Source organism: Flavobacterium odoriferum (genome assembly GCF_025499515.1).
In the GTDB taxonomy this organism is placed as follows: domain Bacteria; phylum Bacteroidota; class Bacteroidia; order Flavobacteriales; family Flavobacteriaceae; genus Flavobacterium; species Flavobacterium odoriferum.
On record NZ_JAMKFA010000002.1, the window covers coordinates 1 to 57,671 of the forward strand.

Here is a 57,671-nt window from a genome sequence, read left to right on the forward strand (position 1 = left end):
AAATTTCACCTTTTTTATTTTTAAACAAAATTGGGAAAATACAAAAAGCCGAAGTGTTGCCATAACGCTTCGGCTTTCTAGTTAAAATAAGTTATTTTTTATTTTTCAGTTGCGTATCTTCTTGCAACTTCTGTCCAGTTAATTACGTTAAAAAAAGCTTCAACATAATCAGGACGACGGTTTTGATAGTTTAAATAATAAGCATGTTCCCAAACGTCAAGTGCTAAAACAGGCGTTCCACCACAACCAATTCCTGGCATTAAAGGATTATCTTGATTAGCTGAACTGCAAATTTCTAATTTTCCACCTTTGTGAACACATAACCAAGCCCAACCAGAACCAAAACGTGTTGCAGCAGCTTTAGCAAATTGTGCTTTAAATTCTTCAAACGATTTGAAATCTCTTTCAATAGCTTCAGCTAAATCACCTGTTGGTAATCCACCACCGTTTGGTGTCATAACAGTCCAAAATAAATTGTGATTGTAAAAACCACCACCATTATTTCTAACTGCTGCATTGTTTGGATCTAAGTTAATTAAAAGGTTTTCAATGGTCATTCCTTCCAAATCTGTCCCTGCAATAGCAGCATTTAAATTTGTAGTGTAAGCATTGTGATGTTTTGAATGGTGAATTTCCATTGTTCTAGCATCAATATGTGGTTCTAATGCATCGTATGCATAAGGTAATTGTGGTAATTCAAAAGCCATAATATTTTATTTTTAGATTAGTAATATTTTCACCAAATTTACAAATTAAACTTCGGAATCAAAAATAGATAGTTTCTATACCACTATTATTAAGATAAATATAACATTTGAACATACTCGTTTTCAGAAAATTAAAAAGCAAAACCTTATGAAATCAATTTACTTCAACTTATTTTTTATAGCTCTATTCATCACAAGCTGTTCAAAAACATCACAACCTGTTGATTCAATTCCAAAGCACGAAACCTTTACCATTCAATCCAAACAAGTGAATGAAGCTCGAATAATTAATGTGTGGACTCCCGAAAACTATAAAACTGCTACCGATTCGTTACCGGTTATGTACATGGCAGATGGCGGAATTAAAGAAGATTTTCCGCATATTGCAAACACTTTAGCGGAACTTATCAAACAGAACAAGATTAAACCCATCATTTTGGTTGGTATCGAAAACACACAACGCCGAAAAGATTTATCGGGTTTTACAACCGTTGAAAAAGACAAAGAAATTGCTCCTGAAGTTGGAGGTTCGGAACAATTTAGAGCATTTATCAAAGAAGAACTTTTCCCTGAAATAAACAAAAAATATAGAACATCAAGCGTTAAAGGAATAATCGGAGAATCGCTTTCAGGACTTTTTGTTACCGAAACTTTTTTGCTAACGCCTGAAATGTTTGATTTTTACATTGCCTTCGATCCTTCGTTGTGGTGGAACAATCAATATTTGGTAAAAACGGCAAAACAGTACTTGGCAAAATTTCCTAAAAATCAGAAAATATTTTGGTTTGCAGGTTCCAATGCCGAAGATATTTCACCAAACACCAAGCAACTGAACACCATTTTAAAAAACGAAAACCCATCAACTGTAAAATGGAATTATTCCGATGAACCAAACGAAGAACATTCAACCATTTTTAGAGCAACCAAAGAAAAAGCAATCATTTGGACTTTAAACCAATAAAAAATTCACTTTTGAAAACAACAGCTTTTACTATATACGACGCTTCGGCTGGCTCAGGAAAAACGTATACGCTAACGAAAGAATATTTAAAAATTCTTTTTTTGGCGACTAATGATGATGCCTATCGAAAAATTCTTGCCATTACATTTACCAACAAAGCGGTGGAAGAAATGAAAAGCCGAATTGTTTCCAGTTTGTACGAGTTTTCCATTGATACAACTTCCGATAAAGCAATGGAATTGTTAAAAGATGTTGCTTCGGAAACCAAGTTGAGTATCGCTACTTTAAAAGATAAATCGAAAGCAATTATTAAGAATATCATTCACAATTATGCCGCTTTTGATATTTCTACGATTGATAAATTCACGCACAAAGTCATCCGAACTTTTGCTCAAGATTTGAATTTACCACCCAATTTTGAAGTTTCGCTGGAAACCGATTCACTTTTGCAAGAAGCCATTGATTTGGTGATTTCTAAAGCGGGAGACGATGTAAATCTGACTAAATTATTAATCGAATTTTCAAAAGAAAAAACCGACGACGATAAAAATTGGGACATTTCTGCCGAATTATTAAAGGTTGCCCAATTGATTACCAACGAAAATAATTCGGAAGAAATCAAAGAAATGTCCGATAAGAGTTTGGATGATTTTGGAATCGTAAAAAAGAAATTACAAGAAGAAATTAAACAGTTAAAATCAGATTGTAAAGCAATTGCTCAAACCGTTTTGGATAGAATTGATACAAATGGCGTTTCTCGAAAATCGTTTTATTCAAGCTATGTAACCAATCATTTAGGTAAAGTTGTAGCAGATAAATTTGCAATTAATGACACAATAATTGACTATTTAGACGGAACAAAACCATCATATTCAAAGGCAATTCCACAATCTGATAAAGATTTTATTGATGAAAATGCTTCCGAGATTTTAGCTTCGGTTATTGCAATCAATGAAAAAGTGGGAAAAATTTCAATGTACGAAGCTTTTCTGCAAAATCTAAATCCGCTTTCGTTATTAAACACGATTTATCAGGAGTTCAAGCAAATTCAAGAAGAACAGAATTTAGTTTCGATTTCCGATTTCAATAAAATTATTCATAACGAAATACAAAATCAGCCAGCGCCTTTTATTTATGAACGTTTGGGCGAAAAATACCGTCATTATTTTATCGATGAATTTCAAGACACTTCGGTAATGCAATGGCAAAATTTGATTCCGTTAATTGATAATGCTTTGTCGGGTCAAGACGATTTTGGTCAGCAAGGAACTTTGATGTTGGTGGGCGATCCAAAGCAAGCCATTTACCGTTGGCGTGGCGGAAAAGCCGAACAATTTATCGATTTATCTAAAGAAGATAAAAAACACAATCCGTTTTCTAATAAAGACAAAGAAACGCTTCGTTTAGGAACGAATTACCGAAGTTACAGCGAAGTGATTCAGTTTAATAATGCGTTTTTCAAGCAATTAGCTGATAAGTTTGAGAACGAAGATTATAAAAATTTATACGAAAATCTTTCGCATCAGGAAATCAATTCTAAAAATGGCGGTTATGTAAATTTGTCGTTTATCGAAGTGCCAGAAGACGAAACTGAAGTCGAAGGTTTTGATTCAGAAAACGATTCGATTTCGTTAAAAGATAAATTTTACTTGAATCAAACGTTAAGAACGATTGAAAAATGTATCGCTAACGGATTTGAATACAAAGACATCGTTTTGCTTACCCGAACAAAAGCACCCGGAATTAAATTAGCGAATTTCTTAACCGAAAACAGCGTTCCGATTTTATCTTCGGAAACCTTATTGATTCAAAATGCGACCGAAGTGAAGTTGTTGATTGCGTTGCTTCGTTATTTAAAAAATCCAAAAGACGACGAATCAAAAGTCTATTTCTTGTATTTTATTGCGAAATATTTACAATCCGAATTAGAAATTCATGATTTCATTTTGGCTACGAAAGATAAAAATTCTGATGAATTAGAATCGTTTTTGAAAACCATCGGAATTGAAATTTCGTTCAAAAATTGCAAGAAAAAATCGCTGTATGAAGCAGTCGAAATTTTAATAGCGACTTTTTTAAATGACAAAGTGAATACTTCGTATTTGCAATATTTCTTGGATTTGGTATTGGAAAAAGATGTAAAAGTACAATCGAGTATTGCTGATTTCTTGGAGTATTGGGACAAAATTGGCTACCAAAAAAGTATTCCGTCACCAGAAGGAACAAACGCAGTTCGTATCATGACCATTCATAAATCGAAAGGTTTGGAATTTCCAGTAGTGATTTTTCCGTTTGCTGAAGAAGATTTTTCGAGAAAAATTAAAGATAAACTATGGATTCCGTTAGAAGATTCGAATATTGATTTGCCAAAAGCATTAATCAACAATAAAAAAGAAGTTGAAAGTTACGGAAGCGAAGCGAAAACCATTTTTCAAACGAAAAATCAAGAAGAAGTTTTAGATACTATAAATGTTTTGTATGTAGCATTAACGCGTGCCGAAGAACAATTGAATGTAATTTCAAATAAATTATTGACCAAAAAAGGCGATTTTGTTACTAATAATTTATCGTTCTATTTTATTGAGTTTTTACAGAATTTAGGCAAATATGAAGACACAAAATTAGAATACGAGTTCGGAAATCCAACCCGAATTTCAATCAACAAAGCACATGAAGGAAAAAATAATCAAATTGGCATTGTAACCCATAAATTAAATCCAAAAAATATCAAAATTGCACAACGCGAAGCTTTAATGTGGGGAACCATTCAGCAAGATGCAATTAATTTTGGAAATATTTTGCATGAAATAATGGCGTTTATTCATACTAAAGACGATGTGGATTTAGCGATTCAAAAAGCAACCGAATTGGGATTGATTACATTTTCTCAAAATGCAATTTTTAAAGAAACTATTGATAAAATTGTGAATCATGAAGAATTGATTTCGTTTTTTGATGCGGATGCAAAAGTTTATAACGAACAAAACATCATAAAGAAAGCGACTAAAAACAGCAAACCAGATAGAGTTGTAGTTAAAGATAATATGGCGTATTTGTTAGATTATAAAACTGGAGAAAAACACAATAAACACAAAGCGCAATTAGAAGAATACGAATTGGCTTTGCAAGAAATGAAGTACACGGTTGCAAAAAAAGCACTTATATACATAGGAGAAAGTATAGAAATAGTAACTTTGTAGCCATAAACTAATAACAACAAACAACAACAAAATATGTACGGAAAAATCCAACAACACCTACAAAACGAATTAAATACCATTCAAGAAAACGGATTATTTAAAAAAGAACGCATTATTACTTCACCTCAAGGAGCAGAAATTACTATTTCTACTGGAGAAACGGTTTTGAATTTTTGTGCGAACAATTATTTAGGATTGTCATCACATCCAGAAGTGGTTCAAGCAGCGAAAGACGCTTTAGATTCTCACGGTTTCGGAATGTCATCAGTACGTTTTATTTGCGGAACTCAAGATATTCATAAAGAATTAGAAAAAAAGATTGCCGATTTCTACGGAACAGAAGATACTATTTTGTATGCTGCTGCTTTTGATGCTAACGGAGGAGTTTTTGAACCTTTATTAGGAGAAGAAGATTGTATCATTTCTGATAGTTTGAATCACGCTTCTATTATTGATGGGGTTCGTTTGTGTAAAGCAGCACGTTACCGTTACGAAAATAACAACATGGAAGACTTAGAGCAACAGTTAGTCAAAGCAACTGAAGCAGGTCATCGTTTTAAATTAATCGTAACTGACGGTGTTTTCTCTATGGACGGATTAGTAGCGCCATTAGATAAAATTTGCGACTTAGCGGATAAATATGATGCTTTAGTAATGGTAGACGAATGTCACGCAGCTGGTTTCATAGGTGCTACAGGAAAAGGTACATTAGAAGCTAAAGGTGTAATGGGAAGAGTAGATATCATCACAGGAACACTTGGAAAAGCTCTTGGTGGTGCAATGGGTGGTTACACAACAGCGAAAAAAGAAGTGATTGAAATTTTACGCCAACGCTCGCGTCCATATTTGTTTTCAAATTCGTTAGCGCCTTCAATTGTAGGAGCTTCATTAAAAGTTTTTGAACTATTAGAAAAAGACACAACGCTTAGAGATAAATTAGAGTGGAACACCAATTATTTCAAATCTGGATTAAGAAAAGCAGGCATAGATTTCATCGATGGAGACTCTGCAATTGTGCCAGTAATGTTATATGATGCTAAGTTATCACAGGTTATGGCAGAAAAACTTTTAGCAAAAGGAATTTATGTAATTGGGTTTTTCTTCCCAGTTGTACCAAAGGATAAAGCACGAATAAGAGTACAATTATCAGCAGCTCATACACAAGTTCATTTGGATAAAGCTATTGCAGCTTTTACAGAAGTGGGTCAAGAATTGGGTATAATCAAGTAAAATCCGACAAAAAAACGTTTTTTTTTAACAAAACTTTTTGTAGTTAAAAAAAAATAGTACTTTTGTTCCAATTATAACGCATTGTAATTAAATAAATAAGTATGAAACATTTAAACAAATTATTTGCTGTAGCTTTATTGTTTGCTGGATTAACATCGCAAGCACAAGACAGTAACAACCCATGGGCTGTGTCTTTTGGGGTAAACGGAGTAGACACTAAAGTTAGTGCTGTTGGAAACGATAGTCCAAAATGGATTCAATTAGCTAATGCTAAAGAAAATTGGAATATTTTACCTTCAGTATCTTATTTAAACGTATCTAGATACGTTGGAGATGGTTTTTCTTTTGGATTAACTGGATCTGTTAACAAAATTGACAAATGGGTTTCAAGAGTTCCAGGAACAGAATCTACTGATTTAGTTTCTAACCCAGGTGATTTATCTTACTATGGTATTGATGCTACAGTAAAATATAGCTTCATGGAATTATTAAAATCTAAATGGTTAGACCCATCTGCTCATATTGGTGGAGGTTATACTTTCTTCGGTGACGCATCTGCGGGTACTGTTAATGGAGGTTTAGGATTAACTTTTTGGTTTACTGAAAACGTTGGTTTACAATTCCAATCTACTTACAAACATTCATTTGATGATAACAGAGTAGCAGATTTAGATGTTCCAACTCATATCCAACATTTTGCTGGTTTAACTTTCAAATTTGGAGGTAAAGACACAGATGGTGACGGAATTTATGACAAAGATGACGCTTGTCCAGAAGTTGCTGGTTTACCAGAATTCAAAGGATGTCCTGATACTGATAAAGATGGTATTCAAGATTCAGCTGATGCTTGTCCAGAAGTTGCTGGTTTAGCAGAGTTTAATGGTTGTCCTGATACTGACGGTGACGGAATCATCGATTCAGAAGATGAGTGTGTTGATGTTAAAGGAACAAAAATCATGAAAGGTTGTCCAGATGCTGATGGTGACGGAGTAGCTGACAAAGATGATGAATGTCCTACTGTAAAAGGTGCTAAAGAAAACAAAGGTTGTCCATGGCCAGATACAGATGGTGACGGTGTTGCTGATAAAGATGACAAATGTCCTACTGTAAAAGGAACTGTAGCTAACAATGGTTGTCCAGAAGTTTCTGATGAAGCTATGAAAAAATTAAATGACTATGGTAAAACTATCTTGTTTAATTCTGGAAAATCTTCTTTCCAAAAACAAACTTACCCAGTTTTACAAGCTATGTCAGCTATCTTAAAAGAGTATCCTACTGCTAAATTCTCTTTAGAAGGACACACTGATTCTGATGGTAAAGATGCTATGAACCAAAAATTATCTGAAGATAGAGCTGCTGCAGTTAAAAACTATTTAATTGAGCAAGGTATCGAAGCTTCAAGATTATCTTCTAAAGGTTTTGGTGAGTCTATGCCAGTAGATTCTAATAAAACTGCTAAAGGAAAAGCTAACAACAGAAGAGTAGAAGTGAAATTAGTTAAATAATTTCTTTCTAAAATATAATAAGAAACGCCTCGATTTATCGGGGCGTTTTTTTATTTTTATAAAATGAAACAAAATACTTTTTTAGATAAGTTAAGCGCAACTATTTTATTACAATCCGATATTCAATTATCGAATTGTTTGATTGTTTTACCCAATAAAAGAGCTAAAGTGTTTCTTTTAGAAAGCTTAAAAAATCAATTAGAAATTACTTCGTTTGCACCAACTATCATTAGTATTGAAGATTTTATTCAAGAAATTTCAGGTTTGCGTACGATTGATCCAATTGAATTGCTTTTTGAATTCTACGAAGTCTATCTTTCTGTAACAGATAAATCTAAACAACAAACTTTCGAGGAATTTGCCACTTGGGCAAAAACAGCTATTCAAGATTTTAATGAAATCGACCGATATTTGTTGCCACCAAATCACGTTTTTTCGTATCTAAATGATATTGAAGCTTTGAAACGTTGGAATTTAGAACCATCAAATACTACCAAATTAATAGATACACATTTAGAATTTTGGGCTAAATTACCTTTGTATTACGAATCTTTTTACAAGCATTTATTAAAAAAAGGAATCGGTTATCAAGGGTTGTTATATAGAGAAGCAGTTAAAAATTTAGTTTCGTTTACCACAAAAATTACCAATCAAATTTATTTTGCAGGATTTAACGCCTTAAATCAAGCCGAAGAAAGAATATTCAAACATTTAGCAAACGAGAACAAAGCAAAAATCTATTGGGATATCGATGAGGTTTTTTTGAATGATTCGTATCACGATGCCGGTTTGTTTATTCGAAAGTTCAAAAAAGAATGGAAACCGTTTGTAAATCAAGATTTCGAATGGGTTGTCAATCATTTCAGCGAAGCTAAAAACATCGAAATTATTGGAACACCTAAAAGCATTGGTCAAGCCAAAATTGTGGGAACTATTATTGAAAATATTCAAACCGAAAATCCAAATTTAGAGAAAACAGCTGTTGTTCTTGGTGACGAAAACCTATTGCTTCCTGTTTTATACGGTCTGCCAGAATCGGTAGATGCGTTGAATATTACGATGGGTTATCCAAGCAAAAATAATCCTGCACAATTGCTGATTAGCAAGTTGTTTAAGTTACATACCAATGCCAAACAACGCAATGAAAAAAGCTATACATTCTACTACAAAGAAGTTTTGGATATTTTAAATCACCCTTTGGTGGAACCGTATTGCAAAGTGGAAGAAGTGGTAAAAGTGATTAACAATAACAATTTTACTTTCTTCTCCAATCAAAAATTATTCAGTTTATACGAAGAGAAATATCCTAATTCAGAAAACAAATTCTTCCAATTGTTATTCACACGTTGGGACGACTCTATTTCGGATATTTTATCAAATTTAAATGCGATATTACTCACCATAAAATCCTATTTAAGCAATGACGATACCGAAGAAAAAGTAACGAAAGCTTTTGTGTATTCGGTGTTTAAAACGATTAATAAATTAACCAATTATCACGAAACTTATAATCAAATCGAAAGTTTGCAATCGCTTCAAGCCATTTACAAGCAAATTATCGATTTAGCCGAAGTTTCTTTCGAAGGCGAACCTTTGAGCGGACTTCAAGTAATGGGTGTTTTAGAAAGTCGTGTGCTGGATTTTGAAAATGTGATTATCACATCGGTAAATGAAGGAAAATTTCCAGCTGGAAAATCGCAAAATTCATTTATTCCATATGATGTGAAGAAAGAACTAGGTTTGCCAACATACAAAGAAAAAGATGCCATTTATTGCTATCACTTCTATCATTTGTTGTTACGAGCTAAAAACGTTTGGTTGCTTTACAACACCGACAATGAAGGAATTGATGCTGGCGAGAAAAGTCGTTTTATTACCCAATTGGAAATTGAAAAACAACCAAAACATAACATTTCAAGCACGATTTACAACGCCGTTTTACCCGAAAAAGCATACGAACCCGTTACCATTCCAAAAACGGATAAAATTCTAACGCGTTTGCATGAAATCGCAACCGATAAAGGATTTTCGCCATCGTCTTTAACGAATTATATTCGAAATCCGTTACAATTTTACATGCAACGTATTTTACGTATTAATGAAGCTGATGAAGTGGAAGAAAACATCGCAGTGAATACTTTGGGAACCATTATTCACAATGCTTTGGAAGAATTATATACTCCGTATTTAAATCAGTTTTTGGCATTGCATCATATTGAGGCGATGGAAACAAAAATTGACGAAGTCATTCTAAAGCATTTCAAAGAAATTTACAAAGAAGGCGAAATCACCAAAGGGAAAAACCTGTTAGCTTTTGAAGTGGCGAAACGAAATGTTTACAATTTTCTACAATTGGAAAAGAAAGATATCGAAGAAGGTCAAGCGATAAAAGTACTATTGTTAGAAGCGAGTTTATCTTGTGAAATCGAAGTAAGATCTTTACCATTTCCAATAAAAATTGCGGGTAAAGTTGACCGAATCGAAGAAAGGAACGGCGCCATCAGAATCATCGATTACAAAACCGGGAAAGTGGATGGGAATAGTTTAAAAATTAACGATTTCACTGATTTGACTTCCGATATTAAAAACGAAAAAATTATTCAGTTGTTGTGTTATGCGTTGATGTTTGAAAATCACGAATTAAAACAAAACCGAGAAGTTTCAGCCGGAATTGTTTCGTTTAAAAACATGAAAAAAGGTTTTTTACCTTTCGGATTAGGAAAAGGAAAAGATGCTGAACTTGTTATTTCAAATGATATTTTACAAGATTTTAAATCGGAATTAGAAACGTTGATTTTGGAAATTTTCAATCCAGAAATTCCGTTTAAAGAAAAGGTTTAACGTTTCGTTACAATTTTCTTACATGCTTTTTCGTTTTCTTTACAAAAGTTACAGTAACCGAAAAACATACTTATGAAAAAAATCTTCTCTTTCGCATCCATTTTATTGGTTAATATTTTGTTTTCGCAAATTCAGGCTCCTGTTTTTAATCTTGATTTTGAAAAACATTCTAAAAAGGATGAATTACCAAACGATTGGATTCGATGGGGAGATAGCGAATTGAAAATTGATTCGACTAATGCCGTTTCTGGAAAAAATAGTATGCTTATTAATGTCAAAGAAGGTGAAGGTTTTGGTTGTGTTGCTTACAAACTTCCTGCAAATTTTAAGGGTAAAAAAATCACTTTAGAAGGTTTTATGAAATATGAAAACGTTACTGATGGTTTTGTTGGTTTGCTTGTTAGAATAGATAAAGACGGACAATCTGTTGGATTTGATAATATGCAAAACCAAAAATTACAAGGAACTTCGGAATGGAAAACACACACTGTAACTATTGATTTCAAAGAAAATGCAGATGAAATTTATGTTGCTGGAATTTTAGTTGGTAAAGGAAAAGCTTGGTTTGATAATTTTAAAGTCACCATTGATGGAAAACCTATTGAAAAGCTAAAACCTGTTGAAAAAGAACTTTCTATTGTTGAAAAAGACACAGAATTTGACACAGGTTCTAAGTTTGAAATTACAAATCTTAATGAAATTCAAAAACGAAATTTATTCATTTTAGGAAAAGTTTGGGGTTTTGTAAAATATTATCATCCTGTAATTGCTGAAGGAAAAATCAGCTGGGATTATGAACTTTTTAGAGTGTTGCCAAAAATTAGTAACAAGGATTTTGATAATGAACTGGTTAAATGGATTAATAAATTAGGAACTTTTAAAACAACAACTCAAAAACTTCCGAAAGAAAATGAAATTAAATTACTACCTAATACCAAGTGGATTGCTGATACGAATTTAATTTCTTCCGAATTATCCACATTACTTCAAAAGGTAAATAATGCTGACAGAAGCGATAAAAACTATTATATTCAATTGCATCGAAGTGTAAATAATCCTGATTTTACAAACGAAAAAGTGTATGATAAAATGAAGTACACCGATACCGGAATTAAACTTTTATCCATTTTTAGATATTGGAACATGATTGAATACTTTTTTCCAAATCGTCATTTGATGGATGAAAATTGGGACAAAGTTTTGGAAGAGTTTATACCAAAAATGACGGCTACAAAAGATCAAAAAGGCTACACTTTAACCTTGTTAGAACTTATTGGAAAAATTCAAGATACTCATGCTAATATTTGGAGATATAATGAGGTTTTAGAAGATTATTTTGGTCAAAATATTGCTCCTGTTAAGTTAAAATTTGTTGAAAATAAAGCAGTAGTTGTAAAATTGCAAGACGATTTCAAAGATGCTAATTTGCAAGTTGGTGATGTGATTTTGGCAGTTAATGGAATAAAAGTTGAGGATTGGATGAAAAATAATTTGAAATATTTTCCAGCTTCCAATTACCCTACACAATTGCGAGATGTGGCACGAAAAATGTTACGCACAAACGATAATTCTATTCAGCTTACAATCGAAAATAATTCTGGAATTAAAGATGTAGTCGTTAGCACAATCAAATACAAGTATTTCAGAGAAGAACCTGTTTCACACAAAATTATCAATGAAAATATAGGTTACATATATCCAGGAACACTGAAAAAAGGTGAAATCAATGAAATCATGGATAAGTTTTTAGATAAAAAAGGATTAATTATTGATTTAAGATGTTATCCTTCTGATTTTATTATATTTAGTTTGAGTAATTATCTACTAAATGAGAAAAAAGACTTTGTAAAGTTAACCGCTGGAGATATTAAAACACCAGGATTGTTTACTTTTAGAGGTGGAGAAATACAAGTTGGAGGTAAAAATAAAGATGCTTTTAAAGGAAAAGTAATCATATTAGTTAATGAAGAAACACAAAGTCAAGCAGAATATTCAGCAATGGCGTTACGTGTAGCACCAAATGCAAAAGTTTTAGGAAGTACAACCGCTGGTGCAGATGGGAATGTATCTGGAATTACTTTACCAGGAAATATTTTCACTTACATTTCTGGAATAGGCGTTTTAACTCCTAATGGTTCTGAAACGCAACGCGTAGGCATTATTCCAGATGTAAAAATAGAACCTACAATAAATGGAATTCGCTCAGGAAAAGATGAAGTGTTAGAAAAAGCTATTGAGTTGATTAATAACTAAACCCTTTTCAAAAAGCCATTCAAAACCACCAACAGTTCCGCTTGATTTTCAAAATGACTCATGTGACCGTCTTCAAAAGTGGTGAGTTGCACTTGTGTACCTTCGATTTGTTCTAAATTGTCTTCGTAATTTAAAACAGGATCTTTTTTGCCTAAAATGATTTGAATTGGATAAGGCGCAAAATGCAAAATGACTTCGCGATCTTTTCTAATTTTCATGCCTTCTAATGACGCAACAATACCTTGAAGTGGCGTTTTTAAAGCTTCTAATTTCACTTCTTCGATAGTGTCCGCTAAACGTTCACGATTGTCTTCACTAAATAAATTGGCAATACTCATGCGAATAAAAGCCGAATAATTTTGCTTCACCGCTACAATAGCACGGTCACGATTTGCTTTTCGTTCGTCGCTATCGGCTCTTGAAGTGGAGTTTTGTAATACAATTCCCTTTACATTATCAGGATATAATTCGGCGAAAGCCAACGCCACATAACCACCCATCGAATGTCCAATCAAAACCGCTTTCCTGATTTTCAATTCGTGCAACACATGATGCACCATATCGGCTTGGTCTTCCATCGTGTGGACATAACCCAGACATTCTGTTTCACCATGACCTAATAAATCGATAGTGATCATGCGGTGTTTTTTAACCAATTCAGGAACAAAAGCCTTCCACATCGATTGATTTTCCAAAAAACCATGCAATAAAACCACAGCCGTTCCTTTTCCTTGGTCGGTATAACTGATTTTAGTGTTTTTGAAGTTGGTGGTTTTCATGTGGGCAAAGTTAGGGTTTAAACGCAAAGAGCGCAAAGTTTTTTCGCGAAGTACGCAAGGAAAATATTTTTGTCATTTTTGTCATTTCGACGTAAGGAGAAATCACATTATATAAATAAAAAACGTATTTTTGAGAAAAGCATTTTTAGATTTATGAATAGATTAGTAATTATTGGAAACGGTTTTGATTTAGCTCATGGTTTGCCAACGAGTTATAGGAGTTTTATAGATGATTATTGGGCAAATGTAAAAAACAGTAATCATAACGATGATTTTATTTCTTTTGTGGATTTGTTTGATGTGGATTTTAAAAACACAAGAAACTTACATGAGCTTGCAAATTTTATAAAACAATTTAATGCGAAGATTAAGTTTTCTGATGGTGAAATTTATACAGAATTTGGGAATAATTTCATGACAGGACAATATCCAAGAAGTCATGTTCTTATTTATAAAAATTCTTTTTTTAAAGCAATTAATCAAAAGAATATTCAAAATTGGGTTGATATTGAAAATGAGTATTATAGACTTTTAAAAGAATGTTTAAAAAACGACAAATCAATTACTGAATTAAATAGAGAGTTCGATGAAGTAAAGAAGCTTTTGGAAGAATATCTTATTAACAATATTGAAGATAAATTCGAATTTTCTTCTGAAAATATTGGAGAGATATTAAGTATTTTTAAAGCAAAATCATATGAAGGTGATGAAATTAAAAACCTCTATGATGAAATCTCAATTAATGGAAGAAAATTAATAAAAGAAAGGTATAAAGAAAAAATTCAACAAGCTACTGGTTATGGAACAAATAGTTATAGTGGATTTAAAATAAGTTTTTTGAATTTTTTCTTAAGTTTTAATTATACTTCAACGTTAAAGAGATATATCGATTTTTTGAATATTGATTCTGCATATTTGAATGAGATACACGGTAGTTTAACAGAAAAAATAAATCCCGTGAATTTTGGTTTTGGAGATGAAATGGATAATGATTATAAACAAATTGAAGATAAAAATGATAATGAATATTTAAAAAACATTAAATCGTTTCAATATTTACATACCCAAAATTATAAAAGACTTTTGAATGTTGTTGATAGCGACCTTTTTCAAGTATATTTAATGGGGCATTCTTGTGGTTTATCCGATAGAACTCTTTTAAATACGATTTTTGAACATGAAAATTGTTGTTCAATTAAAATATTTTATCATCAAAAAGAAGATGGTTCGGATAACTATACTGAAATAACTCAAAATATTTCTCGTCATTTCAATGATAAAAAAATAATGAGAGAAAAAATTGTAAATAAAACACTTTGTAAACCTTTACCACAAATACAATTACCAAAAAAGTAAATATGTTCACAATCCAACAAATCCACGAAGCGCACGCCAAAGTAAAAAGCGGTGCTGATTTTCCAAAATACATGCAAAACATTATAGCGCTTGGCGTAACTTCTTTTGAAACGTTTGTATTTGACAATCATACTAATTATTATGGAAAAGATAATTTTCAAATAGCTTCAGAAGGTTTTTCAGAAACCTTAACTATTGCTGATGAAAGCAACGTTGAGCAATTCAAATCCGACTTAAAATCGCACCAACAAGGCAACACCGATTACATGACGTTTTTAAACGATTGCGCCAAATCAGGTGTTGAAAAATGGATTGTAGTGATGGATAAAATGACATGCAGTTATTACGACAAAGCTGGTAATGAAATGGTGGTAGAAGTAATTTCTTCGTTATAAAATAAGTTTTTTGTCATTTCGACCTTAGGAGAAATCACATTATCTGCTCACGTTATGTGATTCCTCCTACGTCGGAATGACAACTTTGTGTTAAAGAAAGTTTTGAACATAAAAAACGGCTCACTTTCGTAAACCGTCTATACTGTAAACTGAGACTGAGACTGAAAACTAACTATTCATTATCACTTCAATTTCCTCAATTTCAATCGGAATATTGCGCATTAAGTTGAACGCTTCACCTTTTTCTTGAATCACCATATCGTCTTCTAAACGAATACCAAAACCTTCTTTCGGAATGTAAATTCCTGGCTCAACTGTGAATACCATGTTGGCTTGCATTGGTTCGTGTAATAATCCGTAATCGTGAGTATCTAATCCCATGTGGTGCGAAGTGCCGTGCATAAAATATTTTTTATACGCTGGCCAATCTGGATTTTCGTTTTGTACATCGGCTTTATCGATTAATCCTAAACCAAGCAATTCTGAAGTCATGATTTTACCCACTTCTACATGATATTGTTTCCATAATGTGCCTGGAACCAACATTTTTGTAGCTTCGTTTTTCACATTTAATACCGCTTGATAAACTGCTTTTTGTCTATCTGTAAAACGACCCGAAACCGGAACCATACGAGTCATATCGCTTGAATAATTAGCATATTCTGCACCAACGTCTAATAAAATCAAATCACCAGCTTTACATTGTTGGTTGTTTTCGATATAGTGCAACACATTTGCATTGTTTCCAGAAGCAATAATTGGCGTGTAAGCAAAACCTTTCGAACGATTTCTTAAGAATTCATGCGCAAATTCGGCTTCAATTTCGTATTCCATCACGTTTGGTTTTACGAATTGTAAAACTCTTCTAAAACCTTTTTCAGTAATATCACACGCTTTTTGGATTAAATCCAATTCTTCGCTTTCTTTTACCGAACGCAATCTTTGTAAAATAGGATTTGATTTTTCTACTTTATGTGCTGGATAATTTTCTTTCCACCATTTGATAAAACGCGCTTCACGAGTTTCTGTTTCAATAACAGCTCTGTAATGTTCGTTGGTGTTGATATACATCGTATCCGCATACGCCATAACTTCTTTCAACGTTTTGTGGAAATCTTGTAACCAAATCACCGATTTAATTCCAGAAACTTCAAACGCTCGTTCTTTGGTAAGTTTTTCACCTTCCCAAATGGCAATATGTTCGTTGGTTTCTTTTAAAAATAAAATTTCTTTCAAATGTTCGTAAGGCGCATCTGGAAAAAGCAATAAAATACTTTCTTCTTGATCCACACCCGATAAATAGAAAATATCTCTGTGTTGTGCAAATGGTAAAGTACTATCAGCACTCACCGGATAAATATCGTTTGAATTAAAAACCGCAACACTATTAGGTTTCATTTGAGCCGTGAATTTTGCTCTGTTCTTAATGTACAAATCGCGGTCTATTTGATGGTATTTCATTTTTTAAGTGATTAGTTATTAGTAATTAGTGAATAGTTTTTGTGTGAAACAAATTCTATGTTCCTATGTGTTTAAAATAGTTTTTCAAAATTAATAAGATAAAAATGAAAAGTTGTTAAATAGTTTAGAAATTTTGTAGAAGTGCAATGTTTTGGCTAATTTTCAACAAAATTTTCTATAATGAAGCAACTTACCCTTTTGTTTTTATTGATTGTGCAATCGGCAATCGCACAAAATACTTTGTTTAATCAAGTGGAAGCTAAGAATATCGGGCCAACGATTATGAGTGGTCGTGTGGTAGATTTAGCCGTAAATCCAAAAAATCCAACTGAGTTTTACGTTGCTTATGCTACAGGCGGACTTTGGTATACCAATAACAACGGAACTTCTTTTTCGCCAGTGATGGATGAGGCGGAAACGGTTAATTGTGGTTCGGTTACGGTGGATTGGAATTCTGGAACTATTTGGGTAGGTACAGGGGAAGTGAATGCTTCGCGCTCGTCTTATGCTGGAGTTGGGGTTTTAAAATCTTCGGATAAAGGAAAAACTTGGGATAATTTAGGATTAAAAGATTCGCATCATATCAGCCGAATTTGGGTCAACCCAAGTAATTTGAATGAAATTGTAGTTGCGGCTGTTGGACATTTGTATACAACGAATAAAGAACGCGGTGTTTACAAATCAACTGATGGCGGAAAATCTTGGAAACAAACTTTATTTGTTTCGGAAGATGCTGGAATTATTGATTTAGCGGTTTCGAAAAATAATCCAAAAATCATGTTTGCGGCGTCTTGGCAAAAAGATAGAAAAGCGTGGCATTTTGATGGTGATGGAGAAAAATCAGGCATTTATAAAAGTGAAGACGGCGGAACTTCTTGGAAATTAATTTCAACCAAAGAAAGCGGATTTCCATCGAATGAAGGTGTAGGAAGAATTGGTTTGGCATTATTCAATGAAAACGTAATTTATGCGGTTGTTGATAATCAGAACAAACGACCAAAAACAGCTTCAAAAAATAAATTGACTACAATGTTATCAACTCCAGGAGCTGATTTCATAGAAATTTCAAATAAAGAGCTGAATATTGCTTTGAAAGAAAGCGGTTTTAGAGATAAATATCGTGCGGAAAATATTAAAAATTGGGTTGCCGATAACAATATGGAGCCAAAAGAAGTTTTAGCTGTTTTATCTGATGCAAATAAAGCGTTATTTGAAACCGAAGTAATTGGTTGCGAAGTTTACCAATCGGAAGATGGCGGAAAATCTTGGAAAAAAGCGAATCAGAATTATATTGACGATATGTTTTACACATACGGCTACTATTTTGCGAACATTTCTGTAGATGAGAAAAATCAAAATCGTGTTTATATTGGTGGCGTTCCGTTATTGTTTTCGGAAGATGGAGGAAAAACTTTCACTGCGATTTCAAAAGAAAATGTGCATGCCGATCATCACGTAACTTGGATAAATCCAGAAAATCCAAATCACATTATTAACGGAAACGATGGTGGTGTGAATATTTCGTATGATAATGGCGAACATTGGATTAAGTGTAATAATGAAGCGGTAAGTCAGTTTTATGCCGTGAATGTGGATTATCAAGAAAATTATAATGTCTATGGCGGCATGCAAGATAACGGCGTTTGGTTTGGTCCAAATAATTACTCGCACAATGTCGCTTGGCATCAAGAAGGAAAATATCCGTATCAAGAATTGATGGGTGGTGATGGAATGCAAACGCAAATCGACAGTCGTAATCCAAATGTAGTTTTTACGGGTTATCAATTTGGGAACTACTATAGAATCAATCAGAAAGAAGGTAAGTTTGATTACATCACGCCAAAAGCACCTAAAGGAGAAAAACCTTATCGTTTTAATTGGCAAACACCGATTTTGTTGTCATCACACAATCAAGATATTTTGTACATGGGTTCGGAGTTTTTACACCGTTCTATGAATCAAGGTGAAACTTGGGAAAGAATTTCGGGTGATTTAACCAATGGAGCCAAAGAAGGAAATGTAGCTTTTGGAACGTTGACTACAATTTCAGAAAGTAAATTCCAATTTGGCTTACTTTATGCAGGTTCTGATGATGGGAAAATTCATGTTTCGAAAGATGGTGGTGTTTCTTGGCAATTGATTTCTGGTAATTTACCTCAAAATTTATGGGTTTCAAGAGTTGTCGCTTCGTCTCATAAAAAAGAAAGAGTTTACTCGACTTTGAATGGTTACAGAAATGATGTTTTTGAAAGTTATGCTTATGTTTCGGAAGATTTTGGAACGACTTGGACTTCAATTTCAAACGGATTAACAGAAGCAGTTAACGTAATTGTTGAAGATTCAGCAAATGAGAATATTTTATATGTTGGAACCGATAATGGTTTATTCATTTCGATAGACAAAGGCACAACTTGGCAAGATTTCTCCAACGGAATGCCAAAAGTGGCGGTTCATGATGCGGTAATTCAAACCAAAGCAAAAGAATTAATCGTTGGTACACATGGTCGTTCGATTTATAAAATGGATATTTCTAAAATTCAGGAACTGACGAACGAGGTTTTAGCTAAAAGCATTCATTTGTTCAAAGTGAATGATCGAATCAAATCCGACCGATGGGGAAGTCAAAATTATGCTTGGGGAAAACCGAGTGAGCCATCACAAGAAATTTGGTTCTATTCAAATGCCGATGGAGTTGTGAATTTTACCATTACAAATGAAATAGGAATGGTCGTTCATACTCAAAAAATAGCCGCAAAAAAAGGATTAAATTCGTTTACGTATGATTATTTGCTGGCAAAAGAAGATGCTGAAAAGTGGAATAAAAAAGACAAAAAAATCAAAATCATGGCGTCCGAAAACAAGAAATTTTATGTGCCAATTGGAAAATTTAAAGGAGTTCTTTCAAAAGATAAAGCAACAGAAAATAGTTCGTTTGAAATTAGTGCACCAAAAAAATAAATTATGAAAAATATAATAACTAGTCTCCTTTTATTTGCTACGATTTTAAGTGCTGCACAAGACAAAAAAGCCTATCAAATTTTTGATAAAAAGGGTAAAAAAGCCACGTACGAAAAGCTTTTGAGAGCCAGCGAAAAGGCTGATGTAGTTTTGTTTGGCGAATATCATGACAATTCAGTCGTGCATTGGTTACAATTAGAATTTACAAAAGATTTAGCCCAAAAGAAAGATTTGGTTTTAGGTGCCGAAATGCTCGAAGCTGATAATCAAATGCAGGTAAATCAATATTTAGAAGGCGAAATCAATCAAAAACAAATGGATTCTTCAGCGCGACTTTGGAAAAATTATAAAACCGATTATAAACCTTTAGTGGATTTTGCCAAAGAAAAGAAATTCAGTTTTATAGCTACAAATGTACCTCGAAGATATGCTTCATTGGTTTTTAAAAAAGACTTAGTTGCTTTGGATTCGCTTTCTGCTCAAGAAAAATCGTGGATTGCACCGTTGCCAATAGAGTTTGACATCAATCTACCTGGTTATAAAAGCATGATGGGAATGCAAGGTGGACATGCTGGTGAGAAAATGCCAAAAGCGCAAGCTATAAAAGATGCTACAATGGCTTATTTTATCAATAAAAACAGAAAAGAGAACAGCATTTTTGTGCATTATAACGGAACATATCATTCCGATAATTACGAAGGGATTAATTGGTATTTAAGAAAATTAGATTCAGAAATAAAAATCATTACCATAGCCACAGTTGAACAAAAAGATATTTCAAAATTAGAAGCCGAACATTACAATAAAGCAGACTTTATTCTCGTTATAGATGAAGACGTAACAAAAACGTATTAAAATCGTCTTATTTTTGAAACCAAACGTTAGGGTTTTGTTTAATGTTGGATTCCTGCTTTCCGTTATAGTCCCGATAAATCGGGAGCTGTCACTCCAATCAGGGTTAGAAAACAATCGATAGTATGAAGAAATTTGTAGTTTTATTCACTTTAGTCTTAGGGGCTTTCACTTTTTTCTCTTGTGAGGATTCAGATGATAAGGCAGAAGAGCCCTATCTAATAGTGAAATTTCAATTCGATTCTAATCAAGTTCGCTTGAATAATTTGGGACAACCATCAAGTGTAGCGCCAGGAAATGCAGCACAATCTCCCGATTTTAATGCAATTTCTGCACATTATTTCGAATTAGCACCAACGGCTTTTACACAATTAGGCGACGGAACTGTTTTATACCATGCACCAGAAACTATTGAAGGTGGTTCGGTTGCCATCGATTTTGATCAAGCAATTGTTGTGAGTGAAGGCGAGACTTTTATAAAAATCCCATTGAGCCAAGTAGCACAAGGCAATTACGAATATGTACGCGTTTCTTTAGCGTATCAAGATTATAACATTTCTATCAGAAATAATGGAACAGATTATCAAGGTAGATTAGCGAGTTTTGTTGGATATAATACCTATATTAATACACATTATATTGGTAGTAATTCTTTTCCTGTAAATGCTAATCGCTTACAAGGATATTGGGCTTTCGCACTAAACGATTTTCCTTATGCTACTTCAGGTCAAGCACCTGCTGGAGCTACAACTGTTCCAAATCCTATTGCAAGTACATCGCCAATTCCGTCTGGTTCTTGTGTAGTCACCGGAAAATTCCTTGAAAACTTAGTCATCAATGGAAATGAAACCAAAGATGTTGTAGTTACATTATCGCTTTCCATCAACAATAGTTTTGAATGGCAAGAAGTTACTTCAGATGGTAAATATGAGCCGTCAATAGGTGAAAATGTGGTAGATATGGGCTTAAGAGGATTGATACCTACTTATGTTAAATAAATATATTTGCTAAAATAGTATATACTACCATGATTTTAAGTATCTAAACACTTGATATTCAACGATAGTTAAATTCATTTTAAAATCATTATAAATTAGCTCGAAAAGGTTGTAGTTAATTTCAAATAGCCTTATTTTTGTTTGATTTTTTATTAAACTAGTACAATCAAATAAAAATTATGGCAAAATCGGCACTATTAAAGTCATCTATCGTTAAAAAATACTGGATGGCTCTTACAGGTTTATTTTTATGCTTGTTTTTGGCGGGGCATTTGGCAGGAAATCTTCAATTGATTTTTGGAACCAGTAAGCAATTTAATGAATATGCATTATTCATGACCACCAATCCAGCAGTTAAGTTACTTTCTTATCTTACTTACATTTCAATTTTATTCCATGCTATTGATGGAATCATGTTAACAATCCAAAACAAAAAAGCAAGACCAGTTGGTTATGCTAAAACTGATGGTTCTTCAAGCAGTTTAGCTTCAAGAAATATGGCAGTTTTAGGAACAGTTATTATGGTTTTTATCGCTACACACATGGTGAATTTTTGGGCTAAAATGCATTTTGACAAAAACATGCCGTTAGTTCAAAAAGAAATCGACAATGGTATGGGACAAAAACAAATTCAGTTAGTGGGAACAAAAGATTCTCAAATGCCTTACATGCAATTGGATCAAAGCGGAAAATTATCTAAAGAATTTTTTGAGACAATCAAAATGCAAACACAAGGGCAATACGATTTAGAAGTGCAAGACATGACTAAAATCGTAAACAAAAAAACAGGTGAAGTAGTTTTTGAAGGTTACAAAGATTTGTATAAATTAACTGTAGACTTTTTTAAAGATGCTAAATACGGATTGTTTTTTACAATCGGTTATGTTTTAGCAATGTTAGCTTTGGCATTTCACTTATGGCATGGTTTTCAAAGTGCTTTTCAATCGCTTGGAGCTACAAGTTCAAAATTAACACCAGCAATCAAGTTTTTCGGAAGAGCATTCGCAATTATAGTTCCACTATTATTTGCAATTATTCCAGTTATCTTACACTTTAAAAAATAATCAACATCAGTATATATTATGAAGTTAGATTCTAAAATACCAGCAGGTCCGTTAAAAGACAAATGGACCGATCATAAAAATCACTTGAAATTAGTTGCTCCAAACAATCGACCAAAAATCGATATTATTGTGGTAGGAACTGGTTTAGCAGGTGCTTCTGCTGCCGCATCTCTTGGAGAAATGGGTTATAATGTAAAAGCATTCTGTTTTCAAGATTCTCCTCGTCGTGCGCACTCAATTGCGGCTCAAGGAGGTATCAATGCAGCAAAAAATTATCAAAATGATGGTGATAGTATTTACCGTCTTTTTTATGATACAATTAAAGGTGGTGACTACCGAGCGCGTGAAGCAAACGTTCACCGTTTAGCAGAAGTTTCTGGAAATATTATCGACCAATGTGTGGCGCAAGGTGTTCCTTTTGCTCGCGAATATGGTGGAATGTTAGATAACCGTTCGTTTGGTGGAACGCAAGTACAACGTACTTTCTACGCTGCTGGACAAACAGGACAACAATTATTATTAGGAGCATATTCTGCTTTATCAAGACAAATCGGGTTAGGACGTGTAAAAATGTACAACCGTCACGAAATGTTAGATTTAGTTAAAGTAGATGGAAAAGCTCGTGGAATTATCGCTCGTAACTTAGTTACAGGAGAAATCGAAAGACATTCAGCACATGCTGTTGTTATTGCTTCTGGAGGTTATGGAAATGTATATTTCCTTTCTACAAATGCTATGGGAAGTAACGTAACTGCAGGATGGAAAATCCACAAACAAGGAGCGTTATTTGCAAATCCATGTTATGTACAAATTCACCCTACGTGTATTCCAGTTCACGGAACCAATCAGTCAAAATTAACGTTGATGTCTGAATCGTTGCGTAACTCGGGTCGTATTTGGGTTCCAAAGAAAAAAGAAGATGCTGAAGCTATTAGAGCTGGTAAATTAAAACCAACTCAAATTGCTGAAGAAGATAGAGATTACTACTTAGAAAGAAGATATCCAGCGTTTGGTAACTTAGTACCTCGTGACGTGGCTTCAAGAGCGGCTAAAGAGCGTTGTGATGCGGGTTACGGAATTGAAGCTAACGACACCAATGAAGGAGTTTACTTGGATTTCTCAACTGAAATTCAAACAAAAGGGAAACAAGCTGCTTACGCAAAAGGAAATCACAATCCAACTCCAGAAGAAATTACAGCTTTAGGAAAACAGTGGTTAGAAGAGAAATATGGTAACTTGTTTACGATGTATCAAAAAATCACGGATGAGAATCCTTATGAAACTCCGATGAAAATTTACCCAGCGGTTCACTATACCATGGGTGGCGTTTGGGTTGATTATAACTTACAATCTACTATTCCAGGTTGTTTCGTTGCTGGAGAAGCAAATTTCTCTGACCACGGAGCAAATCGTTTAGGAGCTTCAGCTTTAATGCAAGGTTTAGCAGATGGATATTTCGTTTTACCTTACACTATTTCAAACTATTTAGCTGACGAAATTAGAACTGGAAAAATCTCAACAGATTCTCCAGAATTCTTAGAAGCAGAAGCTAGAGTTAAAGATTCAATTAGTAAATTCTTAAACAACAACGGTACTAAATCGGTTGATTATTTCCATAAAAAATTAGGTTTGATTATGTGGAATAAAGTAGGAATGGGTCGTAACGAAAAAGGATTAACAGAAGCTATTGCTGAAATCGCTCAATTAAAAGAAGATTTCTACAAAGATGTTTATGTTCCTGGAAGCGCAGACGAATTAAATCCTGAGTTAGAAAAAGTATTAAGAGTTGCCGATTTCATCGAATTAGGTCAATTGATGGCAATGGATGCTTTACAACGTAAAGAATCTTGTGGAGGTCACTTCCGTGAAGAGTACCAAGATGCTGAAGGTGAAACATTACGTGATGACGAAAACTTCAAATTTGTTGGAGCTTGGGAATACAAAGGAGATGACATCAGTAAAGAAGAACTTCACAAAGAAGAATTGAAATACGAAGAAATTAAAATTGCAGCTAGAAATTACAAATAAAATATTATGAGTGCAGCAAAAAATATCAATATAAACCTTAAAATTTGGCGTCAAAAGAATGCTAGTTCTAAAGGTAGCATAGAAACTTATAAATTAGATAATGTTTCTACTGCAAGTTCGTTTTTGGAAATGTTAGACCAATTAAACGAGCAATTAATTAACGAAAAGAAAGAACCAGTTGCCTTTGATCACGATTGTCGTGAAGGAATTTGCGGTATGTGTTCTTTATACATCAACGGACGTGCTCACGGACCTGACACTGGAATTACAACCTGTCAGTTACACATGAGAATGTTCAACGATGGTGATACGATTTACATCGAGCCATGGAGAAGTAAAGCTTTTCCTGTAATTAAAGATTTAGTTGTTGATAGAACCGCTTTTGATAGAATTCAACAAGCTGGAGGTTTCGTATCGGTAAACACTTCTGGAAACACTATTGACGCAAATTCAATTCCAGTTCCTAAAGTTGATGCAGACAAAGCGTTTGAAGCAGCAGCTTGTATTGGATGTGGAGCTTGTGTGGCTACTTGTAAAAATGGTTCTGCGATGTTATTCGTGGGAGCAAAAGTATCACAATATGCTTTATTACCACAAGGTAAAGTTGAAGCTACACAACGCGTTTTAAACATGGTACGTCAAATGGACGAAGAAGGTTTCGGAAATTGTACGAATACTGGAGCATGTGAAATCGAATGTCCAAAAGGTATTTCGTTAGAAAACATTGCTCGTATGAACAGAGAATTTTTAAAAGCATCTGTGAAGTAATTCATAGAATCTTCAAAATAATAAAAACGCATTCATTAATTTGGATGCGTTTTTTTGTACTTTTAATAAAAATTTTATCCAATGAAAATTGCGCTTTTTCAAACCAAATTAGCTTGGGAAAATCCAGAAATCAATCGAACATTTATTGAAGAATATTTCCTAAACGAAGATGAATCGTTTGATTTATTTGTCTTGCCTGAAATGTTTACTTCAGGTTTTACCATGAATCCATCTGCTGTTGCTGAAACTATGGAAGGGGAAACAATGACTTGGTTAAAAGATTTAGCAAAAAAGAAAACCTGCGCCATAACAGGAAGTTTAGTTATCAAAGAAAATGATAATTTCTACAACCGAATGGTGTTTGTTTTTCCATCTGGAGCAGTGCAGTATTACAATAAAAGACATCTTTTCACTTTGGCTGGTGAAGAAAAAGTCTACACAAAAGGAACTGAAAAAGTAATAGTAAATTATAATAATTGGAACATTTGCTTACAAGTTTGCTACGATTTGCGTTTTCCAGTTTTTGTTCGAAATGTTGAAAATTACGATTTGTTGTTATACGTTGCCAATTGGCCAAAACCACGAATTAACGCATGGGATGCTCTTTTAAAAGCGCGTGCCATTGAAAATATGTGTTACACCATTGGCGTAAATAGAATAGGTGAAGATGCCAATAAATTAGAATATCCTGGACATTCTAAGGTAACTGACTTTTTAGGAAATACTATTGTAGATTGCGAGGATGAATTAGGGGTTTTTATCTTCGAATTAGACAAAAATGCTCAACAAGAAACCCGTCAAAAATTGAATTTTCTTAATGATAGAGATGATTTCTCTTTAATCTAAACCAAATTCTTGCTCCACATCCCAATTGGCTCTTACATCAACTTGCTTTTGAAAATAAACAATTTCTTCGGCTTGTTTTTTGGCTAAATAATCGCCTGTATCCCAAATTCCGTTGGCGTTATCGTCATAAATAACGCGTAAAGTGTACAATTTTGGCTCGATGGTTTCAAACATAAGTGAAGTTTCCTTAGATGAAGTCTGCGAATACAAAACTTCGCCTTTATCATCAAGAATTTCTAAAATTAATGGAAAACGTTTTGCACCAATTAAATTGACTTTTAAATTTCCATAATCGGATAATAATCGCGTGCTAAAATCAAATTTTAGCGAATCGTTTGAAGTTTCGTAAAAATCTTTAATCGCTCCAGGTAAAATTTCCATCGAATATTTCTGATCTTCTTCTTTAGTAAAATCAAAAGCAATTTCTTGATTGAATTCGTCGTATTTAGAAGTGAATTTTACTAAAGTAGAGTCTTTTTTTCTGATAAAAATTTTTGATTCGTCAATTGAATTTAAAGGTGTTTTTGTTTTTAGAACAAATGAATTTCTAAATGACAAAGTACTTCCAGTTTTATTTTCGATAGAAAGCGAATCGGCTTCTTTAAAATCTTTTAGTTTAGTGGTAAATTGTTTGTTATAGTTTCCGTTTTCAATCGAAATATCAAGAGAATCTGTAATTGCCAACGGGAAGAAAACTTGTAAACTATCTTTGCTTTTTTCAGTGAATTTAGTTAGTTTAATAGGAACTTCTTTTCCGTTATTTTTTGCTGTTACTTTTGTGTTTTTTGCATCACCAGAATAACCTATAAACAATTTGTTATTGCTTTCCTGCGTTGTTTTTTCGACTTTAAATTTTGCTTTTTCAGCAAATAATTCCAATTCATACATTGTAGTTGTAGGAACTGTAATTGGTTCGTTAAAAAAGGCAATTTTATCACTTTTTGGATCAAATTTATTGTTTCCAGCTTTATCTTTTAATGCAATAATTTGATATTGACCTTCTTTCAAATTTTCCAATGAAAATACTTTTAAGCTGTCTAATGTATTAGTAATGTATATTGGCGTTTCTTTATAAACAGTTGAATCAGTAAAAGTTTTTGCGTCATATAGTAAAACAGAAACAAAATTATCTGGCTTTTGATTGTAAGCATCTTTAATTTTTCCAACAACAGTTAACGAATCGATATAACTTCCGGTCGAAAACACATATTTGAATTGCGAATATGGATTATTCTCATTGTTATCTGAAATACTTTGTCCGAAATTGAAACTATAGGTTGTGTTTTCTTGTAAAGTATCTAAAATTTTGATGGAAATAAATTTACTTGCGCTTCCTTGAGGTACAATTACTGGTTGTTTCTTCATTGGTGGCGAAATAATTAATTGTTTAGTGATGTCTTTCACTTTAATTAATTCGTTGAAATTGATTTTTATTTCATTTCCTTTAAAGTTGGTGCTAAAATTTTCAGGAAAACTTCCCACTATTTTTGGAGCTATCGTATCTTTTGGGCCACCTGTAATTGTCCCTCTTTTTGCACAACTTGTAAAAAATGAAGCAACAATAAATAGAACTGTTATATATTTTAATTTCGTCATTAGTAATAAAGTAAAGAAGTTACAAAATAACAACTATAATTGGTGCAAACATACAACTTTTAGTTATTTTTATGAATCAGTATACGCAATAGTAACGATACTGATTTTTGCATTTGGAATTTTTAATAACGCTTTTGCACATGCTTCTAATGTGGCACCAGAAGTAATTACATCGTCAACTAATAAAAAATGTTTGTCATAATCTGCTTCAGTAAAAGTAACATCAAAAAGTGATTTTGTGACTTCATTTCGTTGTTCTTTGTTCTTTTTGGTTTGCGTTTTAGAATATAGATTTCTGAAAAGTAATTTGTCGTTATAATTAATATGAAGATTTTTCGAAAGTGCTTCACAAAATGTTGTAACCTGATTGTAACCGCGTTCTTGCAATCTTTTTTTGTGAAGTGGAACAGGTATAATTTCAGAGAAATCATGCTTTTTTGCTATTTCTTTTAAATCTTCTGCATACCAATTTCCTAAAAAGGTTCCTATTTCCTGATGTTTTCTGTATTTTAAATTGTGAATTAAGTTTTGAACAATTCCTTCTTTATGAAAAAACAACATTGACGCAGAAAATTCAACCGGAATTATGCCATAAAACTTTTTTGTTGTATAATTGTCTTTTAAATTATGATGTTGAGTAAGTGGCAAACCATGTCTGCATGTGGAGCAAATAATTGCTTCGTTTTTAAGCAGCAACGAATTGCAACCATTACACAATTTAGGAAAAAGTAAGTTTAACAGATTTTTTAGCATTTCGTCGATTTATTAAGCTAAAATTAACAGATTTGTATAAATTTATAAAAAAGTATAAAACAAATGGCAATAAAAAAGAATAAAATTAAAAAAATTAGCATCCTTATTTTGATGCTACTTTTATTGTTTTTTAGTGTCAAGTATTATAAAGTTAAAGGAGAATTTGCTCAATTCAAAGAAACTTCTGAATTAGAAGTAGAAATTTTAGAAAGTCAATTAGGTGAAATCCTACATAAATATGACTCGTTGAGTGAAGAATCTAAACGCAATGCAGAATTAGTGGCGTTAAATGTTGATGTGCGTTCTCTTAACGATGAATCTTCAAATCAAACAAAAATTGATGTTACTTCTGTAGATGATTCTATTGTATATTATGCTAAGCGTGCTCAAGAATTAAATGCACAAATTGCACAAAAAAACCAAGCAATCACAAAAGATTCCAAGCAAGTTAATCCAAGTAATCCATATCGTCTATCTGCTGCAAATATTAATGCTAAAGGGGTGAAAATTTATTCAGATTTGTATAAATCTTCCAATTCTCAAATTCAACAGTTAAGAGTTTGTTATACTTTACAAAAAAATGAGGTTTTAAAATCGGGTTCAAGAAAAATATACATTCAAGTTGTAAATCCTAAAAACCAAATTATCTCGAAAGGAAATGCATATGTTGAAAATGCTTCGGGAGAAAAACTACAATTTAGTGCACTTTCTGAAGTAAATTACAACAAAAAAGACACTGACGTTTGTGCTTATGTAGATTTAGAGCAAAGTAAAACTGTAAAAGGGAATTACATCATTAACATATATAGCGATTTCTCAAAAATTGGCTCTACAATTTTCGAATACAAATAATTTGTATTTAATTCTTTAAAAACTTTTCTTTATTCCATTCCTATTTTTACTTTTGCACTATGGCAAAACAAGATGATATTTTCAAAAATGTAGTTTCGCATGCAAAAGAGTACGGATTCATATTCCCGTCTAGCGAAATTTACGACGGTTTAAGCGCAGTATATGACTACGCTCAAAATGGTGTGGAGTTAAAAAAGAACATCCGTGAATACTGGTGGCAATCTATGGTGCAAATGCACGAAAATATTGTAGGATTAGACGCTGCAATTTTAATGCATCCAACCACTTGGAAAGCTTCTGGACACGTTGATGCTTTTAACGATCCATTAATCGATAATAAAGATTCTAAAAAAAGATACCGTGCTGATGTTTTAATTGAGGATTATGCCGAAAAATTAAATCAAAAAGCACAAAAAGAAATTGACAAAGCACGTGAACGTTTTGGCGCTTCATTTGATGAAGAGCAATACAAAACAACGAATCCTCGTGTGATGGAATATTTGTCTAAAAAGAAAGAAATTCTAGAAAGAATGGCTCGCTCTTTAGAGACAGAAAACCTTGCTGATGTTAAAGCTTTAATCGAAGAATTAGAAATTGCTTGTCCAGAAAGCGGTTCAAAAAACTGGACCGATGTGAAGCAATTCAACTTAATGTTCGGAACTAAATTAGGGGCTTCTGCTGAAAATGCAATGGATTTATACCTTCGTCCAGAAACGGCTCAAGGTATTTTCGTAAACTTCTTAAACGTTCAAAAAACGGGTCGTATGAAAATTCCTTTTGGAATTGCTCAAACGGGTAAAGCGTTTAGAAACGAAATCGTAGCAAGACAATTTATTTTCCGTATGCGTGAATTTGAACAAATGGAAATGCAGTTTTTCGTTAAACCAGGTGAAGAAATGAAATGGTACGAATACTGGAAAACAACTCGTTTAAATTGGCATTTATCGCTTGGTTTAGGAAAGGAAAATTATCGTTTCCATGACCACGAAAAATTAGCACATTATGCCAACGCTGCTGCAGATATCGAATTCAATTTCCCATTCGGATTCAAGGAATTAGAAGGAATTCACTCAAGAACTGATTTCGATTTGAAAGCACACGAACAATTCTCAGGTAAAAAATTACAATATTTTGATAACGATACCAATTCAAACTACACACCTTATGTAGTGGAAACTTCGGTTGGTTTAGACAGAATGTTCTTGGCGGTTTTCTCAAACTCGTTACAAGAAGAAGTATTAGAAGATGGTTCTACAAGAACAGTTTTACGTTTACCTTCGGTATTAGCGCCAACTAAAGCCGCTGTTTTACCATTGGTTAAAAAAGACGGTTTGCCAGAAATAGCACGTAAAATTATCGATGATTTAAAATGGGATTTCAACGTAGCGTATGATGAAAAAGACGCCGTAGGAAGACGTTACAGAAGACAAGATGCTTTAGGAACGCCATTCTGTATCACAGTAGACCATCAAACATTAGAAAATGAAACGGTAACCATCCGTCACAGAGATACAATGCAACAAGATAGAGTGAAAATTTCTGAATTACGCGATATCATCAACAACGAAGTTTCGATGAGAAACTGGTTGATGAAAATGTAATTTGAAAGTACAAAGTACGAAGTTAAAGTTACAAAGTAAAAAACCTCAAATTTCATTTGAAATTTGAGGTTTTTATATTTTCTAAATTAAGAATTCTAAATTCTAACTTTCAAGAGCATTCCAGCCTCTAGCTTTCAATTCAATTTTAGTATTTGCTCTTGTGATTAAATGATTTCCTTCGGTAGCGGCAACTATGTGTCCGATTACGGTGAAATTTGGATTCCCTTTGATTTTATCAAAATCTTCCATTTTAATGGTGAAAAGCAATTCGTAATCTTCGCCACCGCTTAACGCTACAGTTGTGATGTCCAAATTAAATTCTTCACACACACTAATCAACTGTGGGTCAACCGGAATTTTCTCTTCGTATAAATTACAACCTACATTACTTTGTTTGCACAAATGTAAAATCTCCGATGACAAACCATCCGAAATATCAATCATAGCGGTTGGTTTTATTTCTAATTTTTTTAATAATTCTTTAATGTCGTTACGTGCTTCTGGTTTTAACTGACGCTCGATTAAATACGTGTAATCGTCTAAAACTGGTTGGTTGTTTGGATTTACCTGGAATACTTGTTTTTCACGTTCCAAAACTTGCAATCCCATATAAGCAGCTCCAATGTCTCCAGAAACTACTAATAAATCGTTTTCTTTTGCGCCGTTTCTATATACGATATCTTCTAAATTCGCTTCTCCGATAGCGGTAATGCTAATAATTAATCCTTTTTGAGAAGAAGTCGTATCGCCGCCAATTACATCTACATTGTAAATTTTAGAAGCTAACGTAATGCCTTCAAATAACTCTTCCAAAGCTTCCAAAGGAAAACGATTCGAAACTGCTACCGAAACTGTAATTTGAGTCGGAGTAGCATTCATGGCACAAATATCAGACACATTGGCAACAACGGCTTTGTATCCTAAATGTTTTAAAGGCATGTAAGCCAAATCAAAATGAACGCCTTCTACTAATAAATCGGTGGAAATTACGGCTTTTTTATCGCCAAAATCTAATACTGCAGCATCGTCACCAATGCTTTTAAGTGTAGACTCGTGAGTAATACTAAAATTTTTAGTTAAGTGTTCAATTAAGCCAAATTCGCCTAATTGCGATAAACTGGTTCTTGATTGGTCTTTATTTTCTAGCATGGATTATTTTTTTGCAAAAGTACGATTTTATTGTGATACAAATGTTTTAACGCAAAGCCACGCAAAGTTTTTTCGCAAAGAATCGCAAAGTTTTCTAAACCACATAAGGGACATAACTATATCTATGTGAAACGCTGTGTTGACTTCTTGTGGCTCTGTGTAACAACTCCCCACTTCTAACTCCCCACTTCCAACTCTTTTAGCTTCTCATAAATTAAACTCGTTTCATAGCCTTTACGAAGCAAGAAATCGACGAACTTTTTGTTTTTTTTTGGACCTTTTCGTTCGGTGATGTTGTTCCAATGTTTTTCGGCTAATTGGTGGAAGTTTTCTAAATACGTGGCTTCAGGAATTTCTTTTAAAGCAATTGTGATGATGCGTGAAGAGATATTTCGAAATTTCAGTTCGTTTACAATGCGGTTTTTACCCCAAAATTTATAATTATGCTTGCCACGAACAAAACTTTGCGCAAAACGTTCTTCATTAATGAAATTATTTTCGATAAGATAGATTAAAATTTGTTCTTTTTCTGCAGCAGAAATTTTAAACGAATACAATTTTTCCTCTACTTCTTTGTAACAGCGTTCTTGATAAGCGCAGTAATATTCTAACTTTCCTTGTATTTGTTGAATAGATAGGGCTTCAGCGTTTTTGTTTTCCAATTTCTTAACGATTTCTTAAGCAAGATTATTAGCAAAAATACTGATAATCAAATAAATTTGCATAAATTTGTCGGCTTTTTTTATGTCAAAAGCCATTTTTTAACTACCCCTGTTTATGAAAATTATGAAATTAAAATTATTTATTGTTGCGTTATTTTGCTCTGTTTTAGGATGGGGACAGACTACAATTTTTCAATTCGATTTTGAAGGAGGAACTACTCCTTCGGTAGATAATGCTGTTGGTACTCCAGCTTATTCGGTTATTGGCACACTAACATCTGCAACAGGTACATGTAATGGCGCAGGCTCTGTAACTCATTCAGCATGGAACACAAATGATGGTTATAGATTTACAGTTAATACTACAGGATACAATACTTTGAACTTTTCATATGTTGAAAGAGCATCAAATACAGCAATTTCCACTTTTTTAGTTAGAGCAAGTACGGATGGTTCTACTTGGACTACTATTAGAAGTTCTTACACGCCTGGCACTTCATGTACAGCTTCTGGTTTAATTGCTTTGCCAGTAGCTTTTGATAATCAATCGAATGTTTTTATAGAAATATTTAAGAATGTAAATGCAGGAAACTCTGGAAATAATTTCAGAATAGACGATGTTACATTAACAGGGAATGTTTTGTCCTCAAACACCATCACGACAACTACTCCAATTGTAGGTAGTCCGTTTTGTGTAACGGCTTCAGCTGGAGTATCGGTTTCAGTGCCTTTTACAAGTTCAGGAACTTTTACAAGTAATACATATACCGCACAATTATCAAACGCTGCAGGAAGTTTTGCTTCTCCAGTAAACATAGGAACACTTGTAAGTGATGCTAATAGCGGTACAATTTCGGCAACAATACCGGCAAATACTGCAACTGGAACGGGTTATTTAATTAGAGTTGTCTCTAACGGACCAGCAGTAACAGGTTCAAATACGGCTGCTTTTACGATAAATTTAGCTAACAATAGTATAGCTCCAGTAGCCACTCAAAATATTTTTGAAAGTACAAATGGTACTACCTTAACAGTAACAGAAACATCAACACCATCTTCAAGACAATGGTATTATGCAACAGTTAGTGGCGGACCGTATACTAATTTAATCGGGGGTGCAACAGGAACTACTTATGTGCCTAACTTTGCTACTGCAGGAACTTATTACGTAGTTTGTGTTTCTACTTTTGCTTGTGGAACTATAACTTCAAATCAAGTTCAAATCAATGTAACGGCTGCTCCAACAGGTTGTACCGATTTGTTTATTTCAGAATATATAGAAGGAAGTGGTAATAATAAAGCTATTGAAATTTATAATCCAACAGCAGCGCCAATTAATTTAGCTACTTACGATTTAGCCTATTATTTTAATGGAAGTGCTACTGTATCTGGAACATTTGCGTTAACAGGAACAATTCCTGCTTATGGTACCCATGTTGTTAGTAATTCAGGAGCATCTGCTGCAATTTTAGCATTGTCAAACCAAACTACAGGAGGAATGACTTTTAATGGAGATGATGCTATTGCTTTAAGAAAAGCAGGAGTAAACATCGATATTATTGGACAAATAGGTACTGATCCAGGAACACAATGGGGTGCAGGAAATCAATCAACGGAAGATAATACCATAATAAGAAACTTTGCAATTCAAATAGGAGATGCTAATGGAGCAGATGCTTTTAATCCAGCAACAGAATGGACAGGTTTTGCAATGGATTATATTTCAGATTTAGGGACTCATGCTAACTCATGTGCACCACCAATGCCTGAAATAAATGTACAAGGAAATTCAATTACGATTCTTGATGGCGATACTACTCCAATTGTAGGTGATGATACTAATTTTGGTTCGGCTGACATTGCAGGCGGAACAATTGTAAAAACATTTACTATTCAGAATACAGGAACTGCTATTTTGAATATTGGTGCGATTTCGTTTACTGGTACTCATGGTACTAATTTCATAGTAACAACTCCGCCATCAGCAACTGTTGCTATTGGAGGTTCAACAACGTTTCAAGTAACTTTTGATCCAACAATTGTAGGTGCTCATAATGCTGAGATATCAATTGTGAATGATGATGTAAATGAAAATCCATATAACTTTGCAATCACAGGAAATGGATTTGCAACACCTAATATTGTGTTGAGTTCTTCTAATCCTGCTGTTGCAGCATCTAACATAACACAAGGAACTACAAATAACGTTATTTACGCATTTAACTTAGCAGTAACTAATGCTGACGCTACTTTAAATAATGTAGTTTTTAATACTTCGGGAAGTTATGCGGCTTCAAATATTACAAACTTTAAATTGTGGTATTCAACAGATGCGACTTTTAATAGTGCAACTGATACAACTTTAGATAACGAAACAGCTGCTTTAGGAACTGGAGCACACACTTTTACTGGTTTTACAAGATTAATTACAAACGGTAGCACAGGATACTTTTTTATTACAACAGATATTCCATGTACTTCAACAGCTGGAAATACAATTGTTGTAGACGCTATTACAACAGCAGATTTAACATTTGTGTTAGGGAATAAATCGGGAACAGCTTTTGCTAGTGGAACACATACAATTCAAAGTGCTATTCCAAATAATGTAACAGGAGCAGTTACTTCTGTATGTGAAAATGGTACCGCAACAATTAGCTGGACAGCTCCAGCAGGATGTAGTGACAATGTATTGGTGTTTGCTACTAACGGAACGTTTACTGCTGCAATTCCTACAGGGAATGGTGGTACTTATACTGATAATGCTGTTTTTGGTTCAGGAACAGCTTTCGATGGTGGGTTTACTGTTTTTAAAGGAACAGGTACATCTGTAACAGTGACTGGATTGACAAATGGAACAACATACAGATTTAAAATTTTTACTAGAAACGATTTAAATTGGAGTAATGGTGTAGAAGTAAGTTGTACACCAACTTTAGCATATTGTGCTTCAGGCGCTACTAATACAGCTGATTCTGAAATTGAAAATGTTACGTTAGTAGGATATTCTACTACAATTTCAAATAATACAACAAATGCTTGTACTACAGGTGTAAATAATTACACAGCCATGAGTGCTGATTTACAAGTTGGCGGAACTTATACGGTTGCGGTTGAATTTGGAGATTGTGATGGAGGAACGCAATATGATGGCGCAGGAGGAGTTTGGATTGATTGGAATAACGATGGCGATTTTCTTGATGCTAATGAAATGATTGGTACAGCATTAGTTGCTGTTTCTGGTGGAAATGTAATTCAAAACTTTACAATTAACGTTCCAGGAGGGCAACCAATTGGAAATTATAGAATGAGAATTGTTCAAACAGAAGGTGGTACATTAGGAACAATTAATCCTTGTGGCACATTTACATATGGTTCAACGGAAGATTATACTGTTCAGGTTGTAAACGCTTGTATTCCTACTCATACGGTTACCACTTTTACACCAACATCCGGACCTGTAGGAACAGAAGTTACTATTAATGGGACTGGTTTAACAGGGGCAACAGTAACTTTTTCAGGTGTTAATGCAACAATTGTTTCTAATTCAGGAACTCAAATTGTGGCTATTATTCCAGCAGGAGCTACAACAGGAATGTTGTCTGTAAGAGATACTCAACCATGTGCAATTGATAATGTTTACACAATTATATCAAGTGATGTGACTTCATGTGAAGGAGCCTCTACAACTGATTTAATAATATATGAATTACACGATGAGCAATCTGGTGATGGTGGATTTATAACGTTATATAATGGTACTGCAACAACAGTTAATTTGGCAGATTATAGTATTTATAGAGCTGGAGACTACGGCGGTGCTATGTCTAACTATGCTACTTTAACTGGAACAATTGCTCCAGGAGCTTTAGGAGTGATTACGGTTGATGCTGCTAGTTGTGGGACTGCAACTAATGGCGATTTAAGTGCTGGATTTAACGAAAATGATCAAATTCAATTAAGAAACGCGGCAGGGACTATTGTTATTGATGATGTGCATGCATATATTGCTGGTCCTGGATATTATATGGTAAGAAATGCGGGAACATTGAGCGCTAGAACAACTTTTGTTGCTGCAGATTGGGCTACAACACCTTTAATTGCGGGCCAATGTATTCCAAGTGCTGGATTAGTTCCTCCAGTTAATACACCTCCAACAGTTACAACTCATCCATCATACACGCCATCTTGTAGCGCTACATCGGTGGTTTTAACTACTGCTGGAACTGAAGGATTTGTAGGAGGAAATGCATTAGCTTATCAGTGGTTTTTTGCTGCACCAGGTAGCGCAACTTGGACAGCTGTTACAGATGGAGGAATTTATAGTGGTGCAACAACAGCTTCTTTAACTATTTCTTCAATTGTTGGAGTGATAGACTACCAATATTATTGTCAAATTAGAGAAAATACAGCCACTTGTTATACAGCAAGTAATGCTATAAAAATCACAGATACAAGTGCGACAACTTGGAATGGCACAACTTGGTCAAATGGAACTCCAGACTTAACAAAATTAGCAATAATAAATGGCACCTATAATACTACAACAAATGGAGATATAGATGCATGTAGTATAGTTGTAAATACTGGATTTACCGCAACAATAACTTCTGGGCACTATTTTAATATTCAAAATGATGTAACTGTGAATGGTACATTAAATATATTAAACAACGGTTCCTTGGTACAAATTAATGACTTAGGTGTTAACACTGGAAACATTTCATACGAAAGAATCACTACAGGAGCTGCTTTAGACTACGTATATTGGTCTTCACCTGTTAATGGGGTTTCTACACCAGCATCAGGATATAATTACACTTGGAATACAACTGTAGCAAATCCAAATGGAGGACAAGGGAATTGGGTATCAGCTACAAATACAGCAATGCAACCAGCTTTAGGTTATATTATGAGAGGTGTGTTGAATAGAAACTTTATTGGTTTACCAAGAAATGGTGTTTATACGCCTACAATTGCCAGAGGAAGTGATCTAGGAGCTGGTTCTACAGGCCCAAACGGCATCATGAGATTAGCTACTGATGACAACTGGAACTTATTAGGAAATCCATATCCATCTGCAATTAGCATCAATTCATTCTTAACAGCTAATACACAATTGGATGGTTTTGTGAGACTTTGGACACATGGCACTTTACCAAGTACAGCAATAGCAGATCCGTTCTATGATAATTTTGTATCCAATTATACAGCTTCTGATTATGTAGCAATAAATGGAGCAGGAGCTACAAGTGGACCAGGAACGTTAAGCGTAATTGGCGCAGGACAAGGATTCTTTGTTTTAATGGACGCAGGAGCCGCAACTACATCAACAGCTTTGTTTAATAATTCAATGCGAGATAAAGAGTATTCGAATAGTCAGTTTTATAGAATAAATACTGCAAGTCAAACAACAGCTATTGCTCCATCTGAGAGACACGGAATTTGGTTGGATTTAGTAAGTCCTACAAATGAAACCACTAGAACTCTAGTAGCTTATGTTACAGATGCAACTTATGGAAGAGATAGAATGTTTGATGCAATAACAGATTACAAAAGTGCTCAAAATTTCTATTCAATTATCAATGAAGATGTAATGACAATCCAAGGAAGACCTGTACCTTTTGATAATTTAGACAAAGTTCCTATGGGAGTAAAAATCCCTTCAACGGGTTCTTATACTATTGCAATTGGAGCTGTTGACGGAATTTTTGCATCATCAACTCAAGATATTTATTTAGAGGATTTAGAATTTGGAATTATTCATGATTTAAGAGTGAATCCATATAGTTTTAATGCAACTCAAGGTATTCATAATTCGAGATTTGTGTTAAGATATACAAATTCTGTTTTAGGAAATGAAGATTTTATTGATGATACAAACACAGTTTTTGTTGTTTCAAACGAAAGCTTAACTGTTTCATCTTTAAAAGAAAACATTACAGCAATAGAAATTTATGATGTGTTAGGAAGAAAATTATATCAAAATAAAAATGTAAATACACAATCACAAATTGTTAATTCGATTCAAAAAACAAATAGTGGATTAATTATTTACATCACATTAGAAAACGGAAAACAAGTTGTTAAAAAAGCGATTTACTAAAAACGTTTTCAGATTTAAAATCTCATATAAAGCCCTGCTGATTTTTTCAGTAGGGTTTTTGTTTTACAATAATTACATCTCAAAATCACAACATTTTATTAAAAAACTCGTTATTTATAGCTTACTGATTTATTCTAACTTACCTTTATTTATTAAATATTAAAAAGAGGGCTATGGGATTTGAATATTTTGAAATTGAACGAGTAGAAAAGCTTTCAAAAAAAGAGTTTATAGAAAACTACTACAAGCCTCAACGTCCAGTTGTTATTACTAATCAAATAGATGACTGGCCAGCATTCTCGAAATGGAATTTTGATTATTTGCGAGAAGTTGCAGGTGATAAAAATGTGCCTTTGTATGATGGTCGTAAAACAGATTATACCAAAAAAGTAAACGAACCAGATTTTACAATGACGATGTCAGAATACATTGATATTCTTGAAAAAGGACCAACAGATTTACGTATTTTTCTGTATAATTTAATGAAAGAAGTGCCACAAATGAAATCAGAAATGAAGTGGCCTAATCTTGGGATTAAACTTTTAAAAAGCTTGCCATTAGTTTTTTTTGGAGGTCAAGGTGCAAAGGTTTTTATGCATTACGATATCGATTTTCCGAATATTTTCCACATACATTTTGCAGGTGAAAAACAGTGTATTTTGGTAGATCCAAAAGAAACAAAATATATGTATCGTTTGCCTTATTCTTGGATTTGTAATGAAGATATTGATTTTGATAATCCAGATTACGAAAAATTCCCAGCGTTAAAACACGTAAAACCATATAAAACAAATCTCAAACATGGTGAAATGCTTTATATGCCAGAAGGTTGGTGGCATTATATGAAATATGAAACACCTGGTTTTTCATTGAGTTTACGTTCATTAGCCGGTCGGCCAAGTAATTTATTCAAAGGCTTTTTAAATATTGCAATCATTAGATATTATGATAATTGGATGCGAAAACGAAAAGGCCAAGCTTGGTTAGATTATAAAGACAACGAATCGATTAGAAGAACCAATGCATTGTTAAAATAATAACGATATTTGCAAAAACAAATCATTTGAACTCAAAATACGACATCATTATTATTGGCGGAGGTGCTGCCGGATTTTTCACAGCAATCAACATTGTAGAGAAAAATCCAAACTTAAAAGTGACTATTCTTGAAAGAGGAAAAAGTGTTTTAGAAAAAGTACGCATTTCGGGTGGTGGAAGATGTAATGTTACACACGCGTGTTTTGTACCAAATGATTTAGTGAAATTTTATCCTCGTGGTGAACGCGAATTAAAAGGACCATTTAACCAGTTTTGTTCAGGTGATACGATTGAATGGTTCGAAAAACATGGAGTGGAACTTAAAATTGAAGACGATGGAAGGATGTTTCCCGATTCTAATTCTTCTCAAACGATAATCGATTGTTTTCAGGAAGCAGTTAAAAAGCTAAAAATTGATGTTCTAACTAATCACAGTGTTCAAGAGTTGTACAAAACCGAAACCCATTGGAAAGTAACTACAACGCAAGAAGTTTTTACTTGTGAGAAAATCGTAATGGCTTCCGGAAGTAATCCTAAAATATGGGAATTGTTGCAAAATTTGGGTCATTCAATTATAGAACCCGTTCCGTCTTTGTTTACGTTTAACATCAAAGATCCTCGAATCAAAGATTTAATGGGGCTTTCTGCGATTGCTTCTGTAAAGGTTAAGAAATCCAAATTAGAAGCGTCTGGACCTTTGTTGATTACGCATTGGGGAATGAGCGGTCCAGGAATTTTACGTCTTTCTGCTTGGGGAGCAAGAGAATTAGCTGAGAAAAAATATCAGTTTGCCATTCAAGTCAATTGGTTAAACGAAACTACTTTTGAAGAAGCGCTTGATTTGTTGAAAGACATCAAAGAAGAAAACGCCAAAAAATTAGTTTCAAAATACGCACATTTCGAATTGCCAAAACGCCTTTGGGAAAACCTCGTAAAAGCAGCAGGAATTTCAGAGGAAACCAAATGGGCAGATATAAATAAAAAACAATTGAGTTCGTTAATTGAACAGCTTACGAATGGCGAATTTCACGTTAACGGAAAAAGTACTTTTAAAGAAGAATTCGTTACTGCTGGCGGAATCGATTTAAAAGAAGTTAATTTCAAAACCATGGAAAGCAAAATTTTACCAAACGTTTATTTTGCAGGCGAAATTTTAAATATCGATGCAATTACAGGTGGATTCAACTTCCAAAATGCTTGGACAGGCGGATTTATTGTGGCTGAGAATATCGTTAAATAAAAACTTTTATTATCGATTCAACCAAAAAATACTACCCGTTAAAATCGTTGCAAAACCAACCCAAGCTAAATACGGAATCAATAAATAACTCGCTCTTTTATCTATTTGTTTGAAAATATGGTACGTTTCATAAATGATTAACCAAAGCAAAATAATTTCGATTAAAGCCAATAAAATATTGTTCAATCCAAAGAACAAATATGACCACAAAGCGTTCAAAAGTAATTGAATAGTAAAAAATAATAATCCTTTTTTAACCAATTCTTTGTTGGTTTCTAATTTGTTCCAAACCATACCAGCGGCAATTCCCATCATGATGAAAAGCATGGTCCAAACCGGTGCAAAAACCCAATTTGGCGGATTAAAACTCGGTTTTTTAATTTCTGGATACCAAGTAGTGATGCTTGATTGCGTAACGTTGCTCGACAAGTAACCAACAGCTAAACAGATGGTAACACAGTATATAATTTTAAGATATTTGTTCATGTTTTCAATTTTATAGGCAAATTAACGAAATATCAAGGGAACAAATCAATCAAAATCGGTATTTTTGTCAAAATTTTAAGCTATGCTTATCGAAAAAGATTTTATCGCAACCTCATATAATTCCATTGATTCTGCAAGTTTTGAATGGAGTGCACCTAGTAATATAGCCTTAGTGAAATATTGGGGTAAGAAAGAAAACCAAATTCCAGCCAATCCTTCAATAAGTTTTACGTTAAACAATTGTAAAACAATTACGAAGTTAGAAGTAGTAAAAAAATCGGAAAACAATAGTTTTTCATTCGATTTGCTTTTTGAAGGAAAACCGAAAGAAGATTTCAAGCCAAAAATTCAAAAATTTTTAGAAAGAATAGAGCAATATTGTCCGTTTTTAAAGGAATATCATTTTAAAATTGATACCCAAAACACCTTTCCTCATAGTTCAGGAATTGCTTCTTCGGCATCTGGAATGGCAGCTTTAGCAATGAATATTATGAGTTTGGAAAAAGCTATTAATCCAACTATTTCTGACGAATATTTCTATTCAAAAGCTTCATTTTTGGCAAGATTAGGAAGTGGAAGCGCGTGCAGAAGTATTAAAGGTGAAGTAGTAGTTTGGGGTAATCATGCCGAAATTGATGGAAGTTCAGATATATTTGGTGTTGAATTTTCAGAAATCCATTCCAATTTTAAAAACTATCAAGACACAATTTTATTGGTAGATAAAGGTGAAAAACAAGTTTCGAGTACGGTTGGGCACGATTTAATGCACAATCATCCTTATGCAGAAAGACGTTTTACTCAAGCGCACGAAAATTTATCCCAAATAAAAGCGATTTTATCATCAGGAAATGTGGCAGAATTCATCAAAATTGTGGAAAGCGAAGCTTTGACTTTACATGCTATGATGATGACTTCAATGCCTTATTTTATCTTGATGAAACCCAATACATTGGAAATCATCAATAAAATCTGGAAATTTAGAAATGAAACGCAAATTCCAGTTTGTTTTACGTTAGATGCAGGTGCAAATGTTCATGTTTTATATCCCGAAAATGTAAAGGAAAATGTATTGCAATTTATTCAAGATGAATTAGTTGGCTATTGTCAAAATGGTCAGTATATTTGTGATCAAATTGGGAATGGTGCAAATCAATTAAAATAATTTGTATATTTACCATAGATTTCAATGAATATGGACATTCGATTAGAAAAATTAGAGCTTATGAGAATGCTGATGGAAACAGAAAACCCTTCGGTGTTACAAGCTATTAGAAAAATTTTTCAAAAAGAAGAGAAAGATTGGTGGGATGATTTAACTGAAGAGCAACAAAACATTCTAAACGAATCAATGGAGCAATATGAAAAGGGAGAGTTTTCTTCTTTTGACGATTTTATCAAGCCGCATTTGAAATAATGAGAGAAATTGTAATAACGCCAAGAGCTCAAAATGAATTGAATCAGCTTTTTGAATATTTGGTGTTAAAATGGAATTTGAAAGTTAAAGATGATTTTGTGAATAAGCTACATTTAGTTTTGAAAATTGTAGCAAAAAGTCCAGAATCATTTCCTGTTTCAAGTAAAAATGTTAAATTTAGAAAGTGTGTGGTTACAAAACAGAATACACTTTTTTATCATTATAATGAAAAGCATATTGTAGTGGTTGCTGTTTTCGACACAAGACAAAACCCAAAGAAATTAAAAATCTGATTACTATAAACTGTAAACTGAATACTAAAAAATGAAAGGACCACTTTTTTACTCAAAAATATTACTTTTCGGAGAATATGGAATTATCCAAGATTCGAAAGGGCTTTCAATTCCATATAATTTCTATAATGGTGCTCTAAAGAAAGATGAAAATCCTTCAGAAAGTGCAATTAAATCAAACGAAAGTTTAAAAAGATATGTTGTTTATTTAGAGCAATTGCAAACTGAACAACCTGAATTAGTAACTTTTAATTTAGAAGTTTTAAAGCAAGATGTAAACAGCGGAATGTATTTTGATTCCAGTATTCCTCAAGGATATGGTGTAGGAAGTAGCGGTGCTTTGGTTGCTGCTATTTACGATAAATATGCAAATGATAAAATCACAGTGTTAGAAAATTTAACACGTGAAAAATTATTGCAATTAAAAACGATTTTCTCTCAAATGGAATCGTTTTTCCACGGAAAAAGTTCAGGTTTAGATCCTTTGAATAGTTATTTGAGTATTCCAATTTTAATTAATTCGAAAGATAATATTGAAGCTACTGGAATTCCAACGCAAAGTACACAAGGAAAAGGTGCGGTTTTCTTAATTGATTCAGGAATTGTGGGCGAAACCGCTCCAATGGTTTCTATTTTTATGGAAAACTTAAAAGATAACGGTTTCCGTACGATGTTAAAATCACAATTCATAAAATATACCGATGCTTGTGTGGAAAATTTCTTGCATGGCGATGTAAAATCGTTATTAGAAAATACCAAACAATTATCAAAAGTAGTTTTGAATAATTTCAAACCTATGATTCCAGAGCAATTTCACCAAGTGTGGCAAAAAGGAATCGACACGAACGACTACTACTTAAAATTATGTGGTTCTGGAGGTGGTGGTTATATTTTAGGATTTACCCAAGATTTAGACAAAGCAAAAGCATCTTTAAAAGACTATAAATTAGAAGTAGTTTATAATTTTTAATGTTTTTAGTTTGAAGGGAACTTTAAACTTTAAACTTTGAACAAAAACTCATGCTCACCCGTAAAACCAAATTAATCCTAACTAAAATATTCAGTTTTTTCTCTGTAATTAGAGGATATAATATTTGGGTCGTTGCATTGGCGCAATATCTTTCTGCTATATTCATTTTAGCTCCCGAAAAGCGTGCTTTAGATATTATCCTCGATTGGCGTTTGTTTTTAATCGTGGTTGCTTCTACTCTAACTATTGCTTCGGGTTACATTATTAACAACTTTTACGATGCCAAAAAAGATTTGATCAATCGCCCAAAAAAGGCTATGATTGACCGATTGGTGAGTCAAGAAACCAAGTTAAAAGTCTATTTTACGATTAATTTCATTGTGGCTTTTCTGATGTTTTTCATTTCATGGCGAGCGATGTTGTTCTTTTCGACTTACATTTTTCTAATTTGGTTTTATTCGCACAAATTGAAAAAGATGTTCTTGGTAGGAAACATTACTGCTGCTGTTTTAGCGGTTTTGCCTTTCTTCGGGATTTTAATGTATTATAAAAACTTTTACGAAGTCATTTTTGCACATGCTACGTTTTTGTTTTTATTGATTTTAATTCGAGAATTAATTAAAGATTTAGAAAACATCGAAGGCGATCTAATTTCGGATTATAAGACTATTCCTGTTGTTTTTGGTGAAAAAAGAGCAAAAAGTATTATTTCAATATTAACCATTTCGACTATCGTTCCCATATATTTCTTAATTGAAATTTACAATGTGGGCTACATGGATATTTACTTTTATTTGAGCTTAATTGCTTTGTTATTTTTTTGTATGATGTTATGGAAAGCAACTACAAAAACGGAATATTTAAAACTTCATTTCTTGTTGAAGTTCATTATCGTTTCGGGTGTTTTTTGTATTGTTTTAATTGATCCTTCTGTTTTATTTCATGGGAAAAAACTAATTTTAACTCATTCTATATCTATTTATTAGATGTTTCAAATAACATTTTAGGATTTAAAAAACTAAAGTGTGTGTTTCAACATATTAGTTATATCTTTGCAGAAATTTGTTTATAATATGTCACGTCATCAAGATAATGATAGAAGTCGTCCAGGTTCTGGAAGGCAAGGAGGTTACAAGAAAGATAGTAATTCAAGAGGAAATGCGCCAATTCGTAAAGCGCCTTCAAAGTTTGCAACGAAGCCAGATGCAGCTAAAGCGGATGCTCCAAAAGCTCCAAAATCACCAAAAAGACCATCAAATCCAGACGAAATTCGTCTAAATCGTTATATTTCTAATTCAGGAATGTGTAGTCGTAGAGATGCGGATATTTACATTCAAAGTGGTAATGTAAAAGTAAATGGTGTTGTTGTCACCGAAATGGGTCACCGAGTTAAATTAACCGATGTGGTTCAGTTTGATGGTGTAAATATTACGCCAGAAAAGAAAGAATACGTCTTATTGAACAAGCCTAAAAACTTTTCAACAGCTGGTGATGATTCTCCAGGTTCAGCAAATGTGTTGGATTTAGTACGTGGAGCTTCAAAATCGAATTTATTACCTGTTGGAAGAATGGACAAAACCACAACTGGTTTGTTATTGTTTACTAATGATACTGAAATGGTTCAGAAATTCACGGTTCCTAACCAACGTTCTTCTAAAGTATATCAAGTTTCGTTAGATAAAAATTTGAAATTCGAAGATTTAGAAAAAATCCAAAAAGGGTTAATGATTGATGACCACAAAGTATTCGTGGAAGAAGTCACCTATATTGAAGATCAACCAAAAAGTGAAATCGGTATCAAAATGAAAACTTCTAACGTAAAAGTGGTTCGTAAAATTTTCGAACACTTAAAATACGATGTTTTAAAAGTAGACCGTGTAACATTCGCTGGTTTAACTAAGAAAAACTTACCAAGAGGTGATTGGAGATTCTTAACCGAACAAGAAATCATCAACCTTAAAAATGCTTAAAACCATTTTCTAAAATACAAAGGCACATCGATTTTTTCTTTGTGTCTTTTTTTATTTATTAACGTTTTGTAACTTTCTATTAAATATACATTTTATGCCAAATCAACAACAACAAATCGCCATTAAATGGTTTGATGCTTTCAATACGAAAAACTTAGAGAAATTATTAGAATTATACGACGACGAAGCCCAACATTTTAGTCCGAAATTAAAAATTCGCCAACCGGAAACCAATGGTTTAATCATAGGAAAAGAAGCCATGCGCCTATGGTGGCAAGATGCTTTTGATAGATTACCAACATTACACTACAAAGTAACTTCATTAACCGCCAACACCGATAGAGTTTTCATGGAATACACACGTCAAGTAGCAGGTGAAGCTGATATGTTAGTAGCTGAAGTTTTAGAAATTAAAGAAGGGAAGATTGTGTTTTCTAGGGTTTATCATGGGTAGAAAATTCTAGTCTGTCATTCTGAACTTGTTTCAGAATCTTAAATTATAATTCCAACCTTTTTATAAAATAATACATCTATATAGTTATGCAATTTTCTATATTTGATTATGATTAAAAAAGTTTTCCTTCTTTTTCTCTTTTTTCAATTGGGTTTTGCTCAAAAAGTCATCAATGATTCTTTGATTTCAAAATTCGAAAAAGAGCTTGTGTATAAAGCAATTGAAGTTTCAAAACTTCCAGATTTAAGAAATGATACTTTGTCAGATTTTTATTTTAGATTAAATCATACAGATTTAATGATTGATTTATATAAAGATAATTACGGAAAATTAATCTTAAAATCCACACAGTATTTTGTTAAAGAGAAGAGTAACATCGTTAAAGACACAATAGTCTTTACAAAATTACACGATTCAAACATCGCAAATTGGTTATATAATTATGTGTCGAATTCAAAATTAGAAGACATGATTCCAGCCAAAAATGATAGTTTTGGAAAAGCTGGGGTTTTTATGAGTGATGATTATTACTTAGAATTTTCTAATAAAAAACAATACATAATTAAGTCATTTCCTTTTTCAGATTTAGATACAATTTCTGAAAATTATTCTTTAAAAGATCTTATTAATGACTCGTTTGAAAAAATGGAAATTGAAAAATTAAAAAAGGAATTTCGTGAAGATTTACCCGGAGGTTTTTCTTATTTAAAGAAAAATGGATATATGTTTTACAAACTTCATAATTCTTTTGTAATTCTTGATTACCATGGAGATTATAGATTGCCATTCGGTTTTATTAGTTATTATTATGTCAATAAAATTGCTAAGAAAAGATTCAATTTAGGTGCTTCAATTAATTATCAAGTTGATTTTAATGGGAATTCAAGTGTTAAGACCTGTGTTAATAAATACAATATATTTTCCGATAATAAATCTTTTTCTGATTTAATTAGATTTTCTTATGAGATACATGATTTAGATTATATAAAATCAGTTGGGCAGTTTGAAAATTATATAATATATTATGCGTTCACAATTGATAAATATTTCAATTTTGGAATTTCTTATAATCAACTAATGATTGATTCAAGATACAACGGTTTGAATTTGGGAATAAGTAAAAATATTGAATCTATAGAATTGAAACCTTATTACGAAATTAACTTATATGAAAATCGTTTAACCAATTATGTTGTAGGTGTTTCAAAAACAATCAAATTTAATATTCATGAAAAGCCAATCAGAATATACTCCAATTTGTATTATGAAAAATTGTTTGACTTTAGAAGTGTGAATTTTTCATTGCAAATACCGCTTCTGAATTTTGGTTTGAATTAAAATTGATGCTGATAATCCGCATACACTTGCTCAATCTCAGTAAATACATCCAATAATTGATTGATGCCATCTGTGGTAACCAATTTTTGTTTGTATTCTTTAAAACCGTGAATACCTTTGAAATAATTGGTGTAATGACGACGCATTTCGTTGATGCCTAAACGTTCACCTTTCCATTCAATACTCCAAATTAAGTGATTTTTTGCGGCTTCAATTCGGTCGTTCATGCTTGGCGGAGCTAATTTTTCTCCAGTGGCGAAATAATGTTTAATTTCATTAAAAATCCAAGGATAACCAATCGCAGCGCGACCAATCATCATACCATCTAAACCGTATTTGTTTTTGTATTCTAATGCTTTTTCAGGAGAATCAATATCGCCATTTCCAAAAATTGGCATCGTAATTCTAGGATTCTCTTTGATTCTTTGAATATGACTCCAATCCGAATGACCTTTGTACATTTGTGCTCGTGTTCTGGCATGAACCGTTAAGGCTTGCACGCCAATGTCTTGCAAACGCTCGGCAACTTCATCAATATTAATTGAACTTTCATCCCAGCCTAAACGTGTTTTAACTGTAACCGGAAGATTGGTTCCTTTGATAACGGCTTTGGTTAAACGCACCATCAAATCTACATCTTTCAAAACGCCAGCACCAGCACCTTTGCAAACCACTTTTTTTACTGGGCAACCAAAATTGATGTCTACTAAATCTGGTTGAACAGCATCCACAATTCGCGACGACATTTCCATAGCTTCTTCATCACCACCAAATATTTGAATTCCCACAGGGCGTTCGTAATCAAAAATATCTAGCTTTTGCTTGCTTTTCACAGCATCACGAATCAATCCTTCTGATGAAATAAATTCAGAATACATCAAATCAGCGCCATGTAATTTGCATAAACGACGAAATGGTGGGTCGCTCACGTCTTCCATTGGGGCTAATAATAAAGGAAAATCGGGTAGTATGATGTTACCAATTTTAGGCATTGTGGTTCAATTTTTTGCAAAGATAAGAATTTTTTAAATCGAATGGGTTTCCAAAGATTCTCAGGTTTAAAATCCAAAACTTTAGCTTATATTTGCAGATTAAACGAACAAGAGTTTGGAAGATGAAAATGCCTCTTGTACATGAACTTTACATTGAAAGATGAAAAACATTAGAAATTTCTGCATTATTGCACACATTGACCACGGAAAAAGTACGTTGGCAGACCGTTTATTAGGTGCTACGCAAACCGTTACAGCTCGTGAAGAAAAGGCTCAGTTACTAGATAACATGGACTTAGAACGCGAACGTGGTATTACTATAAAAAGTCACGCTATTCAAATGGAATATACCTATAAAGGGGAACAATATATTCTGAATTTGATTGACACACCAGGTCACGTGGATTTCTCGTATGAGGTTTCTCGTTCTATTGCCGCTTGTGAAGGTGCTTTGTTGATTGTAGATGCAGCGCAAAGTATTCAGGCACAAACGATTTCGAATTTATATTTGGCTTTAGAAAATGACTTGGAAATTATTCCGGTTTTAAATAAAGTAGATTTACCAAGTGCTAATCCTGAGGAAGTTAGTGATGATATTATTGATTTATTAGGATGTAAATTAGAAGATATTATTCATGCTTCTGGAAAAACAGGTTTTGGTGTTGAAAATATTTTAGCAGCTATTATTGATAAAATTCCGGCTCCAAAAGGAGATCCAGAAGAACCATTACAAGCTTTGATTTTCGACTCGCATTATAATCCTTTTAGAGGAATTGAAGTAATTTTCCGTGTTATTAATGGAGAAATAAAAAAAGGGCAGAAGATTAAATTCATGGCTACAGGCAATGAATATTTTGCCGATGAAGTTGGGACATTAAAATTAAATCAAGTACCAAAAAGTGTTATTTCAACAGGTGATGTAGGCTATTTAGTTTCTGGAATTAAAGAAGCTAAAGAGGTAAAAGTAGGTGATACTATTACCGATGCAAAAACGCCTACAACAAATATGATTAAAGGTTTTGAAGATGTAAAACCAATGGTTTTTGCTGGAATTTATCCTGTAGATACCGAAGATTACGAAGATTTACGTGCTTCGATGGAAAAACTTCAGTTGAATGATGCTTCTTTAGTATTTGCTGCGGAAAGTTCAGCTGCGTTAGGATTTGGTTTCCGTTGTGGATTCTTAGGAATGCTACACATGGAAATTATCCAAGAGCGTTTAGAACGTGAGTTTGATATGACGGTAATTACTACTGTTCCTAACGTTTCGTATCATGCGTACACTAAAAAAGAACCTGATACTATCTTAATTGTAAACAATCCATCTGATTTACCTGAGCCGTCTAAATTAGATAGAGTAGAAGAGCCATATATCAAAGCAACCATTATTACAAAATCGGATTTTGTTGGAAACGTAATGAGTTTGTGTATTGAAAAACGTGGTGTAATCACCAATCAAACGTATTTAACAACAGAGCGTGTAGAATTGAATTTCGACATGCCGTTAGCGGAAATTGTATTTGATTTTTATGATAGATTAAAAACAGTTTCTAAAGGATATGCTTCTTTTGATTATCATCCAATAGGAATGCGCGAATCAAAATTAGTTCGTTTAGATGTCTTGTTAAATGCGCAACCGGTTGATGCGCTTTCGGCTTTAATTCACGAAAGTAATGCGTATCATATTGGTAAAAAAATGTGTGAAAAACTTAAAGAATTAATACCAAGACAACAATTTGATATTCCTATTCAGGCTGCAATTGGAGCTAAAGTAATTGCTCGTGAAACGATTAAAGCTTTAAGAAAAGACGTAACTGCAAAATGTTATGGTGGAGATATCTCTCGTAAACGTAAACTTCTTGAAAAACAGAAAAAAGGTAAAAAACGTATGCGTCAGGTTGGAAATGTAGAAATTCCGCAAGAAGCGTTTATGGCTGTTTTGAAGTTGAATGATTAGTGAATTATCGATAAATTAATAAAAAGTTTGAATAATGTGTATTATTCAAACTTTTTTTAATTATAATCACTATCATTTGTCTTTTTTGATTACATTTATATCAATGATTTTAACCCCTGCAAAATCGTGAATAAAATAACCTACATATTTGTTCTGTTGTTCTCAACAAGCTTGTTTGCCCAAACAATAACAGTTGATAATACAACAAATACACCTGCTCAGTTAGTTGATTTACTACTTGGAAACTCTTGCGTGGAGGTTTCTAATATTTTTGTTTCTTCCACACAATCTGTTGCATATTTTAATCAAAATGGATCAACTTTTCCAATTTCTGAAGGAATAGTTATTAGAAATGGAGTAGCTACTTTTACACAAGGACCATATACAGGTGTAAATTTGAGTAGTTCCGTAACAAATTCTGGAGATGTTTTTTTGCAAACTTTAAGCGATGCTAATGGAGGAACAAGTCCAATTGTAAACGCTGAATTTTTAGAGTTTGATTTTATTCCACTTTCGAACAGTTTTAGTTTTAACTTTTTGTTTGCTTCCAATGAATATGGGTTTTATCAATGCGAATTTAGTGACGTTTTTGCCTTTGTGTTAACTGATTTGTCTTCTGGGATTTCAACAAATTTAGCAGTTATTCCTGGAACAAATACACCAGTATCGGTAACCACAATTAGAAATAGTATTTATAATGAGCCTTCAAGTCCAAACAATAGTTGCGCCTCAATAAATCCGACTTTTTTTGATATTTATAATGTTGGAAATCCCTCCTCTGCGTTAAATATGAGAGGTCAAACTGTGGTTATGAATGCTTCTTCGGCTGTAATTCCAAATACGCCTTACAAAATAAGATTAGTTATTGGTGATTATGCTAATTCAGGTTTTGATTCTGCTGTTTTTATAGCTGCAGGAAGTTTTACTACTACTTTAGATTTAGGTTCAGACCAGATTATTTGTACAGGCGATTCTGTTCAGTTGGACACCAATTTGGATAATACATTTACTTTTACTTGGTTTGAAAATGGGAATCCAATTCCTGGTGAAACTAATTCAACATATACCGTAACTCAAGCAGGAACTTATACAGTTGAAGCTGTAAGAGGAACTTGTACAATAACTGATACTATTGTTTTTACTGATTTAGCAGTTACAAATCCTTCCAACTTATTAACGTGTAATAATGGAGCTGCTTCTTACAATTTTAATTTAATTACAAATAATGAAGTTGCATTAGGAATTGATTCAGCTATTTATGATGTTTTTTATTATGAATCGCCAGCAGATATTGTAGCAAATAATCCAATTCCAAGTGGGAATTTGACTTCTTATTCAAGCTCTGGAGGTCAAACAATTTATATCAAAATATTCAATACCGTTTCAGGTAATTTTTGTGATGCAGTATATCCATTTGATTTAATTGTGACAAATGCTGTTGTAGCAACACCACCTAATCCAATTTCAGTTTGTGAAGGTCAAGGAGGTACAAATTATACTTTTACAAATAGCACAACGAATGAAGTTTTAAATGGTCAATCGCCAGCTAATTACACAGTAACATATTATAATTCTGTTGGTGAAGCTTCCTCTGGTACTAGCCCGATAACTTCAATTACAATTCCAAACGGAACAACAGCTGTTACTATTGGAATCAGAATCCAAGATAATTCAAATCCTAATTGTTTTGATGTTACTTTGGTTACAATTACGATTAATCCATTGCCAGTGGTTGATGACATTCCAGATCCAATAGAATGTAGTCAATTTACATTGCCAGTTATTGCGAATGGAACTTATTATCTTTTACCAGGCGGACCCACAACACTTGGACAAGTACAATTAAACATTGGAGATATTATTGATTCAAGCGGAACATATTATATTTTTGCTGGACCAGATGCAAATGGCTGTACAAACGAAAGTTCTTTTAATGCTTATTTTATTGATGAGTATGAACCAACTCTAGATCATTGTGGTTTATTCACAATTCCGGCAACACCATATGGCATTGGGGATTTTTATACTGCATTAGGAGGGCCATCAGGAGGAGGAACTTTATTAGTTGAAGGAACTCTATTTTCAAACAATACTTCGGCAACAATAACAATGTCTGTTTTTTATTATGCTGAGGTTGATGGTGTGTTTTGTAGAGATGAAGAATTTATAATTTATATTCATCCATTACCATTAGTAGACGACCCAGCCGATGTTACTACGTGTGATTCTTACACATTACCAGCCTTAACAAATGGAACATATAATACCGCTTCTGATGGAAGTGGTGCAACTTTAAACGCAGGAGACGTAATTAGTGTTTCTGGGCCAAATTTACCAGGCACTTATTATGTTGTTAATTCTTTAGCGCACACTACAAGTCAAGGTTTGCCAGGAGTTTGTATAGAGTTTAATGATATTGTTATTAATTTGGTAGATACAACTGTTTTTACTACCGTTTCAGATTGCGGTGTTTATACTTTACCTGCTGTTTCTTTTGGAGGGTATTACACAGCTCCAAATGGAGGAGGAACTCAAATTACAGATTTGAATATTACTTCATCTCAAGTTGTTTATTATTTTACAACTACTACTACATTGCCAAATTGTACTTCTAACTTAAATTATAATATTTCAATTAATCCTTTACCTTTAGTGGATATAATTCCTAGTGGAACTTATTGTGGAGAGTTTGTTTTACCTGTTTTAACAAATGGGACTTATTATACGTTATCTGGAGGGCCAACAGTTATTGGGCAACAACAATTATTTTCGGGAAATAGAATTGATTTGTCTGGAGCAAATTTACCGCCTGGAACATATTATATTTATAACGGATTAGATGCTAATGGTTGTGAAAACGAATCGAGTTTTACGATTTTTTTGAATCCATTTCCACCTGCTGATAACGTTACAGGTAGAACAGAATGCTTGCCTTATACGATAGGAACAATTACAAACGGAACAGTTTATACTGCTTTTGGTGGGCCAAGTGGAGGAGGAGCAGTTGTTTCTTCAACTCAAGTTTTTGATACAACACAGACTTTTTATTTATATAATATTGACAATACTACAGGTTGTGAAATCAACCGTCCTTTTACCATTATTTATAGCGGTGTTAATTTGCCCTTGTTTAATGACCAACCTGTGTGCGAAAATGATAATTTTCAATTGCCTGTATTAACACATGTTGCGCCAACACCATTTAATTATACAATAGGATATTTTTATGACACTGCTGGAGTAAATCCCGTGCCGCCAGGAACTGTTTTTAACACGCCAAATACAACTACGACTATTTATGTGTACGCTGTTAATGGCGATAGAATTATTTGTACACAAGAAGATAGTTTTGATATAGTAGTTTCTGAAACACCTAATCTATCTACTTTAGGGTTAGTTTTTGATACAGATGAATGTGGAACTTATGTTTTACCAACATTGCCAGTAACGGCTTACAATATTAATTATTATTCGCAATCTGGCGGAAATGCTACGGATTTGATTACGAATTTGAATATTTCAACTCCGGGAACGTATACGTATTATGTGTATGCTTCAGCTATTGGGAATCCAAATTGTAATGATGAAATTTCGTTTACTTTCACAGTTCATCCATTGTTAGATATTACTTTACAAGGCGGAATTATTTGTGTAGATTCTCAAACAGGAACCGTTTATAGTACTTATACAATTGATTCGGGTTTAAATCCAGCTTTTTTTACCGTGAATTGGTATTTAAACGGAACACTTATGGGAACTGGAGCAAGCTATACTGCTTCGCAAGCTGGAGTTTATGATGTCGAATTTATTAAATTAACACCCGATGTAGGAGCTAATTGTAATTATAACAACACAACAGTTACCATAATTCAATCGGGTCCAGCTGTTGCTGATTTTACAGTGAGTTCTGCTTTTGAAAACAATACGTTTATCACCGTAAACATTATTGACGGATTCGGAGATTATTTATACCAATTAGAATATCCAAACGGAGATTTGAGCGAGTTGCAATCAAGTAATGTGTTTTCAAATTTAGCAACAGGAGAATATTTTATAAATATTTTTGATACACTTGGCGATTGCTCTCCTACACGATTAGGACCAATTTATATTATTAATTATCCAAATTATTTCACGCCAAACGGTGACGGAATTAATGACAATTGGAATATTTGGGATTTGAGTCAACAATCTGATGCAGTTATATCAATCTTTGACCGATATGGTAAGTTTTTAAAACAAATTTCTCCTGCAGGTTTAGGTTGGGATGGTACATTTAATGGCGAAAAATTACCTTCAACAGATTATTGGTTTACGGTTGATTATTTACCTCAAAATTCACAAACGAGACAAGTTTTTAGAGCGCATTTTTCGTTAAAACGATAAGTCAAAGTTATTAACATTAACAATTGTATCATTCATTTTTCGTAAAAAGAAAAGTAATTTTACAAGATGTATGCTTTAGTCGATTGTAATAATTTCTACGTTTCTTGCGAACGTGTTTTTCAGCCTCAATATAATGGAAAACCTGTTGTGGTTTTGTCCAATAATGATGGCTGTATTATTTCGCGAAGTTATGAAGCTAAAGAAATTGGAATTCCCATGGGTGCACCCGAGTTTAAAGTTAGGGATGCAATTAAACAACATGACATAAAGGTATTTTCTTCCAATTATGCGTTGTATGGCGATTTGAGTCAGCGTGTTATGAAAATTCTCGAAAAATTTTGCCCAAGTGTTGAGGTGTATAGTATTGATGAGGCTTTTTTGAATTTTGATGGAATGAACATTTCCGACTATCATCAATATGGATTAGATGTCCAAAAAAAATTGATGAAATGGCTAAGTATTCCCACAGGAATAGGATTTGCACCTACTAAAGCATTAGCAAAATTAGCAAATAGAATTGCTAAAAAATTTCCAGAACGCACTAATGGGGTTTACGTTATTGATACAGAAGATAAGCGAATTAAAGCTTTAAAATGGACTAAAATTGAGGATGTTTGGGGAATTGGCTATCGATTAACTAAAAAAATGCAATCGCAACAAATTCTAACAGCTTATGATTTTACATTGCCACACAACGAAGCTTTTATAAAAAAAGAAATGGGCGTTGTAGGTTTACGTTTAAAATATGAATTAGAAGGGAAGTCGGTCTTAAGTTTAGAAGAGCCAAAAACCAAGAAAAATATCGCTATTACACGAAGTTTTGAAAAGGATATTACTTCTTACAGCGAATTAAAAGAGCGCGTTTCTACGTTTGCTTCTGTTTGTGCCGAAAAACTCAGAAAACAAAATTCATGTTGTTATGGAGTAGTTTTATTTCTTAAAAAAGACAAGTTTAAAGCCAATGGCGAGCGGTATAATTTCTATAAAATGGCAATGCTACCTTTTCCAAGTAATACTTCTTTTTCAATTAGTAATTTAGCTTTAAAAATGTTATCCGAATTATACAAAGAAGGTGATTCGTATAAAAAAGCAGGTGTAATTGTTACCGAAATTATTCCTGCCAATCAAAGGCAGTTTCATTTATTTGATGATGAAAACCCGAAATTTCAAAAAATTATGGAAGTAATAGATAAGCAACATGCTAAAATTGGAGAACGAAAAATTCGATTAGGAAATCAAGATTTACAACGCACATGGAAGATGAAACAATACCATTTGTCAAACAAATATACCACTAATTTTAAAGAAATACTCGAAATAAAATGTCATTAAATTCAACGCTAACTTTTTTTATTCCCGATGATACTCATTCGGAAGGACAACAGTTTATAACAAGTGGAATTAAAGCAGGTTTTCCATCTCCAGCGGCAGATTTTGAAGAAAATAAAATAAGTTTAGATGGCATATTAGTTAAAAATAAAGAAACCACTTTTTATGCCAAAGCAAGCGGAAACTCTATGACAGGAGCAGGAATCGACGATGGTGATATTTTAGTAATCGATAGGAGTGTAGAGCCTAAAAACAATAAAGTTGCAGTTTGTTTAATTGACGGAGAATTTACGGTAAAAAGAATAAAGCAAGAAGAAGAATTGTTATTCCTAATGCCCGAAAATTCGCTTTACAAGCCCATTAAGATTGAGGAACACAATGATTTTATTATTTGGGGAATTGTGACTTATGTGATAAAAAAAATGGAATAAAAAAAGCCCAATCAAATAATGATTGGGCTTTTCGTTTATCTTAATTCATTTCTAAAACACCACTTTTTTAGTGGCTGATTGACCATTTGTTAGTGTTGTTTTTACGAGTAACGCTTGGTTTGATTGTGTTAGTTTGGCTACTACAAACTCTTTTTCGTTTACTTTTTCATTGTGGTATAATTTTCTACCTAAAACATCAAAAACAATAATTTCTTTGATGTTTTCTGAGGCTGAAATTACAATTCCATTTTGGTTTGAATACACCACAATTCCGTTTTCGTTTACAAAATCTTCATTGGTTAGGGTGTTTTTATAAACCACTTCAAATCGATCTGTGAATGTTCCGTCTTGTGATGAGAACGAATATGGTGTTTGTTTTACATTGTGAATGCTATTGTTATATTTATCTTTGATAAACACATCTTGTGAAGTAAATAACCCATCAACGTTTT

At 33.2% G+C, this 57,671-nt stretch carries 42 protein-coding genes (1 of these 42 running past the window's edge); 32 read left to right on the forward strand and 10 right to left on the reverse strand.

The features are described from left to right. Positions 1–98: 98 nt before the first annotated feature. On the reverse strand, positions 99–707 hold the full coding sequence (locus tag M9Q43_RS02635; RefSeq protein WP_262317432.1) for a superoxide dismutase: 609 nt from the start codon (positions 705–707) through the stop codon (positions 99–101). Between the two features lie 148 nt (positions 708–855). Between M9Q43_RS02635 and M9Q43_RS02640 the strand changes: the two genes are divergently transcribed. The 6 genes from M9Q43_RS02640 to M9Q43_RS02665 all read left to right on the forward strand — a co-directional run bounded on the left by M9Q43_RS02640 (position 856) and on the right by M9Q43_RS02665 (position 12,697). Then, positions 856–1,668 carry an alpha/beta hydrolase gene (locus M9Q43_RS02640; protein WP_262317433.1) on the forward strand — a complete coding sequence of 271 codons (813 nt, stop codon included), beginning with the start codon at positions 856–858 and terminating at the stop codon, positions 1,666–1,668. Between the two features lie 11 nt (positions 1,669–1,679). Beyond that, on the forward strand, positions 1,680–4,868 hold the full coding sequence (locus tag M9Q43_RS02645; protein ID WP_262317434.1) for a UvrD-helicase domain-containing protein: 3,189 nt from the start codon (positions 1,680–1,682) through the stop codon (positions 4,866–4,868). A 33-nt stretch (positions 4,869–4,901) separates the two neighbouring features. Continuing rightward, a complete protein-coding gene (gene kbl / locus M9Q43_RS02650; protein WP_262317435.1) occupies positions 4,902–6,098 on the forward strand; it encodes a glycine C-acetyltransferase in 1,197 nt (398 codons plus the stop codon). A 101-nt stretch (positions 6,099–6,199) separates the two neighbouring features. Then, positions 6,200–7,603 (forward strand): OmpA family protein, encoded by a 1,404-nt coding sequence (locus M9Q43_RS02655; protein ID WP_262317436.1) that lies wholly within the window; start codon positions 6,200–6,202, stop codon positions 7,601–7,603. 63 nt (positions 7,604–7,666) lie between these two features. Further along, entirely contained in the window at positions 7,667–10,444 is a 2,778-nt protein-coding gene (locus M9Q43_RS02660) for a PD-(D/E)XK nuclease family protein (RefSeq protein WP_262317437.1), read from the forward strand. A gap of 72 nt (positions 10,445–10,516) precedes the next feature. Next, entirely contained in the window at positions 10,517–12,697 is a 2,181-nt protein-coding gene (locus M9Q43_RS02665; protein WP_262317438.1) for a S41 family peptidase, read from the forward strand. Here the strand turns inward: M9Q43_RS02665 and M9Q43_RS02670 are convergent. Beyond that, positions 12,694–13,476 (reverse strand): alpha/beta fold hydrolase, encoded by a 783-nt coding sequence (locus M9Q43_RS02670; protein WP_262317439.1) that lies wholly within the window; start codon positions 13,474–13,476, stop codon positions 12,694–12,696. The two genes, M9Q43_RS02665 and M9Q43_RS02670, sit on opposite strands and share 4 nt — an antisense overlap. Positions 13,477–13,629: 153 nt before the next feature. Here M9Q43_RS02670 and M9Q43_RS02675 point away from each other — a divergent pair, with 153 nt between their 5' ends. Both M9Q43_RS02675 and M9Q43_RS02680 read left to right on the forward strand, forming a co-directional pair. Next, on the forward strand, positions 13,630–14,832 hold the full coding sequence (locus M9Q43_RS02675; protein WP_262317440.1) for a bacteriophage abortive infection AbiH family protein: 1,203 nt from the start codon (positions 13,630–13,632) through the stop codon (positions 14,830–14,832). Between the two features lie 2 nt (positions 14,833–14,834). Further along, positions 14,835–15,227, forward strand: coding sequence for a DUF1398 domain-containing protein (locus tag M9Q43_RS02680; RefSeq protein WP_262317441.1), 393 nt, complete (start codon positions 14,835–14,837; stop codon positions 15,225–15,227). A 168-nt stretch (positions 15,228–15,395) separates the two neighbouring features. Here M9Q43_RS02680 and M9Q43_RS02685 read toward each other — a convergent pair whose 3' ends face one another. Beyond that, entirely contained in the window at positions 15,396–16,688 is a 1,293-nt protein-coding gene (locus tag M9Q43_RS02685) for an aminopeptidase P family protein (protein WP_262317442.1), read from the reverse strand. A gap of 180 nt (positions 16,689–16,868) precedes the next feature. Between M9Q43_RS02685 and M9Q43_RS02690 the strand changes: the two genes are divergently transcribed. The 7 genes from M9Q43_RS02690 to M9Q43_RS02720 all read left to right on the forward strand — a co-directional run bounded on the left by M9Q43_RS02690 (position 16,869) and on the right by M9Q43_RS02720 (position 26,202). Continuing rightward, positions 16,869–19,646: a VPS10 domain-containing protein gene (locus tag M9Q43_RS02690; RefSeq protein WP_262317443.1), complete on the forward strand. Its 2,778-nt coding sequence runs from the start codon at positions 16,869–16,871 to the stop codon at positions 19,644–19,646. A gap of 3 nt (positions 19,647–19,649) precedes the next feature. Then, positions 19,650–20,501 (forward strand): ChaN family lipoprotein, encoded by an 852-nt coding sequence (locus tag M9Q43_RS02695; protein ID WP_262317444.1) that lies wholly within the window; start codon positions 19,650–19,652, stop codon positions 20,499–20,501. A gap of 122 nt (positions 20,502–20,623) precedes the next feature. Further along, entirely contained in the window at positions 20,624–21,496 is an 873-nt protein-coding gene (locus M9Q43_RS02700; RefSeq protein WP_262317445.1) for a hypothetical protein, read from the forward strand. A gap of 179 nt (positions 21,497–21,675) precedes the next feature. Beyond that, positions 21,676–22,560 carry a succinate dehydrogenase cytochrome b subunit gene (locus tag M9Q43_RS02705; RefSeq protein WP_262317446.1) on the forward strand — a complete coding sequence of 295 codons (885 nt, stop codon included), beginning with the start codon at positions 21,676–21,678 and terminating at the stop codon, positions 22,558–22,560. 18 nt (positions 22,561–22,578) lie between these two features. After that, on the forward strand, positions 22,579–24,588 hold the full coding sequence (locus M9Q43_RS02710) for a fumarate reductase/succinate dehydrogenase flavoprotein subunit (protein ID WP_262317447.1): 2,010 nt from the start codon (positions 22,579–22,581) through the stop codon (positions 24,586–24,588). Positions 24,589–24,594: 6 nt separating this feature from the next. After that, positions 24,595–25,356, forward strand: a complete 762-nt coding sequence (locus M9Q43_RS02715) for a succinate dehydrogenase/fumarate reductase iron-sulfur subunit (RefSeq protein WP_262317448.1) — start codon at positions 24,595–24,597, stop codon at positions 25,354–25,356. Between the two features lie 81 nt (positions 25,357–25,437). Then, positions 25,438–26,202: a nitrilase family protein gene (locus M9Q43_RS02720; protein WP_262317449.1), complete on the forward strand. Its 765-nt coding sequence runs from the start codon at positions 25,438–25,440 to the stop codon at positions 26,200–26,202. Here the strand turns inward: M9Q43_RS02720 and M9Q43_RS02725 are convergent. Together M9Q43_RS02725 and M9Q43_RS02730 are read right to left on the reverse strand one after the other, a co-directional pair. Beyond that, positions 26,194–27,798 carry an Ig-like domain-containing protein gene (locus M9Q43_RS02725; protein WP_262317450.1) on the reverse strand — a complete coding sequence of 535 codons (1,605 nt, stop codon included), beginning with the start codon at positions 27,796–27,798 and terminating at the stop codon, positions 26,194–26,196. The two genes, M9Q43_RS02720 and M9Q43_RS02725, sit on opposite strands and share 9 nt — an antisense overlap. A 69-nt stretch (positions 27,799–27,867) precedes the next feature. After that, the gene (locus tag M9Q43_RS02730; RefSeq protein ID WP_262317451.1) at positions 27,868–28,551 is read right to left on the reverse strand and encodes a ComF family protein; all 684 of its coding nucleotides are present in this window, start codon (positions 28,549–28,551) and stop codon (positions 27,868–27,870) included. A 63-nt stretch (positions 28,552–28,614) separates the two neighbouring features. Here M9Q43_RS02730 and M9Q43_RS02735 point away from each other — a divergent pair, with 63 nt between their 5' ends. Together M9Q43_RS02735 and M9Q43_RS02740 are read left to right on the forward strand one after the other, a co-directional pair. Then, positions 28,615–29,403 (forward strand): hypothetical protein, encoded by a 789-nt coding sequence (locus M9Q43_RS02735; RefSeq protein WP_262317452.1) that lies wholly within the window; start codon positions 28,615–28,617, stop codon positions 29,401–29,403. 59 nt (positions 29,404–29,462) lie between these two features. Next, positions 29,463–31,004 carry a glycine--tRNA ligase gene (locus tag M9Q43_RS02740; protein WP_262317453.1) on the forward strand — a complete coding sequence of 514 codons (1,542 nt, stop codon included), beginning with the start codon at positions 29,463–29,465 and terminating at the stop codon, positions 31,002–31,004. Positions 31,005–31,106: 102 nt separating this feature from the next. On the opposite strand, the gene thiL is transcribed toward M9Q43_RS02740, so the two are convergent. Further along, positions 31,107–32,153, reverse strand: a complete 1,047-nt coding sequence (gene thiL, locus M9Q43_RS02745) for a thiamine-phosphate kinase (protein ID WP_262317454.1) — start codon at positions 32,151–32,153, stop codon at positions 31,107–31,109. A 176-nt stretch (positions 32,154–32,329) separates the two neighbouring features. Continuing rightward, complete coding sequence (locus tag M9Q43_RS02750) at positions 32,330–32,815, reverse strand: regulatory protein RecX (protein WP_262317455.1); 486 nt, start codon at positions 32,813–32,815, stop codon at positions 32,330–32,332. A 124-nt stretch (positions 32,816–32,939) separates the two neighbouring features. On the opposite strand from M9Q43_RS02750, the gene M9Q43_RS02755 reads away from it, so the two are divergent. The 3 genes from M9Q43_RS02755 (at position 32,940) to M9Q43_RS02765 (ending at position 41,199) form a co-directional block, all read left to right on the forward strand. Beyond that, the gene (locus M9Q43_RS02755; protein WP_262317456.1) at positions 32,940–38,921 is read left to right on the forward strand and encodes a lamin tail domain-containing protein; all 5,982 of its coding nucleotides are present in this window, start codon (positions 32,940–32,942) and stop codon (positions 38,919–38,921) included. Positions 38,922–39,094: 173 nt separating this feature from the next. After that, the gene (locus M9Q43_RS02760) at positions 39,095–39,958 is read left to right on the forward strand and encodes a cupin-like domain-containing protein (RefSeq protein ID WP_262317457.1); all 864 of its coding nucleotides are present in this window, start codon (positions 39,095–39,097) and stop codon (positions 39,956–39,958) included. Positions 39,959–39,984: 26 nt separating this feature from the next. Then, positions 39,985–41,199 carry a BaiN/RdsA family NAD(P)/FAD-dependent oxidoreductase gene (locus M9Q43_RS02765; protein WP_262317458.1) on the forward strand — a complete coding sequence of 405 codons (1,215 nt, stop codon included), beginning with the start codon at positions 39,985–39,987 and terminating at the stop codon, positions 41,197–41,199. 9 nt (positions 41,200–41,208) lie between these two features. Here M9Q43_RS02765 and M9Q43_RS02770 read toward each other — a convergent pair whose 3' ends face one another. Beyond that, on the reverse strand, positions 41,209–41,685 hold the full coding sequence (locus tag M9Q43_RS02770; RefSeq protein ID WP_262317459.1) for a TspO/MBR family protein: 477 nt from the start codon (positions 41,683–41,685) through the stop codon (positions 41,209–41,211). Between the two features lie 82 nt (positions 41,686–41,767). Between M9Q43_RS02770 and mvaD the strand changes: the two genes are divergently transcribed. The 8 genes from mvaD to M9Q43_RS02810 all read left to right on the forward strand — a co-directional run bounded on the left by mvaD (position 41,768) and on the right by M9Q43_RS02810 (position 48,124). Then, entirely contained in the window at positions 41,768–42,847 is a 1,080-nt protein-coding gene (mvaD, locus tag M9Q43_RS02775; RefSeq protein ID WP_262317460.1) for a diphosphomevalonate decarboxylase, read from the forward strand. A gap of 24 nt (positions 42,848–42,871) precedes the next feature. Next, positions 42,872–43,099 (forward strand): hypothetical protein, encoded by a 228-nt coding sequence (locus M9Q43_RS02780; RefSeq protein ID WP_262317461.1) that lies wholly within the window; start codon positions 42,872–42,874, stop codon positions 43,097–43,099. Next, positions 43,099–43,392 carry a type II toxin-antitoxin system RelE/ParE family toxin gene (locus M9Q43_RS02785; protein WP_153200580.1) on the forward strand — a complete coding sequence of 98 codons (294 nt, stop codon included), beginning with the start codon at positions 43,099–43,101 and terminating at the stop codon, positions 43,390–43,392. The genes M9Q43_RS02780 and M9Q43_RS02785 overlap by 1 nt, the downstream gene beginning before the upstream one ends. 31 nt (positions 43,393–43,423) lie before the next feature. Beyond that, positions 43,424–44,362, forward strand: coding sequence for a mevalonate kinase family protein (locus M9Q43_RS02790; RefSeq protein ID WP_262317462.1), 939 nt, complete (start codon positions 43,424–43,426; stop codon positions 44,360–44,362). A gap of 50 nt (positions 44,363–44,412) precedes the next feature. Further along, positions 44,413–45,348, forward strand: a complete 936-nt coding sequence (locus M9Q43_RS02795; RefSeq protein ID WP_262317463.1) for a geranylgeranylglycerol-phosphate geranylgeranyltransferase — start codon at positions 44,413–44,415, stop codon at positions 45,346–45,348. Between the two features lie 87 nt (positions 45,349–45,435). Next, a complete protein-coding gene (locus M9Q43_RS02800; RefSeq protein ID WP_262317464.1) occupies positions 45,436–46,332 on the forward strand; it encodes a pseudouridine synthase in 897 nt (298 codons plus the stop codon). A 94-nt stretch (positions 46,333–46,426) separates the two neighbouring features. Beyond that, positions 46,427–46,786: a nuclear transport factor 2 family protein gene (locus tag M9Q43_RS02805; protein ID WP_262317465.1), complete on the forward strand. Its 360-nt coding sequence runs from the start codon at positions 46,427–46,429 to the stop codon at positions 46,784–46,786. Between the two features lie 108 nt (positions 46,787–46,894). Then, positions 46,895–48,124 (forward strand): hypothetical protein, encoded by a 1,230-nt coding sequence (locus M9Q43_RS02810; RefSeq protein ID WP_262317466.1) that lies wholly within the window; start codon positions 46,895–46,897, stop codon positions 48,122–48,124. On the opposite strand, the gene dusB is transcribed toward M9Q43_RS02810, so the two are convergent. Beyond that, positions 48,121–49,116, reverse strand: a complete 996-nt coding sequence (gene dusB / locus M9Q43_RS02815) for a tRNA dihydrouridine synthase DusB (protein WP_262317467.1) — start codon at positions 49,114–49,116, stop codon at positions 48,121–48,123. The two genes, M9Q43_RS02810 and dusB, sit on opposite strands and share 4 nt — an antisense overlap. Positions 49,117–49,276: 160 nt before the next feature. Between dusB and lepA the strand changes: the two genes are divergently transcribed. From lepA to M9Q43_RS02835, 4 genes are all read left to right on the forward strand, one after another. Beyond that, on the forward strand, positions 49,277–51,073 hold the full coding sequence (gene lepA / locus M9Q43_RS02820; RefSeq protein WP_133610194.1) for a translation elongation factor 4: 1,797 nt from the start codon (positions 49,277–49,279) through the stop codon (positions 51,071–51,073). A gap of 126 nt (positions 51,074–51,199) precedes the next feature. Next, a complete protein-coding gene (locus M9Q43_RS02825) occupies positions 51,200–55,459 on the forward strand; it encodes a T9SS type B sorting domain-containing protein (RefSeq protein ID WP_262317468.1) in 4,260 nt (1,419 codons plus the stop codon). A 66-nt stretch (positions 55,460–55,525) separates the two neighbouring features. Next, positions 55,526–56,791, forward strand: a complete 1,266-nt coding sequence (locus M9Q43_RS02830) for a Y-family DNA polymerase (protein ID WP_262317469.1) — start codon at positions 55,526–55,528, stop codon at positions 56,789–56,791. Further along, positions 56,782–57,219 carry a LexA family protein gene (locus M9Q43_RS02835; RefSeq protein ID WP_262317470.1) on the forward strand — a complete coding sequence of 146 codons (438 nt, stop codon included), beginning with the start codon at positions 56,782–56,784 and terminating at the stop codon, positions 57,217–57,219. Before M9Q43_RS02830 ends, M9Q43_RS02835 begins: the two co-directional genes overlap by 10 nt. A 51-nt stretch (positions 57,220–57,270) precedes the next feature. Here the strand turns inward: M9Q43_RS02835 and M9Q43_RS02840 are convergent, their stop codons facing one another. Beyond that, positions 57,271–57,671 carry the end of a T9SS sorting signal type C domain-containing protein gene (locus M9Q43_RS02840; RefSeq protein WP_262317471.1) on the reverse strand. It continues 3,826 nt past the right edge of the window, so 401 of the gene's 4,227 nt are visible here — the last part of the coding sequence; its start codon lies beyond the right edge, outside the window — the gene reads right to left on this strand; its stop codon occupies positions 57,271–57,273.

Bases quoted from the DNA above. Each gene is read 5' to 3' on its own strand.
- M9Q43_RS02635 (WP_262317432.1), bottom strand. From the start codon at position 707: ATGGCTTTTGAATTACCACAATTACCTTATGCATACGATGCATTAGAA.
- M9Q43_RS02640 (WP_262317433.1), top strand. From the start codon at position 856: ATGAAATCAATTTACTTCAACTTATTTTTTATAGCTCTATTCATCACA.
- kbl (WP_262317435.1), top strand. From the start codon at position 4,902: ATGTACGGAAAAATCCAACAACACCTACAAAACGAATTAAATACCATT.
- M9Q43_RS02655 (WP_262317436.1), top strand. From the start codon at position 6,200: ATGAAACATTTAAACAAATTATTTGCTGTAGCTTTATTGTTTGCTGGA.
- M9Q43_RS02660 (WP_262317437.1), top strand. From the start codon at position 7,667: ATGAAACAAAATACTTTTTTAGATAAGTTAAGCGCAACTATTTTATTA.
- M9Q43_RS02665 (WP_262317438.1), top strand. From the start codon at position 10,517: ATGAAAAAAATCTTCTCTTTCGCATCCATTTTATTGGTTAATATTTTG.
- M9Q43_RS02670 (WP_262317439.1), bottom strand. From the start codon at position 13,476: ATGAAAACCACCAACTTCAAAAACACTAAAATCAGTTATACCGACCAA.
- M9Q43_RS02675 (WP_262317440.1), top strand. From the start codon at position 13,630: ATGAATAGATTAGTAATTATTGGAAACGGTTTTGATTTAGCTCATGGT.
- M9Q43_RS02680 (WP_262317441.1), top strand. From the start codon at position 14,835: ATGTTCACAATCCAACAAATCCACGAAGCGCACGCCAAAGTAAAAAGC.
- M9Q43_RS02685 (WP_262317442.1), bottom strand. From the start codon at position 16,688: ATGAAATACCATCAAATAGACCGCGATTTGTACATTAAGAACAGAGCA.
- M9Q43_RS02690 (WP_262317443.1), top strand. From the start codon at position 16,869: ATGAAGCAACTTACCCTTTTGTTTTTATTGATTGTGCAATCGGCAATC.
- M9Q43_RS02695 (WP_262317444.1), top strand. From the start codon at position 19,650: ATGAAAAATATAATAACTAGTCTCCTTTTATTTGCTACGATTTTAAGT.
- M9Q43_RS02700 (WP_262317445.1), top strand. From the start codon at position 20,624: ATGAAGAAATTTGTAGTTTTATTCACTTTAGTCTTAGGGGCTTTCACT.
- M9Q43_RS02705 (WP_262317446.1), top strand. From the start codon at position 21,676: ATGGCAAAATCGGCACTATTAAAGTCATCTATCGTTAAAAAATACTGG.
- M9Q43_RS02710 (WP_262317447.1), top strand. From the start codon at position 22,579: ATGAAGTTAGATTCTAAAATACCAGCAGGTCCGTTAAAAGACAAATGG.
- M9Q43_RS02715 (WP_262317448.1), top strand. From the start codon at position 24,595: ATGAGTGCAGCAAAAAATATCAATATAAACCTTAAAATTTGGCGTCAA.
- M9Q43_RS02720 (WP_262317449.1), top strand. From the start codon at position 25,438: ATGAAAATTGCGCTTTTTCAAACCAAATTAGCTTGGGAAAATCCAGAA.
- M9Q43_RS02725 (WP_262317450.1), bottom strand. From the start codon at position 27,798: ATGACGAAATTAAAATATATAACAGTTCTATTTATTGTTGCTTCATTT.
- M9Q43_RS02730 (WP_262317451.1), bottom strand. From the start codon at position 28,551: ATGCTAAAAAATCTGTTAAACTTACTTTTTCCTAAATTGTGTAATGGT.
- M9Q43_RS02735 (WP_262317452.1), top strand. From the start codon at position 28,615: ATGGCAATAAAAAAGAATAAAATTAAAAAAATTAGCATCCTTATTTTG.
- M9Q43_RS02740 (WP_262317453.1), top strand. From the start codon at position 29,463: ATGGCAAAACAAGATGATATTTTCAAAAATGTAGTTTCGCATGCAAAA.
- thiL (WP_262317454.1), bottom strand. From the start codon at position 32,153: ATGCTAGAAAATAAAGACCAATCAAGAACCAGTTTATCGCAATTAGGC.
- M9Q43_RS02755 (WP_262317456.1), top strand. From the start codon at position 32,940: ATGAAATTAAAATTATTTATTGTTGCGTTATTTTGCTCTGTTTTAGGA.
- M9Q43_RS02760 (WP_262317457.1), top strand. From the start codon at position 39,095: ATGGGATTTGAATATTTTGAAATTGAACGAGTAGAAAAGCTTTCAAAA.
- M9Q43_RS02770 (WP_262317459.1), bottom strand. From the start codon at position 41,685: ATGAACAAATATCTTAAAATTATATACTGTGTTACCATCTGTTTAGCT.
- mvaD (WP_262317460.1), top strand. From the start codon at position 41,768: ATGCTTATCGAAAAAGATTTTATCGCAACCTCATATAATTCCATTGAT.
- M9Q43_RS02780 (WP_262317461.1), top strand. From the start codon at position 42,872: ATGAATATGGACATTCGATTAGAAAAATTAGAGCTTATGAGAATGCTG.
- M9Q43_RS02785 (WP_153200580.1), top strand. From the start codon at position 43,099: ATGAGAGAAATTGTAATAACGCCAAGAGCTCAAAATGAATTGAATCAG.
- M9Q43_RS02790 (WP_262317462.1), top strand. From the start codon at position 43,424: ATGAAAGGACCACTTTTTTACTCAAAAATATTACTTTTCGGAGAATAT.
- M9Q43_RS02795 (WP_262317463.1), top strand. From the start codon at position 44,413: ATGCTCACCCGTAAAACCAAATTAATCCTAACTAAAATATTCAGTTTT.
- M9Q43_RS02800 (WP_262317464.1), top strand. From the start codon at position 45,436: ATGTCACGTCATCAAGATAATGATAGAAGTCGTCCAGGTTCTGGAAGG.
- M9Q43_RS02805 (WP_262317465.1), top strand. From the start codon at position 46,427: ATGCCAAATCAACAACAACAAATCGCCATTAAATGGTTTGATGCTTTC.
- M9Q43_RS02810 (WP_262317466.1), top strand. From the start codon at position 46,895: ATGATTAAAAAAGTTTTCCTTCTTTTTCTCTTTTTTCAATTGGGTTTT.
- dusB (WP_262317467.1), bottom strand. From the start codon at position 49,116: ATGCCTAAAATTGGTAACATCATACTACCCGATTTTCCTTTATTATTA.
- lepA (WP_133610194.1), top strand. From the start codon at position 49,277: ATGAAAAACATTAGAAATTTCTGCATTATTGCACACATTGACCACGGA.
- M9Q43_RS02830 (WP_262317469.1), top strand. From the start codon at position 55,526: ATGTATGCTTTAGTCGATTGTAATAATTTCTACGTTTCTTGCGAACGT.
- M9Q43_RS02835 (WP_262317470.1), top strand. From the start codon at position 56,782: ATGTCATTAAATTCAACGCTAACTTTTTTTATTCCCGATGATACTCAT.